The sequence below is a fragment of the Alphaproteobacteria bacterium genome (genome assembly GCA_016124955.1).
Taxonomy (GTDB): domain Bacteria; phylum Pseudomonadota; class Alphaproteobacteria; order UBA9219; family RFNS01; genus RI-461.
The window spans coordinates 55,869-113,539 of record WGMR01000007.1 but is presented as its reverse complement, the minus strand read 5'-3'; the positions used below and the strand labels follow the sequence as shown (position 1 = coordinate 113,539).

46 protein-coding genes, 1 tRNA gene and 2 pseudogenes (2 of these 49 cut by a window edge) are annotated in these 57,671 nt (G+C 61.9%); 30 read left to right on the top strand and 19 right to left on the bottom strand.

Annotated elements, in window-relative coordinates; genetic code table 11:
• Positions 1-381, bottom strand: partial view of a rod shape-determining protein MreD gene (mreD, locus tag GC131_06405; GenBank protein MBI1273695.1) — the 5' portion only. The gene continues 300 nt to the left of window position 1, outside the view; only the first 381 of its 681 coding nucleotides appear in the window; it begins with the start codon at positions 379-381; the stop codon falls past the left edge of the window.
• A complete protein-coding gene (gene mreC / locus GC131_06400; protein ID MBI1273694.1) occupies positions 248-1,159 on the bottom strand; it encodes a rod shape-determining protein MreC in 912 nt (303 codons plus the stop codon). The genes mreD and mreC overlap by 134 nt, the downstream gene beginning before the upstream one ends.
• 231 nt (positions 1,160-1,390) lie before the next feature.
• Between mreC and GC131_06395 the strand changes: the two genes are divergently transcribed.
• From GC131_06395 to GC131_06385, 3 genes are all read left to right on the top strand, one after another.
• The gene (locus GC131_06395; GenBank protein MBI1273693.1) at positions 1,391-1,606 is read left to right on the top strand and encodes a hypothetical protein; all 216 of its coding nucleotides are present in this window, start codon (positions 1,391-1,393) and stop codon (positions 1,604-1,606) included.
• Between the two features lie 117 nt (positions 1,607-1,723).
• Positions 1,724-1,936, top strand: coding sequence for a hypothetical protein (locus GC131_06390; GenBank protein ID MBI1273692.1), 213 nt, complete (start codon positions 1,724-1,726; stop codon positions 1,934-1,936).
• Positions 1,937-2,022: 86 nt separating this feature from the next.
• Positions 2,023-2,856, top strand: a complete 834-nt coding sequence (locus GC131_06385) for a TSUP family transporter (protein ID MBI1273691.1) — start codon at positions 2,023-2,025, stop codon at positions 2,854-2,856.
• Here the strand turns inward: GC131_06385 and GC131_06380 are convergent.
• The gene (locus GC131_06380) at positions 2,843-3,883 is read right to left on the bottom strand and encodes an MreB/Mrl family cell shape determining protein (protein MBI1273690.1); all 1,041 of its coding nucleotides are present in this window, start codon (positions 3,881-3,883) and stop codon (positions 2,843-2,845) included. The two genes, GC131_06385 and GC131_06380, sit on opposite strands and share 14 nt — an antisense overlap.
• Before the next feature lie 280 nt (positions 3,884-4,163).
• Here GC131_06380 and GC131_06375 point away from each other — a divergent pair, with 280 nt between their 5' ends.
• The gene (locus GC131_06375) at positions 4,164-5,204 is read left to right on the top strand and encodes a hypothetical protein (protein MBI1273689.1); all 1,041 of its coding nucleotides are present in this window, start codon (positions 4,164-4,166) and stop codon (positions 5,202-5,204) included.
• On the opposite strand, the gene GC131_06370 is transcribed toward GC131_06375, so the two are convergent.
• The 3 genes and pseudogenes from GC131_06370 to GC131_06360 all read right to left on the bottom strand — a co-directional run bounded on the left by GC131_06370 (position 5,158) and on the right by GC131_06360 (position 8,588).
• Positions 5,158-6,264, bottom strand: a complete 1,107-nt coding sequence (locus tag GC131_06370) for a hypothetical protein (GenBank protein ID MBI1273688.1) — start codon at positions 6,262-6,264, stop codon at positions 5,158-5,160. The genes GC131_06375 and GC131_06370 overlap by 47 nt on opposite strands.
• Positions 6,257-8,006 (bottom strand): annotated as a pseudogene (locus GC131_06365) (hypothetical protein). The gene GC131_06370 and the pseudogene GC131_06365 overlap by 8 nt, the downstream one beginning before the upstream one ends.
• 180 nt (positions 8,007-8,186) lie before the next feature.
• A complete protein-coding gene (locus tag GC131_06360) occupies positions 8,187-8,588 on the bottom strand; it encodes a hypothetical protein (protein MBI1273687.1) in 402 nt (133 codons plus the stop codon).
• Between the two features lie 115 nt (positions 8,589-8,703).
• On the opposite strand from GC131_06360, the gene GC131_06355 reads away from it, so the two are divergent.
• The 8 genes from GC131_06355 to GC131_06320 all read left to right on the top strand — a co-directional run bounded on the left by GC131_06355 (position 8,704) and on the right by GC131_06320 (position 23,911).
• Positions 8,704-9,600 (top strand): EamA family transporter, encoded by an 897-nt coding sequence (locus GC131_06355; GenBank protein ID MBI1273686.1) that lies wholly within the window; start codon positions 8,704-8,706, stop codon positions 9,598-9,600.
• A 58-nt stretch (positions 9,601-9,658) separates the two neighbouring features.
• Positions 9,659-13,030: a phosphoenolpyruvate carboxylase gene (locus GC131_06350; protein MBI1273685.1), complete on the top strand. Its 3,372-nt coding sequence runs from the start codon at positions 9,659-9,661 to the stop codon at positions 13,028-13,030.
• 101 nt (positions 13,031-13,131) lie between these two features.
• Positions 13,132-16,458: a phosphoenolpyruvate carboxylase gene (locus GC131_06345; protein ID MBI1273684.1), complete on the top strand. Its 3,327-nt coding sequence runs from the start codon at positions 13,132-13,134 to the stop codon at positions 16,456-16,458.
• A gap of 224 nt (positions 16,459-16,682) precedes the next feature.
• Positions 16,683-18,263, top strand: coding sequence for a mannose-1-phosphate guanylyltransferase/mannose-6-phosphate isomerase (locus GC131_06340; protein ID MBI1273683.1), 1,581 nt, complete (start codon positions 16,683-16,685; stop codon positions 18,261-18,263).
• A 28-nt stretch (positions 18,264-18,291) separates the two neighbouring features.
• Positions 18,292-19,332: a GDP-mannose 4,6-dehydratase gene (gene gmd, locus GC131_06335; protein MBI1273682.1), complete on the top strand. Its 1,041-nt coding sequence runs from the start codon at positions 18,292-18,294 to the stop codon at positions 19,330-19,332.
• Positions 19,333-19,353: 21 nt separating this feature from the next.
• Positions 19,354-20,652 carry a methyltransferase domain-containing protein gene (locus GC131_06330; protein ID MBI1273681.1) on the top strand — a complete coding sequence of 433 codons (1,299 nt, stop codon included), beginning with the start codon at positions 19,354-19,356 and terminating at the stop codon, positions 20,650-20,652.
• Between the two features lie 75 nt (positions 20,653-20,727).
• Positions 20,728-23,373, top strand: a complete 2,646-nt coding sequence (locus tag GC131_06325; GenBank protein ID MBI1273680.1) for a glycosyltransferase — start codon at positions 20,728-20,730, stop codon at positions 23,371-23,373.
• Positions 23,374-23,452: 79 nt separating this feature from the next.
• Entirely contained in the window at positions 23,453-23,911 is a 459-nt protein-coding gene (locus GC131_06320) for a two pore domain potassium channel family protein (protein ID MBI1273679.1), read from the top strand.
• 8 nt (positions 23,912-23,919) lie between these two features.
• Here GC131_06320 and GC131_06315 read toward each other — a convergent pair whose 3' ends face one another.
• Together GC131_06315 and GC131_06310 are read right to left on the bottom strand one after the other, a co-directional pair.
• Positions 23,920-24,288, bottom strand: coding sequence for a hypothetical protein (locus tag GC131_06315; GenBank protein ID MBI1273678.1), 369 nt, complete (start codon positions 24,286-24,288; stop codon positions 23,920-23,922).
• Between the two features lie 44 nt (positions 24,289-24,332).
• A tRNA-Leu gene (locus GC131_06310) sits at positions 24,333-24,419 on the bottom strand.
• A 342-nt stretch (positions 24,420-24,761) separates the two neighbouring features.
• On the opposite strand from GC131_06310, the gene GC131_06305 reads away from it, so the two are divergent.
• From GC131_06305 to GC131_06295, 3 genes are all read left to right on the top strand, one after another.
• Positions 24,762-25,043 (top strand): hypothetical protein, encoded by a 282-nt coding sequence (locus GC131_06305; GenBank protein MBI1273677.1) that lies wholly within the window; start codon positions 24,762-24,764, stop codon positions 25,041-25,043.
• Between the two features lie 69 nt (positions 25,044-25,112).
• Positions 25,113-25,616, top strand: a complete 504-nt coding sequence (locus tag GC131_06300) for a hypothetical protein (protein MBI1273676.1) — start codon at positions 25,113-25,115, stop codon at positions 25,614-25,616.
• 14 nt (positions 25,617-25,630) lie between these two features.
• Positions 25,631-25,987 carry a hypothetical protein gene (locus tag GC131_06295; GenBank protein ID MBI1273675.1) on the top strand — a complete coding sequence of 119 codons (357 nt, stop codon included), beginning with the start codon at positions 25,631-25,633 and terminating at the stop codon, positions 25,985-25,987.
• A 2-nt stretch (positions 25,988-25,989) separates the two neighbouring features.
• Here the strand turns inward: GC131_06295 and GC131_06290 are convergent, their stop codons facing one another.
• The 7 genes from GC131_06290 to flgI all read right to left on the bottom strand — a co-directional run bounded on the left by GC131_06290 (position 25,990) and on the right by flgI (position 34,657).
• Positions 25,990-28,545: a DUF4175 family protein gene (locus tag GC131_06290; GenBank protein ID MBI1273674.1), complete on the bottom strand. Its 2,556-nt coding sequence runs from the start codon at positions 28,543-28,545 to the stop codon at positions 25,990-25,992.
• Between the two features lie 290 nt (positions 28,546-28,835).
• On the bottom strand, positions 28,836-30,272 hold the full coding sequence (gene argH, locus GC131_06285; GenBank protein MBI1273673.1) for an argininosuccinate lyase: 1,437 nt from the start codon (positions 30,270-30,272) through the stop codon (positions 28,836-28,838).
• A gap of 62 nt (positions 30,273-30,334) precedes the next feature.
• Positions 30,335-31,054 carry a flagellar hook assembly protein FlgD gene (locus tag GC131_06280; GenBank protein MBI1273672.1) on the bottom strand — a complete coding sequence of 240 codons (720 nt, stop codon included), beginning with the start codon at positions 31,052-31,054 and terminating at the stop codon, positions 30,335-30,337.
• 18 nt (positions 31,055-31,072) lie between these two features.
• Complete coding sequence (locus GC131_06275) at positions 31,073-32,683, bottom strand: hypothetical protein (GenBank protein ID MBI1273671.1); 1,611 nt, start codon at positions 32,681-32,683, stop codon at positions 31,073-31,075.
• A 26-nt stretch (positions 32,684-32,709) separates the two neighbouring features.
• The gene (locus GC131_06270; GenBank protein ID MBI1273670.1) at positions 32,710-33,195 is read right to left on the bottom strand and encodes a hypothetical protein; all 486 of its coding nucleotides are present in this window, start codon (positions 33,193-33,195) and stop codon (positions 32,710-32,712) included.
• On the bottom strand, positions 33,195-33,536 hold the full coding sequence (locus GC131_06265) for a flagellar biosynthesis protein FlgJ (GenBank protein ID MBI1273669.1): 342 nt from the start codon (positions 33,534-33,536) through the stop codon (positions 33,195-33,197). Before GC131_06265 ends, GC131_06270 begins: the two co-directional genes overlap by 1 nt.
• The gene (gene flgI, locus GC131_06260; GenBank protein ID MBI1273668.1) at positions 33,536-34,657 is read right to left on the bottom strand and encodes a flagellar basal body P-ring protein FlgI; all 1,122 of its coding nucleotides are present in this window, start codon (positions 34,655-34,657) and stop codon (positions 33,536-33,538) included. The genes GC131_06265 and flgI overlap by 1 nt, the downstream gene beginning before the upstream one ends.
• A gap of 498 nt (positions 34,658-35,155) precedes the next feature.
• Between flgI and GC131_06255 the strand changes: the two genes are divergently transcribed.
• From GC131_06255 to GC131_06225, 7 genes are all read left to right on the top strand, one after another.
• Positions 35,156-35,587 carry a flagellar assembly protein FliX gene (locus GC131_06255; protein ID MBI1273667.1) on the top strand — a complete coding sequence of 144 codons (432 nt, stop codon included), beginning with the start codon at positions 35,156-35,158 and terminating at the stop codon, positions 35,585-35,587.
• 193 nt (positions 35,588-35,780) lie between these two features.
• Complete coding sequence (locus GC131_06250) at positions 35,781-37,295, top strand: hypothetical protein (protein MBI1273666.1); 1,515 nt, start codon at positions 35,781-35,783, stop codon at positions 37,293-37,295.
• A 117-nt stretch (positions 37,296-37,412) separates the two neighbouring features.
• The gene (gene dksA, locus GC131_06245) at positions 37,413-37,835 is read left to right on the top strand and encodes an RNA polymerase-binding protein DksA (GenBank protein MBI1273665.1); all 423 of its coding nucleotides are present in this window, start codon (positions 37,413-37,415) and stop codon (positions 37,833-37,835) included.
• Between the two features lie 64 nt (positions 37,836-37,899).
• The gene (locus GC131_06240) at positions 37,900-38,697 is read left to right on the top strand and encodes a hypothetical protein (protein MBI1273664.1); all 798 of its coding nucleotides are present in this window, start codon (positions 37,900-37,902) and stop codon (positions 38,695-38,697) included.
• A 17-nt stretch (positions 38,698-38,714) separates the two neighbouring features.
• Positions 38,715-39,803 (top strand): glutamate 5-kinase, encoded by a 1,089-nt coding sequence (gene proB / locus GC131_06235; protein MBI1273663.1) that lies wholly within the window; start codon positions 38,715-38,717, stop codon positions 39,801-39,803.
• 13 nt (positions 39,804-39,816) lie between these two features.
• On the top strand, positions 39,817-41,094 hold the full coding sequence (locus GC131_06230; GenBank protein MBI1273662.1) for a glutamate-5-semialdehyde dehydrogenase: 1,278 nt from the start codon (positions 39,817-39,819) through the stop codon (positions 41,092-41,094).
• A gap of 28 nt (positions 41,095-41,122) precedes the next feature.
• On the top strand, positions 41,123-41,434 hold the full coding sequence (locus tag GC131_06225; GenBank protein MBI1273661.1) for a DUF1330 domain-containing protein: 312 nt from the start codon (positions 41,123-41,125) through the stop codon (positions 41,432-41,434).
• 717 nt (positions 41,435-42,151) lie between these two features.
• On the opposite strand, the gene flgH is transcribed toward GC131_06225, so the two are convergent.
• From flgH to flgF, 4 genes are read right to left on the bottom strand one after another with little or no spacing between them, the layout of a single operon-like run.
• Positions 42,152-42,916, bottom strand: coding sequence for a flagellar basal body L-ring protein FlgH (flgH, locus tag GC131_06220; GenBank protein MBI1273660.1), 765 nt, complete (start codon positions 42,914-42,916; stop codon positions 42,152-42,154).
• 21 nt (positions 42,917-42,937) lie between these two features.
• Complete coding sequence (flgA, locus tag GC131_06215; GenBank protein ID MBI1273659.1) at positions 42,938-44,032, bottom strand: flagellar basal body P-ring formation protein FlgA; 1,095 nt, start codon at positions 44,030-44,032, stop codon at positions 42,938-42,940.
• A gap of 21 nt (positions 44,033-44,053) precedes the next feature.
• The gene (gene flgG, locus GC131_06210; protein ID MBI1273658.1) at positions 44,054-44,839 is read right to left on the bottom strand and encodes a flagellar basal-body rod protein FlgG; all 786 of its coding nucleotides are present in this window, start codon (positions 44,837-44,839) and stop codon (positions 44,054-44,056) included.
• An 11-nt stretch (positions 44,840-44,850) separates the two neighbouring features.
• The gene (gene flgF / locus GC131_06205; GenBank protein ID MBI1273657.1) at positions 44,851-45,573 is read right to left on the bottom strand and encodes a flagellar basal-body rod protein FlgF; all 723 of its coding nucleotides are present in this window, start codon (positions 45,571-45,573) and stop codon (positions 44,851-44,853) included.
• A 513-nt stretch (positions 45,574-46,086) separates the two neighbouring features.
• On the opposite strand from flgF, the gene GC131_06200 reads away from it, so the two are divergent.
• The 8 genes and pseudogenes from GC131_06200 to GC131_06165 form a co-directional block, all read left to right on the top strand.
• Positions 46,087-46,662: a flagellar basal body protein FliL gene (locus tag GC131_06200; protein ID MBI1273656.1), complete on the top strand. Its 576-nt coding sequence runs from the start codon at positions 46,087-46,089 to the stop codon at positions 46,660-46,662.
• Positions 46,663-46,674: 12 nt separating this feature from the next.
• Complete coding sequence (gene fliM / locus GC131_06195; protein MBI1273655.1) at positions 46,675-47,832, top strand: flagellar motor switch protein FliM; 1,158 nt, start codon at positions 46,675-46,677, stop codon at positions 47,830-47,832.
• A 14-nt stretch (positions 47,833-47,846) separates the two neighbouring features.
• Positions 47,847-48,368, top strand: a complete 522-nt coding sequence (locus GC131_06190) for a hypothetical protein (GenBank protein ID MBI1273654.1) — start codon at positions 47,847-47,849, stop codon at positions 48,366-48,368.
• 3 nt (positions 48,369-48,371) lie between these two features.
• A complete protein-coding gene (locus GC131_06185) occupies positions 48,372-49,190 on the top strand; it encodes a hypothetical protein (GenBank protein ID MBI1273653.1) in 819 nt (272 codons plus the stop codon).
• 255 nt (positions 49,191-49,445) lie between these two features.
• Positions 49,446-49,832: a response regulator gene (locus GC131_06180; protein ID MBI1273652.1), complete on the top strand. Its 387-nt coding sequence runs from the start codon at positions 49,446-49,448 to the stop codon at positions 49,830-49,832.
• Positions 49,833-49,870: 38 nt separating this feature from the next.
• Positions 49,871-50,521, top strand: a complete 651-nt coding sequence (locus GC131_06175; GenBank protein ID MBI1273651.1) for a chemotaxis protein CheZ — start codon at positions 49,871-49,873, stop codon at positions 50,519-50,521.
• A gap of 759 nt (positions 50,522-51,280) precedes the next feature.
• Positions 51,281-51,391, top strand: a pseudogene (locus tag GC131_06170) (energy transducer TonB).
• A gap of 2,621 nt (positions 51,392-54,012) precedes the next feature.
• A protein-coding gene (locus tag GC131_06165; GenBank protein MBI1273650.1) for a hypothetical protein crosses the window boundary here: on the top strand, positions 54,013-57,671 show its 5' portion. It continues 565 nt past the right edge of the window; the window shows 3,659 of its 4,224 coding nt (coding positions 1-3,659); its start codon is at positions 54,013-54,015; its stop codon lies off the right edge, out of view.

Genomic DNA, 57,671 nt, shown 5'->3' with positions numbered 1-57,671 from the left:
GAATGCGGTGCCAAGCAGCGCATCAAGCAAAAGCCCGATCGTGAAGGCCGAAATACCGCCGAACATGTCGGGCCGGTGGATCGACCAGTAATAAACCGCCATCAGGGCGAAGGGCGGCGCCACGGGGCCGAATTGCGGCCACGGCCATGGCACGGCGCTGAGCAGTGCGGCGATAAGCGTAATCAGGAAAGGGAGTGCCGGGCGCGCCAGCTGATCGAGGCGGGAAAGAGCCTGCGCAAGCACGGGGTTAACGCCCGCGGCGCGGGTTTTGCTTGGCGTCCTCAAGTTCGCGCGCCATCGGATTGGCATCGCCGCCGGGCAGCGCGAAATCCACCAGCCGCACATAACCGACATGCGCAAAATCCGCCGAAGGCACGACATCGGCCGTGCCGCCCGAAGCCTGCGAAACCACGCCAACGGGCAGCAAGGGCGGGAATACGCCGCCATGGCCCGATGTCACGAGCCGCGTGCCGATGGCGGGCGTAATATCTTGCGGCAAATACAGCAAATGCGGCGTGGCGGAATTATCGCCCGCCATGATCGCGCGTGTGCCCTGCAACCCGTCGCCGTCCGAGAACATGACGGGAATGCGCGAATTTACATCCGTCAAAAGCATGATGCGCGCCGACCAGGCGCCCACTTCCGTCACGCGGCCGATCAAACCGCCGGGCGCGAGCGCGGCCATGCCCTTGCGCACGCCGTCAAGCGAACCGGCCGTGATGATCATGCTGCGCGTGAACGGCCCGCCGGATGAACCGATGACGCGCGCGGTGATGAAAGACTGGTTCGGCTCGGCCTTGAAATGCAGGAAGCTGCGCAGATCGTGGTTCTCTTCGATCAGCGCCTGCGCCGCATGCTGCCATTGCAGCAACCGTTCGTTTTCGGCGCGCAGTCGCGCATTCTCGGCATGCAGATCGAAATAGCCGGCGATGTTCGTCGCGGCGCGGTCGAAGGTTGCAACGGGTTGCGCCAGCGCGCTGATCATCGGCGCGGCGGCATCGACGATACGCGCGCGCAAATCCTCGATCGCGCGCGGCTCCGTCCGGCCGAGCGCCATGAGCCCGAGCGCGAGCGCAATCAGCAGCAAAAAGGAAAAGCGCTGCAGCCACAACCGCAAGGGCAGCGCGAAAATGACGAGACGGCCGGGTGTGCGTTTCATAGGCAAGCCATTGTCGGGGCGGCTGGTTTCAGGCCCGATTCACTTATACATATATCAGTTAACCATTAATAAACTCAACTGCCCCGGCTACCCTGAAAGAAAAATGCCTATAATTCCCGCCCCCTAGGGTCCCGGCCCGGAAAAGGCCGTTTTTTCGCTTTACTTGCTTTACGCATCCGGGGCCGCGGCGGTAACTTTGCCGGGAATTCAGGTTTTTCGGGAAAGCCGGCTATGGTTTCAGGGGCCTTGATAGCAACGATTTTTGCGGGCGCGGGCGCGGCAATGATGGCCAACCGCGGCACAAGGCTGGTTGGCACAGCCGCCATTGCCGTGGCGGCGGCCATTCTCGCGGCGCATATTTCGATCTGGTTTTCGCTCGGGGTCGCGGGCTTGGCTATCGGTTCCTATGTTGCGTTCGGCCGGAATACGGTAAAACCAAACCCTTGATTTTTATCCTCCCGCGCACTGCGTAAATTTTTGCCTCCGGAAAGAATCTTGCCTTTTTTCCACCGCCGCCAAAGCCTATAGTAGGCGCGGCAACGAAGATAACTTGATGGGATTGCCATGGTTCTGACAAGTGCAGGGATCGCTTTTGTGGCGGCGGCTGTGGCCGTAACGGCGGGCTACGCCAGATGGGACTGGATGAGCGCCATGCCGCAAACGGCAGCCGGAAAGACTGCGGCCTTCGTCCTCAATACGGTCTTGCTTGTAAGCGGCGGCGCGGGGGTGTTTTTCGGAACCGCTGCGGTAGCGCCATATATAGCTTATATACTTTAGAATCCCGCCCGCTTCGCCGCGCCTATGTAGCAAGCTGTTCTACGCCCTTGCGCGCGGGCGCACCTTCTTTTAAAGCTTCTGGCTTCATGCCCGCAGAAATCCTCACGCTCGAGCCGCTTTACATCCCGTTGTTGTTCGGGATCGGTCTTCTCGGCGGGCTGATCGAAGCGACCGCGGGCGGCAGCGGGCTTGTCACGCTGCCGGCGCTGCTGATGCTCGGGCTCGGGCCTGTGCAGGCAATGGCGACCAGCAAGTTCCAGTATGCCTTCGGCGCCGTCGCATCCATCGCGCGCTTCATGCGCGCCGGGCTGGTCGATTGGCGCGCATGCATCCCGCTGATGCTGGCGGGGCTGGCGGGCGGTGCGGCGGGCGCACTGGCGCTAACCGCCATAGACCCCGAACTGGTGGCAACCCTGATTCCGTTCCTGCTTATCGCCGCCGCCGCATGGTTTGCCTTCAGCCCCCGTTTCGACGACCATGAACGCAAGCAGCGTTTTTCTATCTTGACCGTAGCGCTTTTGGCTGTACCGCCGATCGCCTTCTATGACGGTTTCTTCGGCACCGGCTCGGCCAGCTTTTATGTCATGGCATTCGTCGCGCTGCTCGGGCTCAATGCCCGCCGCGCGACGGCCATGACCAAGCTCGTCGATTTCGCAAGCGGCGGCGCGGCGCTTGTGGTTCTGGCTTCGGGCGGGCATGTGCTGTGGCTGACAGGGCTATTGCTTGCGGCGGGGCAGGTTTTCGGCGCGTGGTTCGGCGCAGGGCTTGTCGTGAAGCACGGCGCAAAATGGGTGCGTCCGGTGATCGTTGCCGTCACGCTCGCGCTCAGCCTCAATCTGCTGGCGCAGCACCACGATTATATTCTCGGGCTACTTGGCCTTACACATGAAGGCCCGAATGTTCGGCTCAATAGCCGCTAACGAGCAGGTTCTTCAGGATCTTCATTTCCTCGAGCGCGCGGCCGGTGCCAAGCGCGACGCAGGAAAGCGGGTCTTCCGCCACGCTCACGGGCAGCCCGGTCGCCTGCCGGATCACGAGATCGAGGTTGCGCAAAAGCGCGCCGCCGCCGGTCAAAACGATGCCCTTATCGACGATATCGGCCGCCAGTTCGGGCGCGGTGTTTTCAAGCGCGACCTTGACGGCATCGAGGATCTGGCTCACCGGCTCGGCCAGGCTTTCGGCGATCTGGCGTTCGGTGATGATGATTTCCTTGGGCAGGCCGGTAGTCAGATCGCGGCCCTTGATATCCATCTGCCGCCCCTCGCCGTCTTCGGGCGGGCACGCGACACCGATATCCTTCTTGATCCGTTCGGCCGAACTTTCGCCCACGAACAGGTTGTGATAGCGGCGGATATAATTCTGGATCGCTTCGTCCATTTTGTCGCCGCCGACGCGCACGCTTTTCGAATACACGATGCCGCCGAGCGAAAGCACCGCGACCTCGGTCGTGCCGCCGCCGATATCGACGACCATCGAACCCGTCGGCTCCGTCACCGGCAAACCGGCGCCGATCGCGGCCGCCATCGGCTCTTCGATCAAACGCACAAGCCGCGCGCCCGCCGCTTCGGCCGATTCCTGAATCGCGCGGCGCTCGACGGCGGTCGAACCCGAAGGCACGCATATGATGATCTGCGGGTTGGCGAAGCTGCGGCGGTTATGAACCTTGCGGATGAAATGCTTGATCATTTCTTCCGCCACTTCGAAATCGGCGATCACGCCGTCGCGCAGCGGCCTGATCGCGCGGATGTTGGAAGGCGTGCGGCCGAGCATCAGCTTGGCTTCGTCGCCCACCGCCAGCACATGTTTCTTGCCGCGCGTTTCCGCGATCGCCACCACCGAAGGTTCGTTCAAAACGATCCCGCGTCCCTTGACATACACAAGCGTATTCGCGGTGCCGAGATCGATGCCCATATCGGTGGAAAGCAGGCCCAGAAGGTTGGCAAACATGGCTATTCTTTCGTAAAGCTGAGACGCGTTATGCGGTGAGCGGCCGCGGAAAAACCTAGGTTGCGACTTTTAAACTTATCCTGCCCCCTGCGCAAGCGCCCCGGCTGACCCGGCGGGCGCGCGCGTTTTTACGGGGTTTTCAGGGGTTTGCCCGAATGCCGGGCCCGCCCGGGAGGCCCCGTAAGCGCCCGCGGGGGCGATCATGCAAAGGTGTGTGGATTGCCGCGCCGGCACATAACACTTTATATATAGAGAGCACCCCACCCGACGGAGCGCACCCATGCGCCGCTGGCTGCTTGCCATCTTGCTGCTGTTTATCTTTGCCGCCGGCGCGCTCGCCTGGCTGCACAGCCAGGGCTATATCGCGCGCGGGCATGAAACGCTGCATCTTGCCATCAACAAATGGCCGAGCGACGAGCTGCTCTATCTGGCGCAGCAAAAAGGGTTTTTCAAAGATGCGGGCGTGGATGTCAACCTCGTCGTGCTCAACGACATCACCGAGATTCGCGATGCGATCCGCTTCAACCGGGTCGATGGCGGCACCATGACGCTGACCGAAGTGCTGACCATGCATGCCGCCGGCACGCCGACCAAAATTGTGCTGCTGCAGGATTTTTCAAACGGCGCCGATGTCATTATCGCGCGCGCGGGCATCGCGAACGTCGCCGGGCTGCGCGCGCGCCGCGTGGGCGTGGAAAAAAATTCGCTCGGCATGCTGGTGCTGGCCGAAGCGCTGGCGCAAAAAGGTATGACGCTGGCGAATGTAACCGTGGTGCCGACGGAACAGCCGGACATGGAAGCGGCGTTGCGACAGAAAAAAATCGATGCCGCCGTCACCTATCCGCCCTTCGCGCCCGGCATCCTGCGCGACCGGCGCTTCAACGCCATTTTTGATACCACGCGCATACCCGCGACCGTAATCGATGTGCTGGCGCTGCGCGAAGAAGAATTCCGCAGCCACAAGGCGCAAATACCCGCCGTGATTGCGGCCTGGGACCAGGCGCTGCGCTACGCGCACGAAAACCCGGACGAATTTCGTGCGCTGATCATGCAGCGCGAGAATATGAGCGCGGAAGAAACCGATGCGGCGCTGGCGGGGCTGAAAATCCTCGATGCCAACGAAATGCGGCGGCTGACCGAACGGCACGCGCTCACGCGCGCGATCGAACGCACCAAGGACGTGTTGCTGACGCCCGCAGAACGCGCCAAAACGTGGGATTCACGCGAATATTTCGAACCCGCGCCCCTGTTCGGCGCGCTGATTTTCTGCCGCACTACCTTGCGAACAGGCGGCGCAGGCTGCCGGCCGCGCATGCCCTGATCCGCGCATAGCCGCGTTCGTTCGGATGGCGGTCGATGTGTTTGAAATCGCTCTTTTCCAGCCAGCACGTAACCACCGGTCCGGCGGCGCTTTCCCGCAATTCCCGCAAAATTCTCTTCGTTTCGTCAAGATAGTCGCCTTTATGCGCTTCATGCAGCGTATTGACGACGACAAAAGCGACATTGCCCTGACCAAGCCTGCCGGTCATGGCGCGCATCATGCTTGTGCCGTCCGCGAATGCCTTCACATGTCCTTCGGGCACGCTGGGCAAGGTGGCGGGCGCAAGGTCGGGGGCGCGGTAATAATGGTACAATACCGAATGACGCATCAGATACCCCGAAAGACAGGTCAGCCAATCGTGCGGCACGGCCTGCGTCCAGTTGCGTATGGGTTCAAGGATGTCCGCAATGGGCCGGTCGAGCGGCACATATCCGAAAGGTTCGGGCCCGGCGTTCGCAGTATTGCACTTCGCGCCGGGTTTTGCGCAGGCAATAAGCCGTTCCGTCAAACGATGGCTTTTGCGGGTCCAGTCTGGCGCGATCATAATGAACAGCGCCTTGCGAATGTTAAGTTTTTTGCCGTGATGGACAACGATGGTGTGCCAATCGGTCGTGCCCCATCCCTGCAATCCGAAATCCAGCGTTTGCCAGCCGCCGGGCATGATGGTTGCGGCATCTTCCTCGAAACCATAAAACCACGGCGCCACACCCATGCCTTGGGTAAATGAATCGCCCAGCACCGCAAGCGCCGGTGCGCCGGGAACGAAATCGTGTTTTTGCACCAACCCAAGATCGTTGGTCGTGAAATGCATGTCATATTCCAGATCCGGGGGCTGGCACGCATACTGATAGATGGAAACCTGCCTGATTGTGGATGACGGACGGAAAGTCCAGTAATCCGCGAGCTGCCGCGTCGGCTCATACGACATATATTGGTAGATGGATTGTGCATCCATATAGAAACGCGGAGCCATCCGGCGAAACACAAGCTCTGCCCCCAAAAGCGCCAGCGCGATAGCGCCGATCATCAATGCGCCATTGATCAGTATTTTCTTAATCAAGTTCGAATCCTTCCTTGTGGTCGGTTGCCAGCGCCGGGTCCTGATTTTCCTTGCACAAATAACAGTCGCCGATCGCGAGCCGTTCGATCGCGGTGCCCATAAAGCAGCGGAAGGCATCTTCCGGGCTTTCCACGATCGGCTCGCCCCGCACGTTAAAGCTTGTATTCACCAGCACGGGGCAGTCCGCAAGCCCGTGAAACGCCTGTAAAAGCCCGTGAAAACGGGAGTTGGTTTCCTTATGCACCGTCTGCACCCGCGCCGAATAATCGACATGCGTGACGGCGGGAATGTCCGATCGCGCCACGTTCAGCTTCTCGATCCCGAACAAGGCTTGCTCAGCCGCCGTCATCGCCCGCCGCTTTTCCGGCACGACATCGGCCGTGAGCAGCATATAGGGGCTGTCGCAATCGATCCCGAACCATTCCCGCGCATGTTCGCGCGGCACGGCAGGCGCAAAAGGGCGGAAAGATTCGCGAAATTTCACTTTCAGGTTCAACGCTCTTTGCATGGCGGGGCTGCGCGCATCCGCGAGGATGGAACGGTTCCCGAGCGCTCGCGGGCCAAACTCCATGCGCCCCTGATGCCAACCGAGCGCGTGCCCCGCCGCCAGATCGGCGGCGGCGCGGCGCACAAGCCCGGTCTCATCCAGAACGGTGAATTTTGCGCCCATGGCGCGCAGCCGCGCTTCAGTGTCTTCCTGCGCATAGGCGGGGCCGAGATAGGCGCCCCGCATCGCCCGCCGCAGGCTGGATCCAGATATTATCGAACGCGGCGTCCTGCAAAATTTTGCCGTTGGCAACGCAATTGAGCGCGACCCCGCCCGCAAGGCAAAGATTTCTGCCCCCGTATTCGGCGGCAAGCGCGCGCGTCATCCTCAGCATGATATCTTCGGCCACGCGCTGGATCGAAGCCGCAAGGTCCATATGCCGCTGTTCCAGCGGCATATCCGCGGCCCGCGCCGGGCCGCCGAACAGCGCGGCAAAGGCCGGGCCCGTCATGGTCATGCCCGTGCAGTAATCAAAGTATTTCATATCGAGATGAAAGCTGCCGTCCGGCTTTACATCCACCAGCTTTTCGCGAATCAGGTTTTCGTAAACCGGCGCGCCATAGGGCGCGAGGCCCATCAGCTTGTATTCGCCGCTGTTGACCTTGAAGCCGCAATAATAGGTAAAGGCGGAATAAAGCAGCCCGAGCGAGTGAGGGAAATGTATTTCCTTTTCGACGGCAAGCATGTTGCCGCGTCCGAGCGCGGCCGAGCTTGTGGCCCATTCGCCCACGCCGTCCATGGTCAGAACAACCGCTTGCTCGAAGGGCGAGGGATAAAAAGCGCTGGCGGCGTGGCTCAGATGATGTTCGCTGAACAGGATGTTTTCATCGAAAATTTTCGTATCGTCGATCGTGCGCAGCTCATTTTGCAGCAAATCCTTCAGAAAAAGCTTTTCGCGCAGCCAAACCGGCAGCGCGGCGCGGAACTGGCCGAAACCGCGCGGGGCGAACGCTAGGTAGGTTTCAAGCAAGCGTTCGAACTTCGGCAACGGTTTGTCATAGAACGCCACAAAATCCACATCCGCCAGTTTCGCCCCGGCGACCGCGAGGCATGCGCGTATGGCACGGGAGGGAAAGCCCGGATCGTGCTTCTTGCGCGTGAAGCGTTCTTCCTGCGCGGCGGCGATGATGTGCCCATCCCGCACCAGCGCGGCGGCGCTATCATGATAAAAGGCGGAAATACCGAGGATAAGCATGCGCCCGCGCGCCTAGAACAGCGTATAGACGAACGGCGCGACCACCGAGCCGTGCGCCAGCACCAGCATGCCACCCGCCATCAGCATCACGGCGATGATCGGCAGCAGCCAGAATTTTTTGCGCACCCGCAGGAACGCCCATATTTCCCTGATCAGACCGAGCATTGCGTTTCCCTGCTCCTAGAATTGCCGCGGCATGCTGGCGCGCGGGTCCGGCCCGGGCGGGTCGCGTTTGATCCAATAACTTGCAGCCGTGCGGTCGCGCTTCAACCGCAGCGGGTCGCGCCCTGCAAGCCGCATCAGGATCGCGCAAGGCGTGATCACACCGAAAAATATCGCACCGAGCACGAGCGGGCTGACGATATGGTGCAAAATATCCGCCAGCTTCATCCATGCGCGGTTGAGCGGCGCCAGCGCGCGCGGCACAATCAGCGCGGCCAGAAGAAAAAACGTGCCGGCCAAAACCGCCCATGGACGCCCCGCTCCGCCATACAAAAGCGGCCACGCGCCGGCAAGCGCGAATACAAACGCGAACAGGAAACCGAAAGAACGGTTGCTTGGAAGTTTCGGCGCAGACGGCATTGAACGGTCTTTATCGGACACGCCCCGATTAAACCGGAAGCGCGCTCCGAACACAAGCGCGCAGCATGACAGGGGCCGCAAAACCATATAGAAGTGATGGGATACATCCATATATATGGAACAAGCCCCTCCCATGCCCCCGCCATCGCTGCCGCCCGGTATCTACTACGCGCTGCTCGCCGCGCTGCTTGCTGTGGTCTCCGACACCTGCCTCAAGCTGGTGGGCCAAGGCTATCCGGTCTGGCAGCTGGTGTTTGCCAATGTCGCGGGTGCGCAATTGTTCGTGTTCTGGCCGCTGCTCACCTTGCGCCGCGAATGGGGCGTGCTGAAAACGCCGCTGCTGCGCTTCCATTTATTGCGGGCGGCCTTCGGCCTCGTTGCCGTATTCACGGCAACAATCGCGATCCGGCTTTTGCCGCTGCCGATGTTCTACAGCCTTTGCTTCACCGCGCCGCTGGTAAAAACGCTCATGGCCTCGGTTGTGGTGCGCGAACGCATCACCGGCGCGATCTTCGGGCTGCTGATGCTTGGCTTTGCGGGCACGCTGCTCATCATCCAGCCCGATGCCGCCTTCAAGCTGGAAAGCGATACGCTGCTCGGGGTTGGCATGACGGCGGCGTTCGTTTTGTCCTACACCTGCTCGGTGCTGGTGATACGCAGCAGGTTGCAGGGGGAGCCGTCGCTCACAATGTCCTTCTACCCGTCCTTTGTTGATCTTGTTGTCGCCGGGGGGCTGCTGCTCGTGCTCGGCGGCAAGGCCTTCACATGGCCCGATCTCGCGCTCAATGTCGCCGTCGGCGTGGTTGGCGCGCTTGCCAATCTCGCGCTTGTCACCGCGTACAAACGCGCGCCGGTCGCCGCCGTGTCGCCCATGCAATATACTGAAATGGTCTGGGGCGTGGCGGCAAGCTATGTCTTCTGGAATCACCTGCCCACGCCGCTAACGCTGGCGGGGGCCGCCCTGATCATCCTTGCAAGCTGGCTGGTCGGCCGCATGCGGCGTTTCGCATGAAACGGCGGCACAAAAAACCGCCTTGCGCAATGCCCGTCGCGCCGTTCTAATCTGCCCGATGCCCCTGTCCCGCGCCCTAAAAACCCGTTTTTCCAGAAGCCAGGCCGTCGGCACGCCTGCCGCCGCGCTGGCCTCCACCGATGCGCGCGATATCGCCCGCGCGCTTTGCGCCGAAATGCTCTCCGTTCTGGCACGCAAGGATCCCGCGCTGGCGTCCGATCTGCGCGATCTGGCTGATCGTATCCTCGCACCCGTGCCATACAGCCAAGGCGAAAGCGATCCGCAAGCGGCTTTCGCTTCCGCCCGCATGCGCGGCGAAATGCTGCATGCCCAATGCGAAGCGCTGGCGGCCGGCGCACATGTGCGCGGCGGGCGCAAGATGGAGGCGCGGCGGCGGGCGCTCGCGGGCGCTTGGGCACGGGTCGGCAAGCTGATCGAGCTTTCCGGGCATCTGGCGTGCGAAAATTTCTTCGATATGCGGCGCGCGCGGCGCGATGAAATGCTGCGTGCCTTTAACCCGGACCGCGGCGACCGCCCGCCGGTCCTGGCCGAAGCCGATATGGTGCCGGGCGGCATCGAACGCACGCTCTATCTCATGAAAGACCCGGGCGGCACGCACAGACCGCGCCGCTATGTTTTCCGCAGCGCGCACGAAGCCGTCAATTACCTAAACTTGCCTGTTTTCGTACCGGTGCTGACACAGCACCCCACCAATCTCGATACGCTCGCCACCAGCCGCCTTTTGCGCGCGGTCTATAATGCGGCGCGGGCGGCGGCGTTGCGCGGCGGCGATGGTGCGGCGCTGCGGCGCTTGCGGCAAGAGCTTGCCGCCTTTACCGAAAACGAGCTGACCCCGCTCGATACCGACGGACGGCCGCGCAATTTCTCGCCCAGCGAGGAAACCGCCTTCGTGCTCGATATCATGGAACATATGTTCCGCAATCTCGATATCGTCTATGGCACCTTTGATCAGGCTTTGGCGCGGCGCTGGGGCAAGAAATACGATGCCAGGGAACGCAAGCGCTTCCGTCTGAATTACCAGCTGGTTTCGTGGGCGATGGGCGACAAGGATGGCAATTCCAACATCCGCGCCGAACATCTGCTCGAAGCCGTGATGCTGCAGCGGCGGCTCGCGCTGCAGCTAACGCGTGAAGAGCTGCGCATACTGCCCCCCTTCCCCGGCGCGGCGGCGTGCGGTGCATGGGAAAACGCTTTTGAAACGGCCGAAAACAAACTGGCGGCGCAACTTCAGGCGCTCAGGCTTGCGCGCGAAGAAAGCGATGGCGTCGATATCCCGCTGCCGCAATCGCGCTTCGATACCATCGCCGCCGGCGCGCAAAATATCGTTGTGCCGCCGGGCGCGGCGCGGCCCGTTTCCTTTGCGCAGGCGGAAGATATGTTTGCGGGCGCGCTTTCGGCTTTGTTCGACAAGGCAGGCGGCAAGCAGCAAGGCGCGGTGCTTTCGCTGCTGCGGCGCACGCACACCTTCGGTCTGCAACTCGGTCGCATTGAATTGCGCGAAACCGCGAACGAATATTCGCGCACCGTCGCACATTTGCTGGCGCACCACCCGTTGACGGGCAAAAAGCTGGCATACCTGAAAATGACGGAACGCGAACGCGCCCGCCTGCTCGACAAACTTGCAAGCGAACACCCGGAAGAGCTTGCGAAGGCCGCGCAAAAATTTCTGTCTTCCATCGAAGAAACGGCCGCGCTGCGCGCCTACGATCCCAAAGATCCGCAAATTATCGCCTATCACACGCTGAAACGCCTGCAAATTGCGGCGCAGAACGCAGGCATGTTCACGGATATGATTCTGGCGGAATGCCGCGGCACCCATCACATGATGGAAGCGCTGGCGCTGCAACGCGCGGTTTCACCCGCATTGCGGCTGCACATTACGCCGCTCCTGGAAGAGTATGAAACGCTCAATAACGCCGGCGCCATGCTGGTGCAAACATTGCAGCATGCAAGCTACCGCCGGCATCTGATGGCGTGCGCGAACGGCGATCCTGCCGCCATCGTGCAGCGCATCCAGGTCGCGCATAGCGATAATGTGCGGCGCGCGGGCACGGCGGCGGCGCGCAGCAACATTCACCTGTTGCATCACGATGTTCCGGCGCACTTGATGCAAAAACGCGCGCAAATCACGCGCCTGTTCGCGGCCGATGGCGTTGATACGCGGCAGATCGATATCACCGTGCAATGGTTTGAAGGCGGCAGCATGTCGGATGCGCTGCGCGGCGGCGTGCGATCCTTTACCGCCACCATCAACGCCTTCGGCCTGCATCATTACACCAAAGCCACCTTCCAGGGCGGCGATCTGCACAATTTCTTTAACACCGTGTCGTCGTTCCGGCGCATTCTGTTACGCACCTTCACCCATTGCGCCAAGGAACTGGCGCTCGGCACCGGCACGGTCGCGCGCAACGATGCGGTCGAACGCGCGGTCAAAGGCGCGCTTGAAAAATGCTACGCCGATTACACCGCCCGGCATTTTAATGTAAAGGCGAACCCGATCGGCTGCCTGTTCGCGCACCCGCTCGTGAACTATCCGCTCTATACCATCATCGGCAACCGCGCCTCGCGCAGCGCCACGCGCATTGCGGCGGGGGACGAGGCGGTCTATGCCCATCCGCGCCGCGGTACCGTGCCGGTGCGTACCGATAAAATCCGCACCATTGGCTTCAGCAACAATTTGAACGAAGCGAACATCCAGGGTTCATGGCTTAGCGGCCAGAATATGTCCGATTATCTTGCGCGCGCGCTGCGACCGGGCAGCGCGGGGGGGCAAGCGCTGCAGCGCGCGGCGGGCGGGCGCACAATGGCGCACAAGAACCGCCGCCTCACGGCGGCGGGTGCGCGCACGCTTTATGCGCTATCGCCCAGCTTCCGCGATGTCGTGGATTTTATGGGCTACGGGCTGATCGTCAGCGATATCGGGCGCTTGCAGCAGCGGCTGGCGCACGCCGCGAAGGAAAGCGGCATCCCGCTGATCGGCACGATCAAGAAATACGTGTACGATACGCTGCCGCGGGATTACGCGGCGGCGGCCGAACTTGTGCTTGCCGCGCTCGGGCAATTGCCGCCTGCGCGTATGCTAAGCGGGAAAAGCGCGGGCAAGGCGCCCGATGCGCAGACCTGCGCCCGCCTTTGCCACGATGTCGCACAGCGCGCGCTGGCGCATCTGGCGGACGAGATCGGCGTGAAACACGATTTTGTCACCCTGCTTGAAGTCATGCGCGATAATGTGCTGACGCAGGCCTGGCGCGAAGGCAGGCGCGAACCGAACGTGGCCGAACTTGCAACGCTGAGCGATATAGCCAGCGGTATGGCGATTTACCGCCATGGCCGCATCTTCGCCGCCGACGACCCGCATTACGGCACCGAGCTGCGCAGGCACCGCGCTGCAATGCAAAAAGCCTCGTAAATCCACGCATTAACCATAGATTCTGGTGCTTGCTTTCAGGAGCATATTTTTTCTACCCTAGTGTCCGTTTTTGGCAGTTACTTATTTTTTAGGAATAGTCCATGCCATTCGACAGCAATCCAACGCCAGAAGCCTATGCGGCTGCGTTGCAATCGACGGACGCAAAAGAGATTGCAAGCGCGTTGTGCTCCGGCTTTCTGGCGGAACTTGCCAAAAAGGATCCGGAACTCGCGACCGATCTTGGCGTCATTATCAGCGAAGTTCTGAACGCGCCCGATATTGAAAGCCTAAGCCATGAAGACGGGCTTGCCGCCGCGCAAGCGCGGCAGGCGCGGCTTGCTATCGCTTGCGAAAGCCTTGTGCAGCGCTACATGGACAGCCCGCAGCGCCTGCGGCTTCTGACGGCAGGCTATGCCAAGCTCGGCAAGATCCTGGAGCTTTCAGGCCATCTCGCGCGCGAAAATTTCTTTGATATACGCCGCCAGGCTCGCAACGAAGCGCTCGCGGACTTCGATCCGAACAGGGATGCGCGCGCGCCGGTGCTGCGCAAGGCGGATATGGTGCCGGGCGGCATCGAACATCTTCTCTTTAAAATCAAAGACAGCGACGAAGGATCGCAGCGCGTTTTCAAAACCGCGCGCGAAGCGGTTGACGGGCTTAGCCAGTCCGCCTTCATGCCGGTCCTGACCCAGCACCCGACCAATATCGATACGCTCGAAACATGGTCGTTGATGCGCGACATGCACGATGCGGCGCGCGAAGTATCCATGCACGGCCCGGAACACGCCGCGGAAACCACCGCACGGCTGCAGCACGTTATGGGTGGCTTTCTCGGCACCGAACTGACCCCGCTTGGGCCCGATGGCGCGCCGCGCGCCTTTACGCCGTTCGAGGAAATGGAATTTGCGCTCTATACGATGGAAAATGCTTTTAACTACCTGCCGGACACCTACGATACGTTCGATCAGGCGCTCACGCGCCGCTTCGGCAGCAGCTACGGCGCGGCGGAACAGCGCGACCTCAACCTCAATTTCCGCATGGGCTCATGGGCCATGGGCGACAAGGATGGCAACGCCAACCTGAAGGCCGAACATTTGCTGCTCGCCACAATCCAGCAGCGGCGCCTGGCGCTGCGGCTGTACCACGCGGAGCTGGCGGAATTGCGCCGCGCGGGCGTAACGCTCGATCCGGATATCGAAGCGCTCGATGCCGCCTTCGTGCGCGGCATGGGCGTGCTTGACAAGCAGCTCGCCTTTCTCGAAGCCCGCCGCAAAGGGGGCGCCGACATTCCCTTGACGCAGACCGAATTCGATCAAATCACGGCGGCAACGGCAAGCGCGCTCGGCACGGAAGGTGGGCAGCCATTGTCTTTTGCCGCCGCCGATGCGCGCATGGGCGCGGGGCTGGAACGCACGCATAAGGCAACGCGCGGCGGCGCCAAAAAATCCGTGCTGACCCTGATGCGGCAGCAGCGCGCATTTGGTCTGCATATGGCGCAAATAGAAATGCGCGAAACGTCGGAAGTGTACACCGATATCATCGGCCTTCTGGTCACGCAGGATCCCGCAACCGGTGCGCCGGTCAACTACGCGGCGCTAACCGGGGCAGAGCGCACGGCGCTGCTTGAGCGCATCGTGCGGGAGCATCCGGGCTGGCTGCAACAGCAGGCGGATGCGTTCCTGCGCGACATCGATGATACCGGCGCGCTGCGCACATACAGCGAAAGCGATCCGCGCGCGATCGCCTATCATACACTCAAGCGCTTGCAGCTCGCGCGCGAAAACCCCGACATGTTCCAGGATATGATCCTGGCTGAATGCAAGGGCGCGGGCAATGTCATGGAAGCGGTGGCGCTGCAAAAGATGGTCGATCCGTCCCTGCATCTGCATGTCACGCCGCTGCTGGAAGAACCGGAAACGCTGCGCAGCGCGACCAGCCTGGTGCGGGACCTGATGCATCTGCCGGCATACCGGCAACATTTGCTTGCCTGCGCCGGGGGCGATCCTTCGAAAATCAGCTTGTGCATTCAGGTTGCGCACAGCGACAATGTGCGGCGCGGCGGCTCGCTGGCGGCTCGAAGCGCAATCCACGCCATTCACCGCGAAATTCCGGCCTTCCTGCGTCAACACCGCGCAGAATTCATCCGTCTGTTCAAAAACGACGGCGTCGATACAAGCAAGCTGAACATCGATGTCGAATGGTTCGAAGGCGGCAGCATGTCGGATTCGCTGCGCGGCGGCGTGCGCTCGGTCACGGCGGCGATCAACGGTTTCGGCCTGCACCGCTTTGTCAAAATGACCTTCCAGGGCGGCGACCTGTTCAACTATTTCAACTTCGGCACTTCGTTCCGGCGGCTTGTGGTGCGCCTGTTCAACAACAACGCCAAGATCATGTTCCTGAACAAGGACAAGCCGTCACAAGTACAGGCGATCGAAGACGGCGTCGGACGGGCGCTCGAACGTTGCTACGAAGATTACACCGCCAAGCATTTCAACGATGACCCGAACCCGATCGGGTTCCTGTTCGCGCATCCGCTTGTGAACTACCCGCTCTATAGCGTAATCGGCAACCGCTCTTCGCGCAGCGCCGTGCGCGGCGATGGCAGCAGCACCGTATATGCCGACCCGGAACGCGGCACACAGCCGATCGCAACCAACAAGCTGCGCACCATAGGCTTCAGCAACAACCTGAACGACGCCAACCTGCAAGGGTCGTGGCTCGGCGGCCAGAATGTTATCGCCTATTTGAACGCGGAAATCACGCCCGGCAAGGCGGCGGGGCAGGCGTTGCTTGGCGAAACGCCGCGTGGCGTTACCGTTTTCAGCGGCGGCAAACTCACGGCGGCGGGTATCCAAGCGCTGTACAGAACATCGCCCAATTTCCGTGACGTGATCGATTACATGGCCTATGGGTTGCTGGTCAGCGACGTGGGCCGCCTGCAACGGCGCATGCACAAAGGCGTGACCGAAGCGGGCATTCCGCTGATCGACGGTATTGGCCAATATATCAACGATACGTTGCCGCGCGATTACGCGGCGGCATCCGAACTTGTTCTGGCGGCCTTCGGCCAGTTGCCGCCGGGACAGATTCTTGAAAGCCACACGCGCGGCCACGCAGCGACGGTAGGCGAATGCGCTTCATTGCGCCACAGAATTGAAATGCAGGTATTGCCGCACTTGCGCGAAGAGGTCAGCATGAAGCGCGATTACATCATGATGATGGAAACGGTGCGCGATCAGATTTTGATGTGCGCATGGAAGGAAGGAAGGCGCGGCCTGACCAACACCGAGCTTGCGACGCTGAGTGACGCCGCGAGCGGCGCGTCGATCTTCCGCCACGGCCGGATCTTCGCCGCCGACGATCCGCATTACGGCGCCGAACTGCGCCACCACAGGCAGCAAAGAGCGGCTGGCGCGGCGCCCGCCTAATTGTTGCTTTTTGTGCCGTCCGAAGCCCTTATCTGGCCTTGGCCCGGAAACTATAGGGCCTGCGCGCACCGTATATTTGCTAACCAATTGATATTATTAATAAATATGCCATGAAGCCGGGTTTTTTTACCTTGTAGGTTTTGCTGCCCGTATGGCATAACGCCTGTCAGGGATATTCGGGCGGTGCCAGGCCTTGGGCGGCGCGCCAAAAACACAGGTTTTTCATGAGCGTACAGTTAATCCCGGTGATTATTTCAGGTGGGGCCGGGTCGCGGCTCTGGCCTGTATCGCGCGCCAGCGATCCCAAGCCCTTCATGCGCCTTGGCGACAATCAAAGCCTTTTGCAAAAAACTTTTGCCCGCGCGGCCGCGCTGCCGGATACCGAAGAAATCATCAGCGTCATCAACCGCGAAACCTATTTCCGCGTGCGCGATGAATATGCGCCGCTGTCGCGGCAAGGCCTCGCCAGCTCCTATGTGCTGGAACCGGAAGGGCGCAACACCGCCCCGGCGGTAACGGCGGCGGCCTTGATTGCGGCCGAACGGCACGGCGATGATGCCGTCCTGCTCGTGCTGCCCGCGGACCACATCATCGCCAATGGCGCGGCCTTCGCCGATGCGGTGGCGGAAGCCGCCGCGCTGGCGCAGCAAGGCATGCTGGCAACTTTCGGCATCCAGCCCACGCGCGCCGAAACCGGTTACGGCTACATCGAGACCGGCGATGCGATCACGGATGCGTCCGCCAGTGCGGTCGCGCTCGCCGCTGGCGGCGCCGAAATCCGTACCCTGTTCAAAGCCGCGCCCTTCCGCATCAGCCGCTTCGTCGAGAAACCGGATGAGGAGCGCGCACGGCAGTACGCCGCTTCGCGCCGCCATCTCTGGAACAGCGGCATGTTCTGTTTCACGGCCGGCACGCTGCTGGCCGAAATGCAGCGCCACGCGCCCGCTATCGTCGCGGGTGTGCGCAAATCGGTCGAGCAGGCGCACAGGCTGAAGGAAAAGGGCGGCGTCACGGTCGAACTGGGCGGCGCCTTCATGGGCGCGCAGAACGTATCGCTCGATTACGCCTTGATGGAAAAAGCCAAGGGCGCCGCCGTCGTCAAATGCGATATCGGCTGGAGCGATGTCGGATCCTGGCTCGAGGTCAGCAACCTCGCCCCCGCCGATGCGGACGGCAACCGGATCGAAGGGCAAGCGATTTTACACGATACCTCGGGCTGCTACATCCACGCCGAAGACCGCATGGTCGGCGCCGTCGGTGTCGAAGACCTTGTGATCGTCGATACCGCCGATGCGCTGCTGGTGGCCCGCAAGGACCGCGCGCAGGATGTGCGCGCGATTGTGCAGCAACTGAAGCGCGATAACCACGAAAGCGCGGTCCTGCATCGCACGGTCTATCGCCCGTGGGGCACCTACACGGTTCTGGAACAACGCGAAAACTTCAAAATCAAGCGCATCGAAGTGCGCCCGGGCGCGGCGCTTTCGCTGCAACTGCATCATCACCGCAACGAACATTGGGTTGTGCTGCGCGGCACCGCACGCGTCACCAATGACAAGGAAGTTTTTATCCTCAAGGCCAACGAATCGACCTTCATCCGCGCGGGCAACCGCCACCGGCTGGAAAACCCCGGCGCGATCGATCTGGTGATGATCGAGGTGCAGAGCGGCGAATATCTGGGCGAAGACGATATCGTCCGCTTCGAAGACCGTTATCAGCGCATGCCGCATGCGGGCGTGCCGGCGAAACAGGACAACACGAAAAAGCGCAAAACCGGGCCTGCAAGAAAAAGAAAACCGCGCGCATAACCCTTAGGCATTTCTGGAAGGAACTTTGATGGCCAAGACTGCACTCATTACCGGCGTAACCGGCCAGGACGGCGCTTATCTCGCCAAGCTTTTGCTGGAAAAGGGCTACACGGTCTATGGCGCGCATCGCCGCTCGGCCGCCAACAATATGTGGCGCCTTGAAGAGCTCGGCATCGCCGGCCAGATCGAAATGGTGGGCATGGAATTGCTCGAATACGGCAATGTGCAGCAAGTTGTGGCCGACCTGAAACCGGACGAACTTTACAACCTTGCGGCGCAAAGCTTTGTCGCCACGTCTTTCACCCAGCCGCTTTATACAACCGAAGCCGACGCGCTCGCGGTCACCCGCCTGCTTGAAGCGGTGCGGCACAACAGCCCTAAGACGCGCTTCTACCAGGCCTCGACCTCCGAAATGTACGGCAAGGTGCAGGCGGTGCCGCAAGACGAAGCGACGCCCTTTTATCCGCGCAGCCCCTATGCCGTGGCCAAGCTTTACGGCCACTGGATCACGGTCAACTACCGCGAATCCTACAACCTGTTCGCCTGCGCCGGTATCTTGTTCAATCACGAATCGCCGCTGCGCGGCCCCGAATTCGTGACCCGCAAAATCACCGCCGCCTTCGCCGCCATAAAAACCGGCCAGCTCGACAAGGTCGAGCTTGGCAATCTCGATGCGCAGCGCGATTGGGGCTATGCCGGCGATTATGTCGAAGGCATGTGGCGCATGCTGCAGCAGGACAGCGCCGAAGATTACGTGCTCGCCACCGGCGAAACCCACACGATTCGCAAATTCGCCGAACTGGCCGCGCGCGCGGTCGATGTCGATCTCGTCTGGCAGGGCAAGGGCGTCGATGAAGTCGGCACCTGCCGCAAGACCGGCAAGGTCTGGGTGGCGGTCAATCCGAAATTCTATCGCCCGGCCGAGGTCGATCTTTTGATCGGCAACCCCGGCAAGGCAAAACAAAAACTGGGCTGGCAGCCGCAAACCGGTCTCGATAAACTTGTCACCATGATGGTGGAAGCCGACTTGCGGCGTGCACGCATCGCTAAAAGCAGTCTTGCTGCCTGAACAACGGGAAAACGGAAGCCGATGTCGCAACCCTCCACTGCCGAAAAAACCCGGCCCCCCGGGCAGGATTTCTGCACCGCGATCGAAAATTGCCGCCTGTGCGGCAGCGGCGGCCTGACCGATGTGTTCGACCTTGGTACGCAGGCGCTGACCGGCGTGTTCCCCAAATCGGCGGCTGAAAACATTCCCGCTGGGCCGATGCGGCTGGTGCAGTGCGATGATTGCAACCTTGTGCAGCTCGCGCACAACTACCAGCCGGGCATGTTGTACGGCCAGACCTACGGTTACCGTTCGGGCCTCAACGCCTCGATGGTTCGTCATCTTGAAGGCAAGGTGGCGGCGGTCTGCGCGCGCGTCGCGCTGCAGCCGGGCGATTGGGTAATCGATATCGGCAGCAACGATGGCACCACGCTCGGTGCCTATAAGGTCGAAGGGCTTCGCCGCCTCGGGATCGATCCTTCGGCCGCCAAGTTCCGCAAATTCTACCAGCCGGGCATCGAGGTGGTTGAGGATTTCTTCTCCGCCGATGCTGCGCGCAAAATTGTCGGCGCGGGCGGCAAGGCGCGCGTCATCACGTCGATTGCCATGTTCTACGATCTGCAGGATCCCTGCGCCTTCGCGCGCGAAGTGGCCGAAATGCTGGCGGATGACGGCGTCTGGGTGTTCGAACAAAGCTACCTGCCCGCCATGCTGGCCGCGCGCTCCTACGATACGGTGTGCCAGGAACATCTGGAATATTACGCGCTGGCGCAAATCAAGTTCATGGCCGATAAAATCGGCCTCAAGATCGTCGATGTCGCGTTAAACGACATTAACGGCGGCAGCTTTTCGGTCACGGCCGCGAAGCAAGCCGCGCCATGGCCCGAAGCAACCGCCATGATCCATGCGATGATGGCGGAAGAAAAGCGGCTCGGGCTTGATACTCCGGCGCCGCTGCAAGCTTTCCAGCAAGTCGCCCGCGCGCAACGCGAAGAATTACTCAAGTTGCTGCAACGCCTGCAAAGCGAAGGCAAAAAGGTGCTCGGTTACGGCGCCTCGACCAAGGGCAATGTGCTTTTGCAATATTGCGGAATTAATAGCGAAACGCTTCCCTGCATCGCCGAGGTCAACCCGGATAAATTCGGCGCCTTCACGCCGGGCACCAAAATCCCGATCGTGGCCGAAACCGAAGCGCATGCGATGCAGCCCGATTATTTTCTGGTGCTGCCCTGGCATTTCCGCGATGCCATTGTGGCGCGCGAACAGGCTTTTCTTGCCCGCGGCGGCAAACTGATTTTCCCGATGCCGGAACTTGAGATTGTAGGCAGAACCGGGGCATAATATCCCCCGGGCTTTCATGCCGTGCCGCGCAAGCGGCAATGGCGGTGGTGAAACAGGCGTCACAGAGAACAATTTATGCGTATTTTCTGGCTCGGCATGCACAAACTTTTAACGCGCACCGAGCTGCCGCGTCTGCGCCAGTTGGGCTACGAAGTTTTCAACCCCCCCTATCTTAGCCCCGTGCCGGATCAGTCCGCCAACCTCGCATGGGATACGCATCAGCCCACCACGCTGCCGCGCGACGTGTTCGATAAATTGTCGCGCACCAATTTTTATTACGATCAGGTCAGCCCGGAAGTTGGCGAGCTGCTCAACGCACATTTCGATGTCATGATCGTCACCATCCATCCCGGCTGGCTGCACGAGCTTCTGCGCGTATTTCGCGGCAAGGTTATCTTTCGCACCTACGGCCAGATCGAACCGCTCAGCGACCATCTGTTCAATTTCGGCACGCTGCGGCTGGTGACGGAACGGCCCGATTTCTGGTTCGTGCCGCACAGCCCGCTAACGGCGGCAAGCGAGCATGCCTGGCTGCGCGATCGATGCGTGCCCGTGCCTTACCATCTTGGGCAGGACGCGCTTGCGCTCACGGATACCTGGGCACAAGGCGAACATAAGCCCGAAATTATGGCGGTGTGCCCGAATATCGATAACATCTATTACCGCCACCACTATCTATACCTGAAGCGCAATTTCCCGCAGCGGTATTTCCGTTTCTATGGCGTGCAGATGCGGAGCGATATCGAAGATCCGCAAATCGTCGGCACCTTGCCGCGCGAACGGCACCTGCAGGCCTATAAGCAAAGCGCCGGACTGCTTTACACCTATACCGAGCGCGATGTTTGTTACCTGCCGCCGATTGAAATGATGGTTGCGGGCGGGCCCGTTGTTTTTATGCCCGGTTCGCTGCTCGATCGCTATTTCGGCGGCAAGGCGCCGGGACGGGCGCAGAACGAGGATGAAGCGCACGCCAAAACGCGGCGCTTGCTGGCCGGCGACAGCGGCTATATTAACGAGGTTATCGCGTCCCAGGGCGAGGTGCGCAAACTTTATACGCCCGAACATGTCAACCCGCTGTTCGATGAAACATTCGCCCGCCTGTTGAAGCCGGAAACGCGCAACACGGCACGCCCGGTCGTGTTGAACGCGGCCGACCGCGCCGATGAAACGCAAAAACGTATCTATATCTACGATCATTACCCGCACCGAAGCATCAAGTTCGAAAACGGCAGCTATATCGCGACCGACGGCATTCCCCGTGTCATGCGCCGTTTTTGCCACGCGCTTCTGAAACATACGAAACTGCAAGTCGTAATCACCGCCTATGCGTCCGAGGCCGCGAATGTACACGGGTTCTTTACGCCCGGCGGACCGGACAGCGCGCGCCTGCGCATCATGCCGGTCGAAGGGGATGAAGCGCTGCCCGCCCGCCCCGGTATGGCGTTGCCGCGCGGCGTGAACCCGCACGAAGGGTTGAGGCACCGCGTCGATGTGGTTGAACGCGGCTTGAAGGAAAAATTGCTGAGACTCGGCCTTACGCTCGCGCGGCGCGGCCCGCGTATCCGCCGGCTTATTATCATAGCCGGACAGATTCTGCTGCGCGGCTTGCGTTTCGCGCGCAAGGTTTTTGCCTATGTCATGGCGCGGCGCGGACGCCTCCGGAAAAAGTTCGCCCGCCTGCAGCCGAGCCAGCTGGTGCCGCCGGCATTCCGCGGCTTCCTCTACAGCCATACCGACCGCATCAACGCCGATGCGCACGCCGTCGGCATTATCAATCCGCATTATTATTTCTTCATGGATTCGCTGACACTGGAAAAGCCGCTGGCGCTCTATTTGCCCGATTACATCCCGCATTTCTACAAAGAAACCGGGGAATTCAATGTCGATGCGGGGCTCGCGCGCGTCGCCCGCTATATTACACAAAAAGCGCAAGTGGTTTTTACCAATTCGCACTTCAGCGCGGGCTACCTGCCGCGCTGCGATCTGAAGGTGGATGCCGCCAAAATCCGGGTCTTTCCGCTGCCTCAACTCAACACCGGCACGATCGAACATATCGACGAAGCCGCGCCGGCAATCGCGGCGTTGCGCGCGCAGCTGCGCGGCAGGCCGTTCCTGTTCTACCCTACGCAGAACCGGCCCAATAAAAACATTGCGATGCTTTTGCGCGCAACGCATCGTCTTTCCGCGGAATTTCCGGATCTGCAGCTCGTGCTCACCGGCCATATGGATCATTTCGAGCCGGCAAAGGAAGTCTTTGACCAGCTTAACCTCGAAGCCCGCACGATTTTCGCACGCGGCATTGATGACGAAACCGTCGCCTGGCTCTATCGCAACTGCGCCTGCCTCGCTTTCTCTTCCAACATGGAAGGCAATTTCCCGACGCAAATTTACGAAGCGCTCAATTACGGCGCGCCCATCGTCGGCACCGAGCTGCCGATGATCACCGAAAAGCTGGCCGGGCAGGCGGAAAACCTGCCGCTGGTCACGCCCGAAGATACGGATGCATTCGCCGCCGCCATCGCAGCCGTGCTGCGCGACCGCGCGGGGGCGATCGCAAAACAGCAAAAGGTCGCGGCCTATATCCGCGGGCTCGATGAAGAGGGTGCGTTTGCAGCGGGCGCCGTGAATGTCGTGCGTGAACTGGCGGGCGAGCCGCTTCCCGCCGCAAGCAGCGAAGCGCAGCCGGCCGAAGGCGAGCAGAAGCTCGATGAAGTCGCCTGAAGCAAGGCTGGCCTAAAATCCTCTCAATGCCTATAATTTCCCTACGGCCAGTTATTCACGACGCGGGGCAGACAAACGCATGCTGATCTATCTTCTCGGCTGGATCATCGCGGGCGCGCTCGTTATGGCGACGCTGCTGGTGCATTACGAGGTGATCCTCGCGATTTCCGATCGCATTCTGCCGTGGGTGCAAAAACGGCATGCGGGGCGGCGCGCGATGGTGCTGATCGTCGCCGCATTGATCGGCGGGCACATTATCGAGATATGGGTGTTCGCGCTGGCGATGAAGGCGGTCGCGATGTTCCCCGCGCTCGGATCGCTCGCGGGCGATTTCGATGCAAGCCTCGGTGCTTTCGGCTATTTCTCCGCCGTCAACTATACCTCGCTCGGCTACGGCGACATTATTCCCCACGGCGCCTTTGCCGCCATCGCGGTGGCCGAAGCGCTCACGGGCCTGCTGATGATCGCCTGGTCGGCGTCCTTCACTTACATAAAGATGGAACAAATCTGGACCGCCCGCAGGGGCGGGAAAGTGTAAAATACGCCTTATTCCTGGCTTTTCACGATATTGACCCGGCCGAAATAAAATTCAAATTTCCTGCCGTCCGACAATGTGCCGAAACCCTGCCCGGATGAGGTCGTGCCGGCAAAATTGAATTGCCCCGTCAGGCCGTTGCCGCAACTCAAGGTTCCTTCCCCGGCGGTCGCGCCGGTCAACGAAGACGGGGCATAATATTCGCCTTCGCATTTCACGCCGGTATCGCTGGTGATTGTAATATTGCCATTGCCGCCGAGCGCGGTTGTGGCGGAACCGATAAAACTCTCGGCCTTCGCGCCCTTTACGGTTCCGTAAACCGGATACGTCGCGCAACCGCAAAGCAAAAACACGGAAAGCATCGCTGTAAGCTTTTTCATCGTATCCCCCGACATAACCCGGATCATGGCCCGTCCGGACGGGATGGTGCCCCAGGAGGGACTTGAACCCCCACACCCTTGCGGATAGCAGATTTTGAGTCTGCCGCGTCTACCAATTCCACCACTGGGGCCGCGCACCGGCTTTCTCCCGATGCTGCAATTTTAGATGCATTGCGTGTAGTGCACCTGTCTTGCAACCGCTGGCGGCGATCATACCGGCTGTTTTTGCCCCGTCAACAAGCCGCAATACATGCCCTTTCATGCAACAACTGCGCTGCACTGCAATGTGCGGGCTGGCTAAAGCGCTGGAATCCATGCCGAAGCGGGCACAAATATGTACGGCATTTGCATAAAATGGCCCTCCATGATTCGGGGTTTTTGAACTATTTTGAGGCATAATATTAAGATAACAGTAAGCACCTTGTGTTTAGGGAATCGAAGAGCGGGCAACCGCCAACAAGGGGGAAAACGTTATGGCAACCATGCAGGGAACATACGGGCCGCGGCCGGGCGCACCGGCCAAGACCCAGCCCGTAAAGCCATTCGTGTACAAACCCAAGGTCACGCGCGAGGAAAAAATCGCGATGTGGGCGACGCGCGGCGCGATGGTGATGGTGTGGGCCGCGTTGCTGGTGGCCTTGATGCTGATCATAAGCGCCAACAAACCGCAGCCGCAGATCGAATGCCGTTCATCCATGTCCGGTTTCGGCGGCAGTTCGTTGATCGCCTTCGGCGGCTGCAGCGTGCGGCGCTAGGCGCTTCTATCCGGCTTTTCCGGGTTCTATTCTATTGCCAGACATGGCGAAATCGCGCACCATCTTGTCATGTTTTTCTGGATACTTGTGGGCGGCGGCGCCGTCCTTGTCCTTCTCCTGATTCTGCGGTTCGTGTTTAGCACGGGCGTGCCCTTGCTGCCGCGCGCGCTTACAACCTTCGTCTGGGCTGCGGCGGGCGGGGGCATAGCGTGGCTTGCGCTGCACATCAGTATCGGTTTTTCGGTTGCAATGCTTCCGCTTATTTATGCGCTTGGCCGGCAATGGATGGTTGAGCGCGCCAAATGGCGCGAAGAGCTGGTGGCGCAGGCGATCAGACAGCACAGCCAGGGCCCGCCGCGCGCCGCGCCGCCGCCGAAAATTCCCGAACCGCCCCAAACCGCGATGACGCGCGCCGAAGCGCTCGCGATCCTTGCGCTTGGGCCGGGCGCAAATGCCGAAGCCATACGCGCCGCGCACAAAAATATGATGCTGCGCAACCACCCGGATCAGGGCGGTTCCACCTATATCGCCAGCAAGATCAATCAGGCAAAGGATGTGTTGCTGAAATCATGAAGAGGGAAACCGCCATGCACGCAATCGCGCCGGACGTGCAGCGCCAAAGGCTGCTGGTCGAGGGATATTATACCGACGCGATGGACGAGGTGCGGGTGCGCGGGTTTTTTAGCGCCTTCACGCAAGCGATGCAGCTGCGGACCTATGGCGCACCCGTCATATTTTCGCCGGGCGGCGAAGGCAAGGCGGATAACCAGGGTTATGATGCGTTCCAGCCGCTGATCGATAGCGGCATTTCACTCTATGTCTGGACCGGCCCGAAATTCTTTTCGGCCGTGATCTACACCTGCAAAAGCTTCGATGCGGAACGTGCGGCCGCGCTTATCATGGATTTCTTCGGCGCAGACGAAATTCATACGCACGATTTCTAGCGCTAGAACTGGTCCAGCAGGCGGTGAATATAATCGCGCTCGGCGCGGCTGCGGTCGCCGTCGCCCGCGCGGTCGCGCAGCTGATCGAGAATTTCGCGTGCCTGCTTGATCTGCAGGCGGTCGGGAATAGTAACGGAGCCGTCATCCACCGCCGTACCGCCCATAGCCGGGCGCCCGAGCGGGTCGCGTTTGTTGCCCGCGCCCGCCTGCGCCTGCCCCGGCAACGTCAGCATCTGCGCCTGCAAATCTTCACGCATGTCATCGAGCGTGCGCTGCAAGGCCAGCAGCGCGGCGTTTTCATCCACCATCGCGGGTTTGAAGGCGGCGGCGCCGAGCGAACCGGCGGCATCGTTCATGGCCCGGTCCGCGACCGCCAGGTTTTGCGGAATCTGCGCGCCGCGCGCGCCAAGCGCTTCGATCATCGCGCCAAGCTCGTGGCGCAACGCATACTGTTTTCCGGCCAGCGCCGCGCCGCGCGCGGCGGCGTCTTCGTCGTTTTCCTCGGTTTCGCCGTCGGCATGGAAAGTGGCGTCGATCAGCTTCTTTTGCCCCTGCATAATTTCCCGGATATTGCGCAGCGCGGCCAGTGCCGCTTCCTGCGCCGCCGTCAGCCCGTGCCGCCCGGCTTGCAGCGCTTCGGTGATCTGCCCGAGCTGTTGCAGCAACTTGCGTGCGGCATCGTGCGAACCGGTGGCGGCCAGATCGCCGAGTTCCTGCGCCATTGCCATCAGCTGATCCGCGCCCACCATCTGCGCGCCCATAAGCGCCGCATCGTCCATCATCAGCGCATCGCTGCCGCCCTGCGCGGCGCTGTGCGCCATGCTGCCGGCCATGGCGGAAAGATACCGCGCCAGCGCTTCCTGCAGCCGGTCCGCCAGCGCGGCAATTTCGTTGCCGGTTGCACCGCGATCAAGCGCTTCCTGTAAATCCTTTTGTGCCGCACGCAGATTTTCAGCCGCCTGCCCGAGCGCGCCGTCCTCGACCCGCAGCGCGGTCTGCCACAAAAGCGTGGTCACGGCGGAAATGGCGCCCGGGTCGTAATCAAGCACGAGCCGCACGGCCCCGCTGCGCAGCGCCATCATCACAACCTCGTCGCCGCCATAGCTGTGCGGCTGGCGCGCCACCGTCGCCATCATGTTGGCGACGGGCTCGCGGTTGTCGTCGCCGCCGTCGATCAGCTTCTTGCGCGCGCTCACGAGCGCGAGCGCGAGCGGGTGGGTAAAGGTGCGTTCGGGCAGCGTCAGCGTGGCCGGCGCGCTCACGGCGCTATGCCCGGCGGCATCGGTGGCCTCGATCTTTATGCTTACGGGCATGCCTGCAAGCTGGGTCGCGGCAAGGTCTTGCGCGCTCGAAAGCAGGGTCGGCAACGGCGTGCCGGGGGCGGGCGGCGCAAGATCGATCGCCACCTCGTCGGCCTCCACATGCGGCATGCTCATGGTCGGGCTGACAATCGCGCGCAGTGATTGCACGCCGTAATCGTCATCGAGCGCGATATCGAGGCGCACGGCGCCATGCTCGGCCGGTTCGGGCGGCGCAGCAAAACTTACGGTCGGCGCCCGGTCTGCCACCACCTGCACCGGCCAGCGCGCGAAGCTAAGCCAGCCGCGGCGCAGCGCAACTTCATATCCTTCATCCAGCACGGCACTCACGGTATAGGTTTGCGCGCCGCTTGCGTCATTATCGCTGCCCGCGAAATCCTGCCATGCGCCGTTGGCGCGCAATTGCGGAACGCTTTCGCTGCCGCTGACGCGCGCGGTCAGCACGCTGCCGGCGGGAACCTTCATCGGTCCGGCCGGCCCGGCATCGGTGCCTGCGCGCGCAAGCACGATGGGCGGAAGCTTGGTATAGGCCGGCGGCGTGATCCATAAATCATACGCAATCCGTTCGGGCACAAACGCACCGCCGATCGCGGGGTTCAACGACCCGGCAAGCCGCGCCGCCGCCTGCCCCGGCCCGCCATCCGCAACGGCGACCCCGAGCGCGCCCAGAAAAAGGAACAACACGGCATAACGCAGCGCATACGGGTCTTTGCCGGAAAGCGAAAGCGTAGGCCGGAAAAGGCGCAAACCCGCCAGAAGCGTCCTGGCCGCTTCGGCGTGGCGCGCCCATGCATGGGTTTGCGCCCGCGAAAGACTTGCGTTCACCGGACGACCGAGCGCGGCGTCGAACGGGCGGTGCGGCAAGTTATTTGCCTGCTCGAGCCGCCTTTGCACTTGCGTCTGCGTCAGCGGTTTGTGGCGCGCGGCGGCGCGGCGCGCGGTCGATAAAAACAAAAGCGTGAAAAGCAAAAGCGCAAGCGCATGCAGCCACGGCGGCAGGTATAGATGAAATTGCACAAGCGCGGCGGCGGCCCAGGCGCCGCACAAAAGCACGCACTTCCACCAAACCGGCCAGGCGCGTTCCAGCCATACCAGCGGCCGGACGAGGCGCAAAAGCCCGGCGCCGGGAACGGCTTCTGTCTGTTTGCTGCTGGGTTCTGATGCCATGGATGCGCAGCCCGAAAGTGCCTGAAAGGAAATTGGGGGAATCACAGCGACGCGGCCGGAAGCCCCGCCCATACCTTAGTTATAGGCGGCGAAAGTTCACAAGTTTTTAACGGGAGAATGGGGGTTTTTTATGGCCAGCGCTTTGCGCGAAGCCATGGGGGGAAATTATGTATGGTATTGTAATATATATTATTTCTTTAAATCTGCGCCCGCCGGGTCGGTCGTAGGGTCGGGGTATGTATGCGGGTACCAGCCGGCTTCCGCCCCTTCGGGCGCCAGCACATCCTCGGGCCGTTTGCCGCAACCGGCCAAAAGCGCGCAGGCCAAAAGCAGCGTAATGCAGGGCAAGACGAATTTGCCGGTCATGCCCGGCCCTTCCGGGCGGAAAGATATTTCCGCCGCGCATCCCTTGCCGCCGCTTTCACATTTTCGGGTGCGGTGCCGCCGAAGGATGTGCGGGCCCGCAAACTTGTTTGCACCGAAAGCGCCTTGAACACATCCGCCGTAACGCGCGGCTCGATCTTGCGCAAATCGGCCAGCTTAAGCTGGTCCAGCCTGCGGTTTTTCTGTTCCGCCAGTTTCACGGCGCGCCCCGTGACATGGTGCGCATCGCGGAACGGCATGTTCAGCTTCCGCACCAGCCAATCCGCAAGATCGGTCGCGGTCAAAAAACCCCGCTCGGTCGCGGCCAGCATCCTTGCCTTGTCCGCCTTCATGCCCTTCGCCATCCCGGTCATCGCGGTCAGGCACAGCATGATGGTGGCGGCGGTATCGAACAGGCCTTCCTTGTCTTCCTGCGTATCCTTGTTGTAAGCGAGCGGCAGGCCCTTCAGCATCGCCAGCATGCCCCCGAGCGCGCCGAACACGCGCCCGGCCTTGCCGCGCACCAGCTCGGCCGCATCCGGGTTGCGTTTTTGCGGCATGATCGAGCTGCCGGTGGTCCAGGCATCCGGCAGCTGCACAAAACCGAACTGCGGGGAGGACCAGATCACCATTTCTTCCGCGAGCCGCGAAAGATGCATCGCCGTCACGGCGGCGCAATAGATGTAATCGAGCGCGAAATCGCGGTCCGAAACGGCATCAAGCGAATTGGCGCAAGGTGCCGCGAACCCGAGCGCCTTCGCGGTCATCGCCCGGTCGATCGGGAAAGGCGTGCCGGCCAGCGCCGCCGCGCCAAGCGGGCATTCGTTGCCGCGCGCGCGCGCCGCTTGCGCCCGGCTGCGGTCGCGGCCGAGCATTTCAACATAAGCCAGCAAATGATGGCCGAAGGTGATCGGCTGCGCGGGCTGCAAATGCGTCAGGCCGGGCATGGCGGTGGCGGCATTTCGCTCTGCCTGGACAATCAGCGCCTTTTGCAGATCCTCCAGCGCGGCATCGAAATGCGTGAGCGCTTCGCGCACCCAAAGGCGGAACGCGGTCGCGACCTGGTCGTTGCGCGAACGCGCGGTGTGCAGCCGCCGCGCAGGCTCGCCGATACGCTCGGCCAAACGCGCCTCGATATTCATATGAACGTCTTCGAGCGCGTCGGAAAATACGAACCCTCCGGCCCGGATCTCGGCCGCGATTTTATCAAGCCCCTGCTGGATCTTGGCATTGTCGGAAACGGTGATGATTTTTTTCTTCGCCAGCATGGCGGCATGCGCCTTCGAGCCGGCGATATCCTGCGCCGCGAGGCGTTTATCGAAGGAAACCGAAGCATTGATCGCGGTCATCGCCGCGGCGGGCGGAACGGTAAAGCGGCCGCCCCACATCGTGTTGGGGGCGGGTTTTTTCGCCTTTTTTCCTGTGCTTCTGGCCATGAGCCGCAGTTTAGCGGGCATGGCGGCGGACGCAAGCGGCAAAAAACCTTGGAATGCTTCGGTTAGCTGTTTGGCTGCAGCGTGGCGTGCAGCGCGGCGACCTTGGTGTCGAGCAGGCTGAGATCGCCGAGGAACAGCGCAACCGCGCCATCTTCCACGTTGGCGATGCTGGTCACCTTGCCGACCACAAACACGTCCTTCAGAAGGATATCCTTGTTGTCGGTATCCTTGGCGGTGATTTCGAACTCGTAGCGGCCATCGGGCAGCTGCGTGTTGCCGTTCATGCCGTTCCAGGTCACGTAATGGCGGCCCACGGTCGCGGGCCCGTCGAGCGTCGCCACCGTCACGCCGCTCTTGTCCTTGATCGTGATTTTCACATCGCTGGCGACGGTCGGCAACGTATAGCCTACCTGGCCCTTGCCGTCCTGCAGCGGGATATAATCGCTTTCCGCTTCGACATACTTATCCATATAGGAAAGCAGGGTGCCCAGCGCGCCGCCCTGCTGCAGGCCGATCAACTGGTCGAGTTTCTGGTTGGCCTTGATTTGTTGTTCGACGCCGGAAAAGCTTACAAGCTGTTTGGTGTATTCGTTGGCATCTGTAGGCGCGAGCGGATCCTGATACTGGAGCTGTGCGGTCAAAAGCTTCAGGAACGTGTCATAATCGGCATTCAGGCCGGTCAGGTCCTTGCTCTTTGACGCGGCTTCGGCCGCAGCGGCGGCTTCCTGCTTCGTGATGAAGTCGTTGATCAGGGTCTGGTTGCTAACGGCATCGACGGCCATAACTTGTCTCCTTGCGTGCTAGACGCGAATGTTGACGCGCCCGGGCGTAATATATTGCACCTCGGCACCATCCATCTCGTCTGCGGGTACGGCGCCCTGGCCTGCACCCGCATTGCCGGCGTTGCCGCCCGCGTTCTTGTCACTTTGCTGCGCCTGCCTGCCGGAATGATCGCGCAGACTGAATTCAAGACAACCGGGGTCGGCGCGCAAGCCCGCCTCCTGCAGCGCGCGCTCGAGGCTCCGGACATCCTTCTGGAGCAAATCCATGGCGGCCTGATTATCGGCCACAACGGTGCCGCGCACCGCGCCATCCTTGAAATGCAGTTTGACATCGACCTGACCGAGCTCGGCCGGGCGCAATTGTATCGTCATCCGGTCCGCACCCTGCTTGGCGCCCAGATGCAGCCGCATCGCGATTTGCTCGACGGGCGCGGGAAGCCCGCTGGTGCCGCCGCGTGTCGCGCGCAGATGCGAAAGTTCGCTCGCCATATTATAAGGCCCGGTTTTCTGGCCCGCCGCCGCAAGGTTGCCGGCGGGGTCGATCTTGGCGGCCGCAGGGTCTGCGCTGCGGGTTGCCTGCAAATGTTCCTGCGCCTGCTGCCGGATGCCGTTGCGCAGCGCTTCGATCTGTGCCGCCGCATCCGCCAGCTTCACGGCGGCCTGCGTAGTTGTCTGCGCGGCATCCTGTTTCACCGCCGCTTCGATATGCGGCGAAGGGGCCGGGCGGGCGCGGTCGGTTTTCGCGGTTTCCTTTTTCGCGCCCGCATCCTGCGTGCCCGCAATTTCGTCCCATGCGCCGGCGTCGATCTGTTCGCCTTCGCCCTGCGCGTTCTTGCCTTTATTGCCTTCATCCGTTTTTGCGGCATCCGTTTGTTCGGACGCATCGGCCGTCTTTTCCTCAAGCGCGGGCGCAGCTTCGCCTTCCCCTTCCTGCTCGGTAACAACGGTCGCCTCGGCGTTTTCTTCCTTCCCGGCATGATGTTCGCGGTGGAACAGACCGCTTATCAGCGCCAGCGCCTGTTCATGCAGCGGCTTGGCGGCTTCTTCCGGCTGTTCGGAGGCGGTCAGGTTTTCGCCGGTGGTTTCTTCGGTTTTTTCGCCTTCTTCGGGCAGCAGCGCGAGTTCAACCTCAAGCGCGATCGGTTCTTCGCCTTCCGTGATATCGACGGGCTCTTCCGCTTCATCGGTCACAACCTTATCGTCTTCCTTGACGGCACAATGCGCATCTTCGCGCGCCTGCGCATGCGCGGCCTTGCGGGCCTCGTTGCGTTCGTGCACTTCGGCGCGGCGTTGCTGGCCATGATTATCGATGCCCTCGCGGCGGTTCTTGGCCTGCGGTGCGGTGCGGTCACGATCGGCCTTTTCCGGGCGGTCCTGGTCGGTCACCTTGCGGCCGGCGGCATTGAAATCGTCGCGCTGGTCTTGCGCCTTGGCGGCGTCACGGCCGTCATCGCGGTCGTTATCCTGCGCGCGGACGGGACGCGCATCGGCCTTGACCTCGGTCGCGGCCAGAAGATCGGCGAAGCCGCCGTGCGGCGCGAAGCCTTCCGGGCGCAACGCAGCGGCCGAAGCGCCGGCGAGCAGCGAGAGGGAAGTTTGCCCGGCGGGCTGTGAAGCGTTGTTTTCCATTTTCTTTTTTCCTGCTTCGTGTTGTCTCAAACGGTGTGGTTGAAGGCGACGGGCTTGATGCTGGCTTTGTAGGCGACGCCGCCCTGATGCTGCAGATTGGCGTAGGATTGCTTGGGCTGCGCTTCGTCGCGCACGGTCTTGATGATGCTTTGCACCAGCCGTTCGGTCGCCGTCAGCGCGACCTTCAGCGCCATCTGGTTGCGTTGCACCGCGCCGCTCAGCTTGCTGTTGGCTTCGGTCAGCTGCGTGCGCGCCTTGTCGGGCAGCGCAGCGAACGTGGCCGGGGTCTGCGCCAGCGCCTTGAGATCGGCGTTGTAATCCAGCATCAGCTGCTGCTTGCGATGCAGTAAATCCTTGTGGTCTTCGAGCGCACGCTTGGCCAGCAGCGCGGGTTCGGCATCGAGCACATCGACCAGCGCGTCGATGGTTTCGATCAGATGCGCGGTCGGCAACGGTTCGGCCTTCTTCTGGCGCGACGGAATTTTCACGGACGGGTTAATATGCGCAGCCATTAGTGCTTCCCTTCCTGGATCGCGATCATGGTCGCCTTCACATGGTCGGCGACACCGAGCGTACCCGAACGGGCCGTCATGCGGCCGAATTCCTGGATCATGAAGCCGCGGAACACTTCTTCGCCGCGGCCGCCGCCGAAATCGCCGTCGGTTTCAATGCCTTCCCACATCGGCGCGTACATTTGCGCGGCAAACATCGCTTCAAAATCCTGCGCGGCTTTGTCAATTTCGGCCATGTTGGCGGCGCGATGGCCGCGCAGATTGCCCGCGGGCGCCAGCGCCTGATCCATGACCATGCCGATATCAACCGGCGGGGTTGCTCCTATGGCGTCGATGCTCATCAGATCACCTCAAGCTCGGCCTGCAGGGCGCCTGCGGCCTTGATCGATTGCAAAATCGAGATCATGTCGCGCGGACCGATGCCGAGCGCGTTGAGGCTCTGCACCAGTTCCTGCAGGCTCACACCCGAAGCGAGCACGGTCATGCGCTTTTCACCGTCTTCATTGATCTCCACATTGCTGCGCGGCACCACGGTGGTAACGGCGCCAATCGCACCCGCCTGCGCGCCGGCCTGGCCGGCCTGCGTGAAAGGCTGCGGCTGCGAGACCTGCGGCGTTTCGGTGATGCGGATGGTCAGGTTGCCTTGCGCGATCGCGACCGTATTGATACGAACATTTTCGCCCATCACGATTATGCCGGACTGGTCGTCGATCACGACGCGCGCAATCTGGTCGGGCACGACCTGCAACTGTTCCAGTTCGGTCAAAAGCGCGATCTGGTCGCCGCGGCGGTCTTGCGGCACAACGATCCGTACGGTGGCGTTATCGGTCGCCTCGGCGCTGACCTGCGCCAGATATTCGTTGATCGCGGCGGCGATACGCTGCGCCGTGGTGAAATCCGGGTTCTTGAGCGTGAATTTCAGCACATTAAGGTCGGCGAGCCGGAAATCGATCTCGCGCTCGACAATCGCGCCGTTGGCGATACGGCCCGATGTGGGCACGCCCTTGGTAACGGTTTCCGCCGCGCCTTCGGCCGAAGCGCTGCCGGTCGAAACCGCGCCCTGCCCGACCGCGTAAACTTCGCCGTCGGCGCCGAGCAGCGGCGTCACAAGCAATGTGCCGCCCAAAAGGCTCTTGGCGTCGCCGAGCGTGGAGACGGCAACGTCGATGCGGCCGCCCTGCGCGGCAAAGGCCGGCAGCGTGGCCGTGACCATCACGGCCGCGACGTTCTTGGTTTTCAAATTATCGCCGCGGGTGTTGATGCCGAGACGTTCGAGCATGCCGATCAGGCTTTTTTCGGTGAAGGGCGAATTGGTCAGGCTGTCGCCGGTACCATTAAGACCAACCACAAGGCCGTAGCCGACCAGCATGTTATCGCGCACGCCATCGACATCGACGATATCCTTGAGGCGCGAAGCCGCATGCGCGGCCGGTGCAAAAAGAGAAAGAAGAAGGAACGCCATGGCTGCGGCCGCAAGGAAGGGATCCTGGATGGCGCGGCAAAACTTCCGAACCAGGGGGTGGGTTGGTCTTGAAAATTTCGACTTAATGAATGTTACGGCGGACATGGCTGCTCCCTCTTCCTCCGCCGTGATCAATGCGATAACCGTGCCAAACCGGGCGCGGTCATAAACAACTGATTTGGAAAGGTTTTTTATAGGCTTTGGCGGCAAGCCCGGGCCCTGCGGGGCAAGGAATGCTTGTTTTCCAGCCCCCGGGGCGGCAGATTTTGCCGCCCGCAAAACGGCCCGGCGGCCCCGCCAGGCGGGCCAATAAGGTCCTGATATGACATATGTTTATGAATTGTTTAAGATGCAGGCATAAGGTTTGTAATGTAGCCGCGATCTGCTATCCCGGACATGATGCAAGGTTCGGCGCGGGCGCGCGCAAGGGGAATAAAAAGCGGAACAACGATCAAACATAAAACGATCAGCCGATCGTTTTATGCATAAGAAGGGGAAATCTTGATCAATAAAATTGACGGCATACGCGGCGTGCGCAGAACGGAAACCGTGAAGCGTACGAGCAAGGCCGGCGGAAGCCGCGGCAGCGGCTTTTCCGGGCATCTCGATGAAACCGGCGCGGCCAGCGAAGCGGGCCCGACGACGGGCGCGGGCGCGATCAACAGCGTCGGCGCCGTGCTTGGCGCGCAGGAAGTCGAAGACGCGCTGGCCCGCGCATCGCGCGGCAAGGCGCGCGCAAAAGATCTGCTCGATCTGCTCGATAATTTGCGGCTCGAACTTCTGGCCGGCGGCCTGACCAAGGAAAGGCTGATGCAGCTCGCGCGCGTCATCAGCCAGCGCCGCCCGCAAATCTCCGACCCGCAGCTCACCGCCATCCTTGATGAAATCGATCTGCGCGCGCAGGTCGAATTGGCCAAATACGCACCCTGAAACAGCCGTCTTTAACCGTAAATATCCACCGTGACGGCGGCAGTATTAACCTGCTTGTCTATTTATTTTGCTCGTGCTTTTGTCCCGCCCAGACACAGGCAGGCATGCAAGCAATCCCGCTTGAATCCCGCATGACTCCGGTTCCGAAATATGCTACCATTTGTTAATACTTAACTATTTTATATTGGTAATAATGGGCATGGAGCATTTTGATTTATCCCTTCTCTCAAGCACCGCTGCGGGCGCTCTCGCAACGGCCAAAGCCTTCGCCATAGGCAGCGCAACCACATTATCAACATTACTCGTGACGATGTTCGGCGCGCCGGCCATAGGCCTTTTGGCGCTAGGGCTTTCTGCTGCGGCTGTGGCATCCATGTTCTGGCCCGAAGACAGCGCACCGAAATGGCTAAAATGGGCCGGGATATTCAGCGCGGCCGCAGCGGCCGTAGCAGCCATGACATTGACAGGCCCGATGGCAGCAGCCGTTGGCCTTCTCTCCGGCCTTGCGCTGCTCAAATACGGCAGCAGCATGCTGATCGACCACGCCCTGAACATTGCACACAAGCTACGCATTCCTCCGGTGCTGGCAGGCATCGTGTTGCTCGGCTTCGGTACATCTTCACCCGAACTGGCCTCCAGCGTCGGCTTTATTGGTTCCGGCGCGGATGCGGAGGCGCTCATAAATGTCGCTGGCTCGAATTTCTCAAACTACTGGCTGATCCTTCCAACCGCCGTCATCTTCGATAGCATCCGCCGCGGCCTGGGGCGGCTTTTCAGCGGCCGGAAAAGAAATAGGAGCGGCACAGAAACCGCCTTTCAGCAAAGCGGTGCTGAAACAACCAAGCATGATCCCGGCACCGTCGGTGTAGGCAAACATACTTCGCTGGTGGATAAAATCTTTTTCCCTGCCGCCTTTCTTGCGCTTGCTGCTTTTGCTTTTATTCCCGGGCTTGGCGGTCTTACACCCGTGGTGGGAAAATATTTCATGTACGGACTGGGTGCCTATATCTTGGCGCGCTGGGGCGAATCGTGGCTAACGCGAGACAAGACCGCCGCACAGGAAGCGGAACATCATGGCGCAAAAAGCAATCTGCTTACATCGCTGGCTATGGCCGGGCTTGGTTTTGGTCTGCTTGTGCTTGGCGCAAACCTCATGGTCGGCGGCGGTCTTGCGCTCGCGGCGCTCTATCATTGGGCGCCTGCGGTTGTCGGTCTGATATCGGCGGTCGGCACCTCGCTTCCCGAACTCACGGTTTCTATCGCGGCACTGGCGAAAGGCCGCCACGATCTTGCCGCCGGCAATCTGATCGGTTCGAACATTTTCAACATTCTTGGCGTGCTCGGCGTCGGTATGATGGTCAAGGGCGGGGCGCTCGCGCTCACTGGTGCCTTGCCAATGATAGGCGTGATGGCCCTTTCAAGCATGGCCGTCACCGCGATGATGTTGAAAGACGGCAAAATCGGCCCCGGCACCGCCGCCCTTATGCTTGGAGCATGGACAATGGGTACGCTTGGTATCCTCGGCGTTCTTGCCATGCCGGTCGCGATGCCGGTTGGCCTTGCGTTCGGCGCAGCCGCAACATGGATGTCGCTGCGTAAGAAAAACGGCCCGCCGAATGCCACCCCCACCCGCGATCCCGGCGCGAAGGCCGATGGCGACAAGGGCCCGCCCGGCGGCACCCGGGCCGCCAAACTGGCCATCGCATGATAAATTCATATAAAACAGCGTATTAACAAGGCACGCAGGCGGTTGCCTCGGCCTCGGCCCCTTTCTATACTCCCGCCCCACTTCATTTATTCCGAATCCCGAGGGTCCCTGATGACGATTGTGACAGTGCCGCAGAATTACAAGCCGACCGAAAAAGAAGCCTACATGAACCCGGTCATGCTGGCCTACTTCAAGCAGAAGCTTGTGAAGTGGAAGGACGAGATATTGCGCGAAGCCGCCGACACGCTGCACGATCTGCAGGACGAAGGCGGTTTGCAGGAACCCGATATCGCCGACCGCGCCAGCGTGGAAACCGAAGTGGCGCTCGAGATGCGCGCGCGCGACCGCCAGCGCAAGCTGCTCAGCAAGATCAGCGATGCGTTGCAACGCATCGAAAGCGGCGATTACGGCTATTGCGAGGAAAGCGGCGAACCGATCGGCGTCAAGCGGCTTGATGCGCGCCCCGTCGCCACGCTGAGCATCGAGGCGCAGGAACGCCACGAACGGCTCGAACGCACCCACGCCGACGACCGGGAATAAACCGGCCGGAACAGCGGGGCCGCAAAACCGCGCCCGTCCCTGCCCGCTTCCCCGTCAGCGTCTGATGCATTATAGTCGCGGCATGAACATCGCCCGGCCATCCCTGCGCCCCTTCGCCCCGTTGCTGCTGGTTTTGCTGGCCGCGCTGCTGCCCGCGGCGCCGGCGCAGGCCGAAAGCACGCGCGGTGGCGCGCCGGCACTTTATGGCGTCACTGAAATTCTGGTCAATTACACGCGCATCACCGATCCGAAAGCGTCCGAAGCCTGCGGCATCCGCCGCAACGAGGTCGAGGAGCGCGCACACGAGGTGCTGGAAGATATGGGCCTGACGGCGCTGCGCGCCGCCACCGCCAAGCCGGCGCTGACCACCGCCGTGCGCATTACGCTGACGCCGGAAATCACGACCTACAACGACGGCACGCTGGTTTGCGCGTCTTATATCGAACTGGTGGCCGAAGGGCGCCACGCCGCGCGCCTGCCGCCGGTAGAAGAACGCCGCAACTTCACGGTCACCTACTGGCGCGAAGGCCTGATGCTCGGCACAAGGCAAAGCGTGCATGACCAGGGCATATTGCAAGCGACCGAAAAGCTTGCGCGCAGCTTCGTCACCGATTTCAACGTGGCCCAGCCCTATGGCCGCAAGCAAAAAGGCGAAGCGCGCGATACCGACAGACAAAAGCAGGATGCGCTGATGCGGCAGTTGCGCGACAAGGCGCAGGGCGCCGTGATCAGGCGCGACGAAGGCCCGAACCTGAGCGATCTGGTGCCCGATGCCGCCGCGAACGATGGCGCGGAAACGCCGGTCTATAAGGATTTCAGCCTGCAACCGGCCGCGCAAGAACCGGCCGGCGGCGCGCCCTGACGGCAGCGGGCGCGCGCATGGACATCGTCATCAAGATAGGCACGCAGGCGCTCAGCCGCGCGAACGGCACGCCGGACCCGGCCCTGCTCGGCCGTTTGATGGGGGAAATCGCGGCACTGAAAAAGGCCGGGCATTTCGTCGTTCTGGTGACATCGGGCGCGGTCGGCACCGGGCGGGCGCTTTTGGGCAGCGGGCAAAAATTGCGCAATTGCGATCCGGTCGGCGGGCGGCAAATCCTTGCTGCGCTCGGGCAACCGCAGCTGATGGCGCTTTATCAGCGCTTGCTGAAAAAGCGCGGCCTCGCGGCGGCGCAAATCCTGCTGACGCGGCAGGATTTCCACACCCGCAAGCATTACCAGCAAATCGGCCATCTGTTCGCGCGCCTGCGTGACCAGCCTCACATCCTCCCGGTCGTGAACGAAAACGACAGCGTCACGATCGATGAACTGATGTTCACGGACAATGACGAGCTTGCGGGCCTCGTCGCCGCGCTGCTCGGCGCCGAGCGCATGATCGTGCTTTCGGCCATCGAAGGCGTTTTTGATCGCCCGCCGGCCGAGCCGGGCGCAAAGGTCATTCCCTTGATCGATTGGCGAACCGGCACCGGAACCGGCGCGGTGACGCAAGGCAAATCAGCCATGGGGCGCGGCGGCATGGCGACCAAGCTGGCGGTCGCGCGCAAACTCGCCGGGCTCGGCATTCGCACGCAAATCGCGGCGGCGCGCACGCCGCGCGTGCTGGCGCGCCTTGCTAAAAATGATCCGCTCGGCACCATGGTCGCCGCCCTGCCGGTCAAGCACAATGCCACCAAGCGCTGGCTCGCCAGCGAAACCAGCAAGGCAACCGCCAGCGTCACCGCCAACGAATGCCTTGCGGTTATCCTGCGCGACCCGGCCAAGGCCCCAAGCCTGCTGCCGGTGGGGATCACCAGGGTTTCGGGTAAATTTGCGCGCGGCGAAATGGTGCGCGTGATCGATGAAGCGGGCACGCTGCTTGCGCTGGGCGTGGCCCGCTACGATGCCGCCCGCCTGCGCGCCGTATTGGGGCAAAAAAAGCAGCCCGTTTTTATTCATTACGATCAGTTGCACCGCACCGCTGCGGGCTGATACGCTGGGCCTTATGCAAAACACGGCACGCGAAGCACCCCCCGCCAACCCGCTCGTTCCTTTGGGCAGACAGGCAAAAGAAGCCGCGCAGCTTCTTGCCGCCGCGGACACGACCGCCAAGAACGCGGCGCTCGCGGCCATCGCCGAAGGCTTGCGCGCGCAAGCAAATTTCATCCTGCAAGCCAATGCCCGCGATTGCGAAGCGGCCGAAAAATCCGGCGCCGCCGCGGCTTCGCTCGACCGGCTGCGCCTTACGGCCGAACGTATCGAAGCCATTGCCGCGGGCGTTGAAGCCATTGCGGCGCTTCCCGATCCGGTCGGGCGGCTTTTGGGCGAAACCGTGCGCCCGAACGGTCTGCGGATCGAAAAGCGCGCGGTGCCGCTTGGCGTCGTTGGCGTAATTTTCGAATCGCGCCCCAATGTCGCGGTCGATGCCGCGGCGCTTTGCCTGAAGGCGGGCAATGCCTGCATCCTGCGCGGCGGCAGCGAAAGCTGGCACAGCGTGCTGGCGCTCACCGGCATTGTGCAACGGGCGCTTTCCGGTGCGGGGCTGCCGGAAGCGGCGGTGCAAACCTTGCCGGGCAAGGATCGCGCGCTGGTCGGCGCGTTGCTGCAGCTTGATGGCTTCGTCGATGTGATCGTGCCGCGCGGCGGCAAATCACTGATCGAGCGGGTGCGCACCGAAAGCCGGATCCCCGTCTTCAGCCATCTCGACGGCATTTGCCACACTTATATCGACAGCGGCGCCGACCCGGACAGGGCGGTCGCGCTTACGGTCAACGCCAAGATGCGCCGCCCCGGCATTTGCGGCGCGACCGAATGCCTTCTGTTGCATCGCGCCATCGTTGATACCACCGGCACGGACGTGATGCGCGCGCTGATCGAAACGGGCTGCGAGGTGCGCGCACCGGCCGAATTGTGCGCCCGGGTGCCGGGCGCGCGGCTGGCGGCGGAATGCGATTACGGCCACGAATTCCTTGCGCCCGTCATCGCCGTGGCCGTCGTGAACGATGTGCATGAAGCGGTGCGCTTTATCAACACCAACGGTTCGCAGCACACAGATGCCATCGTCACCGAAGATACGATGGTGGCCGATTATTTCCTCGCGCACGTGAACAGCGCGATCGCGATGCACAACGCTTCGACCCAGTTCGCGGACGGCGGCGAGTTTGGCAAGGGCGCCGAGATCGGTATCGCCACCGGCAAGCTGCATGCGCGCGGCCCCGTCGGTCTGGAAGAGCTGACAACCCATCAATACCGCGTTTTCGGCAACGGCCAGACGCGTACCTGATTTTTTTTCCGCGTAAAGGAGCAAGGCTATGGTGAAGGGTTACTGGGTTGCGATGATCGATGTCACCGGCCCCGAAGGATACAAGGCGTATCTGGAAGCGAACCAGGCGGCGTTCCGCAAATACGATGCGCGCTACATCACACGCGGCGGCAAGACCGAAACGCTGGATGGGAAAACGCGCCGCCGCATTGTCGTGATCGAGTTTAAGGATCACGAAACCGCAAAAGCCTGCTTCCATTCGCCGGAATACCAGCATGCGCTAAGCCTGCGCAGGGGCCACGCCGAAGCCGATGTTCTGGTTGTCGAAGGGTATGAAGGCAAGCAGCCGGGCGAAGCCTGATTGTTTCGCATCGCACCCCCGCATGTTTGGTTGTTTCCAGCATCAGGATAGAAAAAGAGACTGTGCCTGGATTTATTGATTTTTTAGACGGGGGTACGATATGGGGAAAAAGACGTTCTTTTTCGTTATAACCGGTTGCCTGTTCTTGCAGGCCTGTGTGAGCACAACCGACAGCAAGGCCATGTTTTCAGCGGTTCGCTCGTATCCCATGGGGCCCGGGCAATACATGGTCACTTGCGTTGATTCGCCGAAATACTGCGCCAACGAAGCCAACAAGCTTTGCCCATCCGGTTTCGATGTAACAAGCAATACGGCAAACGCCGCCGATCATGGCCGCATGACCATGATAATCAAGTGTCCGTCTTGAAAAGTACACCCGCACAAGGCGTTGGTGGCGACACGGGAAATATACGTGAGATCGCGGGGCACCCCCGCATGTTTTTTGTAACGTCCCCGGCCTTGAAGAGAAAAAGGTACCGCACCTGCACAGGGTCCGTGGCGACACGGGAAATATACGTGAGATCGCGGGGCACCCCCGCATGTTTTTTGTAACGTCCCCGGCCTTGAAGAGAAAAAGGTACCGCACCTGCACAGGGTCCGTGGCGACGTGGGGAGATCGCGGGGGAGCTGGAGCCCGTGTGCAGGTGCGGCAATCAGGCAGCGGTTGTTCTTGTTGTATGCGCCTGAAATTCCTGAGTTTTCTTCATTCCTCCCTTATCAGAACGGGAACAGTATGTCGTAGAGCTGCTGGCCGTAGCGGGCCTGCTGCACATCCATGATCTGGCCGCGGCCGCCGTAGGCGATGCGCGCCTCGGCAATCTGGTCATAGTTCACGGTGTTCTCGGACGAGATATCTTCCGGGCGGATCACGCCGTTGATCAGAAGCTCGCGCATATCGAAGTTCACGGTCATCTGCTGCTTGCCCTGGATCACGAAGTTACCGTTGGGCAGAACCTGGATGATGGTGGCGGCAACGCGCAGGCTGATCTTTTCAGCCCGGTCCACCGAACCCTTGCCGCTCGATTTCGATTTCGAACCGCTATCGATGATCGAGGTCGGGTCGGCGCCGCTGAACAAAAGTTCGCCCAGCTGGTTTTCGTAACCGAGAATGTTGGTGGCATCCGCGCTTTCGGAATTATCGCGTTCGCGGGTGGTTTCGTTATCGATCTCGGCCTTTTCATCCATCTGAACGAGCACGGTCAGAATGTCGCCCACGCGGCTGGCGCGCTGATCGCGGAAAAAGGCGCGGCTGCCCGGTTGCCAGAGCGAGTTCGGCTGCCGGTCGCCCAGCTGCGGGGCCGGCATCGGCATGCTCACCGGCATATAGCCTTTTTGCTGGGTCGGGTTTTCGATCGCTTCAAGTTTCGGCGTTGCGCCGATATCGGCGATGCGGTCGAGCGCGCTGCACCCGGTCAGAAGGAAAGCCGCAAGCAGGAACCCTGCCGCCCTTCCCGTCTTTGTCTTTACGTTCAGCATTGTCATTGTAGATCTCCCCCTTGCCCCTTATTCAATCTCGGTCGTGGCTGCAGCCAGCACCTTGCGGGCCGTTGCGGCGGCGGACGCGACGCTCACAAGCCCGGGGGCTTCGACCGTCGCTTCAACCACGCGCTTGCTCTGCGTATTCACAACCCGGATCACATCGCCCTGCGCGCCGTCTTCCATCGCGCGGCCCTGCGTGGTGAGCAGCATCATGGCGGTTTTCACCTTCATCGTGACCAGCGCGCCGCGGCGCACCATGCGTTCGGGCGTCACGTCGCGGGCGCGGAGCGGCAGGTTATCCGCCATGCCGCGGCGCATTTCCTTGCCGATCAGGTCGGCGGCGGTGCGCACATAATCCGTGCTGCGGTCGCCGGGCACCTTGATCCATGCGATATCGTCCTTGCCGATCACTTCGCCCGCGCCAAGCGCACGGGCAAGCACGGGCACCGCGACGCGCGTCACGGCGCGGCCGGTCAGCGTCACATGCTGCAAATAGCTGCTGCCGGGCGCGACCGCGCCGTCGGCGTTAAAACGGTTGCTGGCCGGGTCATAATTCATGTTGCTGACCGTGAAATCGGGCGCGACGCTGGTGGGCAAATCGAAAGCGAGCGAGCGGTTGTCGAGCTGGACCTCGATATCCCCCTCAAGGCCCTGATCGGCCAGCGCATCGTGCACGGCGGCCAAAATCATCTCGTTGCTCACCGTGTTGGCGGCGCGGGAAAGCACGGCCTGCTCGGTCAGCGTCTGCGGACGCCAGCCCAGCCGGTAAGCGGCGGAAAGGCGGGAAAGGATGGTCACATCATAGACCACCTTCTTGCCCGGAAGCGGCGCGCGCGCCAGCGGGCGGTCGATCCCTTCGGGCAGGTTGGCGAACACGTCGCCCAGCATGATCTCCTCGCGGTCGATCTCGCTTGCGGGCTTCAGCATCACCGGCTGCACGGTTTCCACCGCCGCATCCTCGGCAGCAGGCAGCGCGGGCAGCGTGTCTTCGGCGCTGTGCGCGGGCGCAACCAGCCCGAGCACGGCGAGCAGGAAGGCCAGCAGCGGCAGCTCGATGACGATGAAGGCCACCAGTGCCGAAAGATGGCGGAAGTACTGTTTGATGATACCGGGGTTCATGATGTTACCTCGCTTCCCTTATCAGCGCATCTGGCTGATGGTTGTGAGCATGTCATCCGCGCTCCGGATTACCCGCGAATTCATCTCGTAGGCGCGCTGCGCCGTGATGAGATCGGTAATTTCGGACACGATGTTGACATTCGATGTTTCAAGCGAACCCTGCACGAGCTTGCCGTAGCCTGCATCCTGCGGGTTGCCGGTGGTGGGCGAACCCGAAGCCGGCGTTTCGATCAGAAGATTGTCGCCGATCGCTTCGAGCCCGGCCTGGTTGGGAAAGGTCGCGAGCTGGATCTGGCCCAGATTGGAAAGATCGGTCTGGCCATCGACCTTCACAAGCACCTGCCCGGCGGCATTGACGGTCACGTCAATCGCGTCTTCGGGTACGGTGATCGCGGGTGTGATCGGGTAGCCGTCGCTGGTCACGATCTGGCCGGTGGCGTCAAGCTGCAGCGCGCCTGCGCGCGTGTAGCCCGTGGTGCCGTCGGGCAGCTGGACCTGAAACATGCCCTTGCCGCTGATCGCGAGGTCGAGCGGGTTGTCGGTAACGCTGATATTGCCCTGCTCGCTGATACGATAGACCGCGGCGGCCTTGACGCCCGCACCGACCTGGATGCCGGTCGGCACGATCGTGCCGGCGGACGAGGATTCGGAGCCCACGCGGCGCAGGTTCTGGTACAGAAGATCCTGGAATTCCGCGCGCTGGCGTTTGAAGCCGCTGGTGGAAAGGTTGGCGATATTATTCGATATGACTTCGACGTTAAGCTGCTGTGCCAGCATCCCCGTCGCGCCGATTGCTAATGCTCTCATGGTGGTCCTCCCTAGATTGTCGTTTTGCCGAGGATGCGTATCGCATTACGCTGCCGTTCGTTTTCAGCATCCAATACCTTGCCGACCGACTGGTAGGAGCGCAGCACTTCGATAATGCGCGTCATCTCGACCACCGGTTCGACGTTCGATTTTTCAAGCGAGCCCTGCACGATCCGGGTCGTCTCGCTCGGCGTGCCCGGTTCGTTGGTGCGGTACAGACCGTTGCCGTATTCTTCCATCTTCTGTTCTTGCTTGAAGGTCATGGCCTGCAGCCGCCCCGCCTCGCCCTGATTGGTGCGAATGGTGCCTTCCTTATCGATCTGGATGTCGGTGGCTTCGGGCGGAATGACAATCGGCGAACCGTCGGCGCTCATGACCTGATAGCCGGAAGCGGTCACGATCTCGCCTTCGGCATTAAGCTGGAATGCGCCGGCGCGGGTGTACATGGTGCCGTTCGGCGTTTGCACGGGCAGATAGCCGTCGCCCTCAAGCGCGACATCAAGTTCGTTGCCGGTGCGCAAGATCGGTCCGGCAGAAAAATCGCGGTAAGATCCGCTGTCGATCACAAAATCGACCGTCTCGCCCGGCTGGGTTTCCGTCATATAGTCTTCGAAAATGACGCCGGATTTCTTGAAACCGGTCGTATTGATGTTCGCGATGTTATTCGCGGTCACATCCATCTCACGCATAATTGCGTCCTGACGGCTGATCAATACGAGTGATGGCAGTTCCATGATAGTCCCCACTTAGAAAGTTCGCTCTTTGCGCGAAACCGAATCCCCCCGGCTTCCCGTTGCGCGGCCCGCATCCCCGTTGAACAACCTGATGGGGCAAAGCCGGCCTTGCGCCCTTTCCCTTGCATGCGCCGTGCCATAGTGAATTATTGTTTATTTTCAACATGTTGGTGTTTGTGCCGTTCGCCGGGGGCAGGGAAACGGGCGCCTCTTTGCCGGGTTTTACCGGCAGTTTTTACCCGCCGCGCATCGCAAGCGGGCGCATGCCGGAAGAATCATGCCGGGTCCGGAAAGATGCCGCGGCGCAAAAGGCCAGCACCCGCAATCTGTTGCGCGGTTGGCGCGGCTGCGCGCGGAATTAATAATTAAATGACTTTTTAACCATCGCAGGCATAACACTGATAAGGTTAGGTACTGTATCCGCCGCCCGCGGGCCTTTCCGCGTGACCGGGAGCGATATGGCGCACCGCTAGGCCACACCCGATTGTGGCGCGCAAACAGGATGTGAGCGTTATGGCTGAAGAAGAAGACAAAACCGCCGAAGAAGAAAAGAAAGAAGGCGAAGAAGGCGCGGAAGGCGCGGAAGCCGGGGAGAAAAAGGGCCTATCGGGCCTGATGTCCGGCAAGAAGAAGTTTATTGTCATCGGCGTGGTCGCGCTGGTGCTCGTGCTTGGCGGCGGCGCCGGCCTGTATTTCAGCGGCATCATCGGCGGCAAGGAAGAAATGAGCACGGAAGAAGCGCAGGCGGCGGCGGAAGCCGCGCGCAAGGCGCAGGAAAACGCCTCGGCTGTATTTTACGATCTTGGCGATATCCTCGTGAACCTTAGCGGCGACGGCAAGCGCCCCAACTATCTCAAAATCAAGGTCTCGCTCGAGCTGGGCAGCGCCAAGGATATCCCGCTGATGGACCAGATCCGCCCGCGCATCCTCGACAACTTCCAGATATACCTGCGCGAACTGCGGATCGACGATCTTAAAGGTTCGGCCGGCATCTACCGTTTGCGCGAAGAACTTCTGATGCGCGTCACCGAAGCCGCGCACCCGGCACGCGTGCGCGATGTGCTGTTCCAGGAAATGCTGGTGCAATGAACGGAAACCGCTATGGCTGACGACGATAAAACCACCGACGAGGAAAAAGCCGCGCTCGCGGCCGTCGCGGCCACGTCAAAACCTGCGGGCGGCGAGGACGATATGGCGGCGGCGATGGCGGCAGGCGGCGAGGACGATATGGCCGCCGCAATGGCGGGCGGCGACGACATGGCGGCGGCGATGGCAGCCGATGGCGGTGAAGAGCGGGTCCTGAGCCAGAACGAGATCGACAGCCTGCTCGGTTTCGACAGCGCGGGCGGCGGCGGGGAAACATCCGGCATCATGGCGCTGATCAACAGCGCGCTGGTCAATTACGAACGCCTGCCGATGCTCGAAGTGGTGTTCGACCGGCTCGTGCGCATGATGACCACCAGCCTGCGCAACTTCACTTCCGACAACGTCGAGGTCAGCCTCGATCAAATCTCAAGCGTCCGTTTCGGGGATTACCTCAATTCCATCCCGCTGCCCGCCATGCTTACGGTGTTCAAGGCGGAAGAATGGGATAATTCCGGCCTGATGGTGGTCGATAGCTCGATGATCTATTCGATCGTCGATGTGCTGCTCGGCGGCCGTCGCGGCTCGTCGGCCATGCGTATCGAAGGCCGGCCCTATACCACGATCGAACGCGGCCTGATCGAACGGCTCGTGCGCGTGGTGCTGGCCGATCTTTCCGGCGCGTTCGATCCGCTTTCGCCCGTCACCTTCCGCTTCGACCGGCTTGAAACCAACCCGCGCTTCGCCACCATCGCCCGCCCGGCCAACGCCGCCGTGCTGGCCAAGCTCCGCATCGATATGGAAGACCGCGGCGGGCGCATCGAGATTTTAATCCCCTATGCCACGCTGGAACCGATCCGCGAGCTTTTGCTGCAGATGTTCATGGGCGAAAAGTTCGGCCGCGACAGCATCTGGGAAACCCATCTGGGCAGCGAGCTTTTGCAAACCGATATGGATCTGCACGCCGTGCTCGACGAGGTCAGCATCGCGCTCGGCGACATTATGAACTGGAAAGTCGGCTCGAAAATTATGCTCAACGTATCGCCCAACGACGTGGTCGAGGTGCGCGCGGGCGAATTGCCGATGTTCAAGGGCCGCATGGGCAGCCGTAACGGCCACATCGCGGTCAAGGTCGAGCATGCGGCGCTGCACGACAATAAAAAGCAGTCGAATTAGGGACAGACAGGGCCATGATTGAACTCGTATTGCGCAGCCTTCTCGATATCACGCTGATCGGCCTGATCGTGGCGGGGATTTTTTATGCCATCCGGGTCGAGCGGCATCTCTCCGGCATTCGCGCCTCGCGCGCCGAAATGGAGCGTTTCGTCCATGATTTCGGTTCCACCGTGAACCGCGCCGAAGCCGGCATCAAGGGCCTTAAGGAAGTCGCGCGCGACAGCGGCGACGATCTTGAACGCCTGATCGAACGTTCGCAGACCATGCGCGATGAATTGCGTTTCGTGGTCGAACATGCCGATAAGCTGGCCGAGCGCATCAGCAGCATGAGCGTGCAGATGCGCCAGCCCGCCCAAAACCCGATTGCAGCGGCGCAGCCGCAGCCCGCACGCGCAACAAGCGGCGCAGCAGGCGCGGGCGGCACCGCGGCGGCACAAACGGGCGAAGACCTGGCCGAAACCAGCATGGAAGATGCCCACGTCAAATCGCGCGCCGAGCGCGAGCTGATGCAGGCGCTCCGGAAACTGAGGTCGTAGGATATGTTCCGCTTCGTGCGCCCGCGCTTCTTTCTCACCGCCGCGATCTTCATCGCGGTGCTGGTGATGGGCGCACGCGCCGCTGATTTATGGGATGTTGCGGTGCGCGGCTCCGACGCTTCGATCGTGACCCGCGCCGAAGCCGAAGCCAAGGATACACATACCGACAAGGCACCCGCCGATGCCCTTGCATCGGCAAAAGACAGGCCCGATGCCCTTGCATCGGCAAAAGACAACCCGGATGCGCATGCGGATAATCATCCGGCCCCCGAAACCACGAAAATGGCAGCCAATACGGCAGGCGGACATGGCGAAACGGGCGCGCCCGCGGTCGAAGTACCCGGCGCGCAGCAACAGCAGGAGCCCGCCCCCGCTCCGCAAGCGAACTACGAATACAACAGCGCGGATCTAAGCAAGGGCGAGGTCGAGATCCTGAAACAGCTTTCGCAGCGCCGCCGCCAGCTTGACGAGCGCGAACAGGAAATGCAAACCCGCGGCGCGCTTTTGCAGGCAACCGAACAGCGCGTCGATCAGAAAATCCGCGAAATGGAGCAGCTCCGCACCCAGCTCGAAGGGCTGATCACGACGGTGGACGAAGAACGCGTTGCCGAGCTGAACAATCTCGTGAAAATTTACGAAAGCATGAAACCGGCTGAAGCGGCGCGCATCCTATCCAACCTCGATATGTCGATCCTGCTCGGCGTTATCCGTTCCATGAAGCCGGTGAAATCCGCGCCGATCCTCGCGGAAATGACCCCGGAACGCGCCAAGGACATCACGACCGCGCTGACGGAATCGCATACCCTGCCGGCCGTGCCCTGATCCGCGGCCCGTCCCATTAACGTAAGACTCATTCGCACTCCCAGCATCCGCAAGCGGGTGCTTTTTTGTGCCGCAAAATCAATATGCTGGAAAAATTCTGCACACAGGCTTGTGGCAGGTAAAAAGTAACCTTTTCTTCAGTTTCTTGAGGCTAAAGTGCAGGCTACGTCCCCTTGATGCCCCTGCCTTGACCCGGCTCCCGGACCAATCGAGCTTCACAACGCAGCGCGGCATGAAACGTTTGCGAGGTAGAACATGGCTGTCGATATGAACATGAATGTCCTGGTGGTTGACGACTACAACACCATGCGCCGCATTATCGGCAATCTACTCAAGCAGCTCGGCTTTAAAAATGTGCAGGACGCCGCCGACGGCAGCGCCGCGCTCAAACTGCTGCGCGAGGGCACATTCGGCCTCGTGATCTCGGACTGGAACATGGAACCGATGACCGGCCTCCAGCTTTTGCAGGAAGTCCGCGCCGACACCAAGCTCAAGGCGCTTCCCTTCATTATGGTCACGGCCGAAAGCAAAGTCGAAAACGTCGCCACCGCCAAGGAAGCCGGTGTCAATAATTATATCGTCAAGCCCTTTAACGCCGAAACGCTGAAGCAGAAAATCACCGCAGTACTCGGCGCATTCTGAAACAAAAACCGGAGCGCATCATGAACACCACCGCCAACATGCCCCGCGATGCAAATGCGACCGGCACTGAATTGCAAAAGCGCATCATGGACGCCGTTGCCAAGGGCAAGGAGCCGATTGCGCGCGCCGAAGTTGCCAAGATTGTTGAGCAGGTGATGAAAAGCTTCATCGGCGACCAGCCGGGCGCGGACGCACGCATGGTGCATGAAATCGAAGATCTCGCCCGCTTCATCCGCAACGCCAAGCAAGAAGTGGCCGCGATCCGCCCGAAGGAAATCGGCGACAAGCACATCCCGACCGCTACGGTCGAGCTTGATGCCGTCGTCGGCGCAACCGAGGATGCGACCAACAAAATCATGGACGAATGCGACAAGATCGGCCTGATCGCCGGCGGGCTCGAAGGCGATCCGGGCACGCAGCTGACCGAATGCGTCACGCGCATCTTCGAAGCCTGCAACTTTCAGGATATCACCGGCCAGCGCATCACCAAGGTTGTGAACGCGCTCAAGCATATCGAAAACAAGGTCGAAGCTCTGCTCAAGGCGCTCGGCCATGATGGCAGCGATGCACCTGCGGGCGAAGACGATGACGAAGCGATCCTCGATCCGCACAAGGCGCTGCTCAACGGCCCGCAATTGCCGGAAAGCGCCGTTAGCCAGGACGATATCGACAAGCTGATGGGAAGCTAGGCTTCGTCATTGGCGGCTTGTCCCCGGCGGCGGTTTGATTCATTCTGGCATTTAAGCCGTTTCACCGCACCGGTTCGCCTTATGTCCGCACATGTACCGCCTTCAAAGCAAGTATCCCCCGCCCTTGCCGCGCCGGGCATGATCGCTGCGCTTTTGGCGCTCGGCCTGTTATTTTATTCCGCTTCCGCAACGGCACAGGAACAACAAGGCCAATCCGCTGAATCTGCCCCGGCAGAACCTGCCAAAACCGATCCGGCTGGCGCGCCCGCCATGGCGCCGGCGCCCGCCGCGCCCGAACCCGCCCCACCGGCCCCCGCACCGGCGGCGCCCCCGGCCGCCGCCGTCAAAACCCCTGCCGCCCAAACCCCGGACATCACGGTGCGCGGCGGCCTGCATGCCGATTTTGATCGCATCGTGTTCGATTGGCCGCGCAAGGTTGCCTATAAGGTAGGTCGCGCGGGCAACGAAGTGACGGTCAGCTTCGATGCGCCCGCAAGCTTTGATCTGCAAAAGCTTGCAAACGCCCGCCTGCAGCGCAGCGGCAATTACGCGGCGCGCAGCGGCGAAAACGCCAGCCTTGTTTTTACCGTGCCCGAAGGCGCGAAGCTGAAAGATTTTACAACCGGCACCTATGTCGTGATTGATGTTACCGGCACGGCAAAGCTTGAAAACGCGGGCAAGGTCGCGAAAGCCGCGCCGGCCCCGGCGGCACAGCCGCCCGCGGCGGAACCCGTTAAATCCGAACCGGCAAAAACCGAACCCGCGCCGCCGCCGCCCGAACCGGCACCGCCTTCCGCACCCACACCTGCACCCGCAAAAGCCGAACCCGCGCCGCCAGCTTTGGAAAAGCCCGGCCCGGGCCCGGGCGCGCCTGAATTGCTGATCGATACAACCTCGGGCCCGCTAACCCAGCCTCCGCCGCCCGCGCCGCCGCCCGTACCCGAACCCGAACCCGTCAAGGAAGAACCGGCGGCCACGCCGCCCCCGCCGCGCAGCGAACTGGGCGCGGAAACCGCGGTGCCGGATGACGGCACCGGCATCCTTCAGCTCGCCGATAGCGGCGACGCCGCGATCAGCGTGGCGCGTTTCGATATCGGCGTCAGCATGGCGATCGCGGTCTATGAACGCGGTGGCTACGCCTACATCATCCTCGATCGCAAGCTGCCGGAAGATCAGGCCAACACGCTGGCCGGCCAGCCGCGCGGCAAACTGCAACGCCTGCGGCTGCCCGGCGTCACCGGCTATCGCTTCCGCATGGCGGCCGAAGCCACGCTGCAGGTCCGGCGCGAAGGTACGGGCTGGGATGTGCGCCTCGCTAAAACCCGGCAGGTAATCCCGATCACGCTGGCGCTGGTGCCGGAACCCGATTACGCGCTCGGCGCGCGCCTTATCCTGCCGGTGGTGGACGCCGCCGAACCCGTGCGCATGAATGATCCGGTCACGGGGGAAGCGCTGATCGTCGTGCCGCTGCCGCGCCCGGGAGAAATGGCCGCGATCCCGCGCGGCTTCGCCGATCTCGATGTGCTGCCGACCGCGCAAGGCATGGTGATCCGGCCGGTCAACGAAAACGTGGTCGCGCGCCATACGCCGGACGGTATCGAAATTACGGCCAAGAACGGCCTCAAGCTCTCGCCACCCTCCGATACCGGTCAGCGCGGCAAGGGACAGTTGGCGTCAGGTACGGGTGCGCCCAAACTGCGGCTTTTCGATCTCAATACATGGCGCGGCAAGCCGGGGGAAAGCTTCACCACCGCGCGCCAGCGCCTGTCGCAAACCATCGTCGATGTGCCGGATGTCGAGCGCGACCGCGCACGGCTCGAACTCGCCCGGCTATATTTTGCCAACGGCATGGCGCTCGAATCGCTCGGCCTGCTCAAGATGCTGGAAGAACGGCTGCCGGCGCTGACCTCGCGGCCCGAATTCGTGGCCCTGCGCGGCGCGGCGCGTATTGTGGGCGATGATATGGTCGGCGGGCTCGCCGATCTCGATCATGACGACCTGAAGGGCGAAGACGAAATTCCGCTCTGGCGCGCCTATGCGCTCGCCAAGCAACGCTTGTTTGCGCCCGCCTACCCGCTCTTCAAAAGCACCTTGCGCGTGCTCGAACAGTATCCGGAGCCGTTCTTCAGCCGCATGACGGTGATGGCGATCGAAACCGCGCTGGCGCAGGATCGGGCGCGCGAAGCGTACGATTGGCTCGATCAGCTCGGCAACAAACGCCCCGATGCGCGGCTCGACGATCTGCCGGCCATCAAATATCTGCGCGGCGTGATCGAACATCAGTTCAATCGCGATGACCATGCCCGCACCTATTGGCACGAAGTTGCGATTGGCAACGACAGGCTTTACCGCACACGGGCCGAGCTGGCCTTGATCGATCTTGATGTCGCCGAAGGCAACATGCAGCCGCTCGATGCCGCCAAGCGGCTTGAAGGAATGCGTTACAGCTGGCGCGGCGACGAACTCGAACTCGATATTTTAAGCCGCCTCGGCGGTTACTATCTTGATGGCGGCAAATACAAGGAAGGCCTGACCACGCTCGGCCACGGCATCCAGATGCACCCGGATAGCCCGCAGGTGCGCGATGTGCATGAACGCATGGTCGAAAGTTTCCGCGCCATTTTTATTGAAAATGCCGCGCCGGACCTTTCGCCGATTGAGGCGCTGGCGCTCTATGAGGAATTCCGTGATCTGATCCCGCCCGGCCCTGATGGCGAAGCCGTGGTCCGCAACCTTGCCGAACGGCTGGTGTCGATCGATCTGCTCGATCAGGCGGCCGATCTGCTGACCGCGCAGGTCCGGGAACGGCTGAAAGGCGAACGCAAGGCCGAGGTCGGTGCGCGGCTCGCGGGCATTCGCCTGCTCGATCAAAAGCCCGAACTGGCGCTCACCGCGCTCGAAATCAGCACGGCCGAGGATGTGAGCGAAAAAGTGAAATCCGAACGCCGGTATTTGCGCGCACGGGCGCTGTCCGAACTGGGCCGCGACCAGGATGCGCTGTTGCTGCTCGCCAACGACGGCAGCGAACAGGCGCGCATGCTGCATGCCGATATCGCGTGGCGCGCCAAGCACTGGTCCGAAGCGGCCGAAGTGCTTGACAGCCTCGTCGGTCCGCCGCCCGATCCGGGCACGCAGCTCAAGCCCGATCGCATCCAGTTCATTATCAACCGTGCCACCGCGCTGGCGCTGGCGGCCGACCAGCAGGCGCTCAACCGCCTGGCAATCGATTTCGGCCCCGCCATGGCGGGCACGCCGCAAAACGAGGTGTTCCGCCTGCTCACCCGCACCAAGGCCGACAACATCCAGGATCTCGCGGTGCTGCAATCCAAGATGGGCGAGGTCGATATGTTCCGCAACTTCCTCAACCAGTATCGCGCGGGCGACGAAATGCCCGCCGAAGGCGCGCCCGCGGAAGCCACAGAAGCCGCACCCTGATCGCACGCCGCAAGCGCCAATTTCCTTTGCGTATAAAACGGTCTAGATTGCGCGTCATGTTTCTGAGCCCGCCACAAATCCGCACGAAATTTTTCCTGCGCGCGCTGCTGCCCGCACTTTTGCCGGCACTGTGCGTATGGCTTGCCTGCGCCGCCGGGGCGCGGGCGGCAGAACGGGCGCCCCGGCCGCAAACGGCGGGCGCGGCCGCGCTGGCGTTCCGGAGCGGCGGCGCGCTCCTGCCGGGGCCGGAAGAAGGCGGGCCGGTGCTGCATACGGTCGGCGTGCAGCTGGTGCGGCTGGCTTTATACGAACTGAAGGACCGCGAAGCGATCGAACGCATGGCGCGCATCCGCCGCCAGCAAGGCCTTGGCGACGATAACGCAGCAGGCCTGCTGGCCGCGCAAGGCGATATCATTTGGCGCGGCACAATGGTCACGGGCGCGGAAGACGGCAAGGCGGTTGACCGCGCCGTTCCCGCCGCCGCCATGGCGGGCGGCGCGCGCGGCATGCGCCGCGGCGTTTATGTGCTTGAAGCGTCCGATGCTGCGGTGCCCGGCAAGCATGCGGCCTATTGGTTTACGGTCAGCGATATCCTGCTTACCGCCGTTACCGCCGAAGATGGCTGGCACTTCTATGCGCGCAACCGCGCAACCGGCGCGGCCTATGCAGACGTTACGTTGCGGCTTGGCGGCGCGGAACATGCGGGCCTCGCGTCCGCCGTGACGGATGCGCAAGGCCATGCCTTTGTTGCCGCGCTTGAGCCAGAATTTACGCCCAACAACGATCGCGTGCGCCACGTTCTGGCCTACGGGCCGGATGGCGGCGTAACCGCGCTTGAGCTGGAAGACGAACACCCGGCGCCCGAGCCCGGCCCCTCCATGCTGTTCGCGGACCGCGGGCGCTACCGTCCGGGCCAGCCCGTTATTTTGACCGGCATCGCCCCGCCCGCCGGCGCGGCGGCGCAAAATATCCGCAAGCAGGCGGCGCGCGAAACCGTCGCGCCGGGCGCATTCGTGCAAATTATACGCGCGGGCGGCCTTGTGATGGCGGAACTGCCTTTGGAAAGCGCCAGCGGGCTTGTCGGCACGGAATACACGCTGCCAGCCTGGGCGCCGACCGGGAAATGGGAAGCGCGGCTGCTGGATGCGAGCGGCAAAATGCTGGCGGTCGCGCCTTTCGATGTCGATGACGGGCAAGGCGCGCTGGATGTCGGTATCGAAAGCGCGCAGCACAATGTGCGCGGCGGGGAAAGCGTTTCTCTGCAACTGCATGTGAAAGACACCGCCGGGCGGGCGGCTGCGCATATAAGCGGGCGGCTATGGGCGCACTGGCGCGCGACACGCAAGCCTTTCGCGGCCGTGCAGGCAGGCACGCCGGCCGAGGCGGCCGAATACGGCATTTACGCCGCAGGCGGAACCGAACCCGTTCCGGTCGCATCCTTCACGACCGACGCGCAGGGCGCGGCGCAAGTCGCCGTAAAACTGCCGCCCGCGCCCGAAGCGGCGCACACGCCGATGGAAGCCGTTATCGCCGCGCGGCTCGCGCCGCCGCTGCAGGCGGCGGAAACGAACGCGCCGTTGGCACTTTCCCGCATCCCGCAGCCGGTCGCGATCGGCATTATCCCGGCCTTTCCGGGCCATGCGGTGCCTGAAAACGCGCTCGCCGGTTTTACCCTTATCGCCGCCGACGCCGCCGGGCGGCGTATCCCGCTGCCCGCGCTGACCTACGAACTGGTCGAAGAACAGCAACATTTTACCTGGTACCAGCATGAAGGCCAGTGGCAATACCGCGCCGCGCCGCACGATCTGTTCATCGCGCGCGGCAAGCTCGGCGGCGCGGGCGGCATGCAGACGGGGCTTGAACTTCCGGTGCATGCGGGCCACTACCGGCTCGATGTCTTCAGCGAAGGCCGGGCGAGCATGAGCGCGCTGCGTTTCAGCGCCGGCTGGTGGCTTGAAAGCAAGCAAAGCCTGGCGGCGGGCAAGGTCAAGCTCAGCGTCATGGAACAGGCGTTGCGGCCGGGCGACAAGGGCTGGCTGTTCGTGGCGCCGCCTTGGCCCGCACGCGTGATGCTTGTGCTGGCCGATAATAAAGTACGGCAGGTGATCGATCGCACCGTGGGCGAAGACGGCGCGTTCATCGAGGTTGCCAGCGGCGCGGATTGGCGGCGCGGCGTCAATGTTCTTGCGGTCGCGACCGAGCAAACCGGCGTAAACGACGGCGAGGCCCGCCGCGCCGAAGGCACGGCTTGGTTCCCGCTCAGCGCCGCGACCGAAACCGTCACCCTGGCGCTGCCCGAAGATATGCGCGCGGACGGGACCGCCGCCATTCCCGTAAACGTCACCGATAACGGCGAACAAACCGCCGTCCGTATCGTTGCCGTGCCGCTGGCCCGCAGCGAAACGACGCGCTTTGCGCCCATAAGCGATGCGTGGCAGCGCCCGGCGCCCGTGCGCGTTGCCTTGCGCGATAGCGATGGTTTTGTGTTTTCGCCCGCACAAGCCGAAACAACCGGTAAAAGCGCGGCCTTTCCCCCGGCCGCCCGTGCCGGAAGCACCGCCAGCGCAGTTGTGCGCACCGATCGTGCCGGCATCGCCGCCGCGCAAATCCGGCTGCCGGATAGCGCGGGCGCAACGCTTTTCTATGCCATCGTGCAGAACGGCGATGCGGTGCAGGAAGTGAACGCGCATGCCATGCTGGCCGCGAAACCTTTGGAAGATACGGACGCGAAGAAGCCCGCGGTCATTTCTGGCGCCGCGCCCGCGCAAGCCATGGAGCAATATTGCCTGCCGCCCATAGGGCCGGGCGAAAACGCGAACGCGGCGGCGGCGAAAAGCTTGCACGGAAAATTGCAAGGCATGGAAAAAGCGGGCAAAGCGCCGGACACGCTGAAAATCGCGCTTTCGTCCGTTGGCGGCGCGCCCTTTCTTTCCATCCTCGCCGGCCTGCCGCGCCTGAATGCGGCGGCGACGCAGGATATGGCCGAAATTATCGTCGCGTTGCGGCTTGCGGCCGGGCTGCCGGGGGATTTGCCGTACACGCGCACGGTGATCGAACGCAGGCGCGCACAGCTGACGGCATCGCTGCTGCAGCGCCAGCAGGGCGATGGCGGTTTCGCGGTTTCGCCGCACGGACGGGAAAGCGACCTTGCCGCCACGGCGGGCGCCCTGATGGCAATGGCGGAAAACCCTGCGGCGCCGCCGGTGCTGGCGCGGCAAGCGGCGGACTGGGTCATCAAACGGCTCGATCAGAACTGGGAAGTGGAGCGCGAACTGGAAGCGCGCGCGCTTGCCTTCTACGCGCTGGCACAGTCGCCCGAAGCCGTGCCGCCCGCCGCATGGAACAGCGCTTTGCATTATTTTATCAGCAATTTCGGCAATGCCGCGCGCATGGCGCCGGCCGAAGCGCAAATTGCCTTCGCGCTCGCACGGGGCGGCGCGGCTTCGGAAGCGAGCGAATACCGCACGCGCGCGCTGGCGCAAATGCCTTCTTTGTTGCGCGATCACCCTCATGCCGCGCTGGCCACCGTTGCCTTGCTTTCGGGCGATGACGATACCGCCAACAACGAACTGTTGCCGCTGTGGGATGAACTTGGCCCGCGTATCGACCCCGCACAAACCGGCGATATTACGCGCGCGCGGCTGGCCGCCTTGTTCATGCGGCTTTTGCGCCGCGCCGGCGTTTGGGAATATGCGACCGGCGGCGGCGAACCCGA

Excerpts from the sequence above, each read along its gene's own strand:
- GC131_06270 (MBI1273670.1), bottom strand. The coding sequence starts at position 33,195 with ATGGCTGCGCATATTAACCCGTCCGTGAAAATTCCGTCGCGCCAGAAG.
- GC131_06380 (MBI1273690.1), bottom strand. The coding sequence starts at position 3,883 with ATGTTTGCCAACCTTCTGGGCCTGCTTTCCACCGATATGGGCATCGAT.
- GC131_06280 (MBI1273672.1), bottom strand. The coding sequence starts at position 31,054 with ATGGCCGTCGATGCCGTTAGCAACCAGACCCTGATCAACGACTTCATC.
- mreC (MBI1273694.1), bottom strand. The coding sequence starts at position 1,159 with ATGAAACGCACACCCGGCCGTCTCGTCATTTTCGCGCTGCCCTTGCGG.
- GC131_06355 (MBI1273686.1), top strand. The coding sequence starts at position 8,704 with ATGGAACAAGCCCCTCCCATGCCCCCGCCATCGCTGCCGCCCGGTATC.
- GC131_06230 (MBI1273662.1), top strand. The coding sequence starts at position 39,817 with ATGCAAAACACGGCACGCGAAGCACCCCCCGCCAACCCGCTCGTTCCT.
- GC131_06315 (MBI1273678.1), bottom strand. The coding sequence starts at position 24,288 with ATGAAAAAGCTTACAGCGATGCTTTCCGTGTTTTTGCTTTGCGGTTGC.
- GC131_06175 (MBI1273651.1), top strand. The coding sequence starts at position 49,871 with ATGCCCCGCGATGCAAATGCGACCGGCACTGAATTGCAAAAGCGCATC.
- proB (MBI1273663.1), top strand. The coding sequence starts at position 38,715 with ATGGACATCGTCATCAAGATAGGCACGCAGGCGCTCAGCCGCGCGAAC.
- flgA (MBI1273659.1), bottom strand. The coding sequence starts at position 44,032 with ATGAACCCCGGTATCATCAAACAGTACTTCCGCCATCTTTCGGCACTG.
- GC131_06390 (MBI1273692.1), top strand. The coding sequence starts at position 1,724 with ATGGTTCTGACAAGTGCAGGGATCGCTTTTGTGGCGGCGGCTGTGGCC.
- fliM (MBI1273655.1), top strand. The coding sequence starts at position 46,675 with ATGGCTGACGACGATAAAACCACCGACGAGGAAAAAGCCGCGCTCGCG.
- GC131_06250 (MBI1273666.1), top strand. The coding sequence starts at position 35,781 with ATGGGCATGGAGCATTTTGATTTATCCCTTCTCTCAAGCACCGCTGCG.
- GC131_06345 (MBI1273684.1), top strand. The coding sequence starts at position 13,132 with ATGCCATTCGACAGCAATCCAACGCCAGAAGCCTATGCGGCTGCGTTG.
- GC131_06330 (MBI1273681.1), top strand. The coding sequence starts at position 19,354 with ATGTCGCAACCCTCCACTGCCGAAAAAACCCGGCCCCCCGGGCAGGAT.
- gmd (MBI1273682.1), top strand. The coding sequence starts at position 18,292 with ATGGCCAAGACTGCACTCATTACCGGCGTAACCGGCCAGGACGGCGCT.
- argH (MBI1273673.1), bottom strand. The coding sequence starts at position 30,272 with ATGGCCAGAAGCACAGGAAAAAAGGCGAAAAAACCCGCCCCCAACACG.
- flgI (MBI1273668.1), bottom strand. The coding sequence starts at position 34,657 with ATGGCGTTCCTTCTTCTTTCTCTTTTTGCACCGGCCGCGCATGCGGCT.
- GC131_06325 (MBI1273680.1), top strand. The coding sequence starts at position 20,728 with ATGCGTATTTTCTGGCTCGGCATGCACAAACTTTTAACGCGCACCGAG.
- GC131_06200 (MBI1273656.1), top strand. The coding sequence starts at position 46,087 with ATGGCTGAAGAAGAAGACAAAACCGCCGAAGAAGAAAAGAAAGAAGGC.
- GC131_06350 (MBI1273685.1), top strand. The coding sequence starts at position 9,659 with ATGCCCCTGTCCCGCGCCCTAAAAACCCGTTTTTCCAGAAGCCAGGCC.
- GC131_06290 (MBI1273674.1), bottom strand. The coding sequence starts at position 28,545 with ATGGGCGGGGCTTCCGGCCGCGTCGCTGTGATTCCCCCAATTTCCTTT.
- flgG (MBI1273658.1), bottom strand. The coding sequence starts at position 44,839 with ATGAGAGCATTAGCAATCGGCGCGACGGGGATGCTGGCACAGCAGCTT.
- GC131_06375 (MBI1273689.1), top strand. The coding sequence starts at position 4,164 with ATGCGCCGCTGGCTGCTTGCCATCTTGCTGCTGTTTATCTTTGCCGCC.
- GC131_06180 (MBI1273652.1), top strand. The coding sequence starts at position 49,446 with ATGGCTGTCGATATGAACATGAATGTCCTGGTGGTTGACGACTACAAC.
- GC131_06240 (MBI1273664.1), top strand. The coding sequence starts at position 37,900 with ATGCATTATAGTCGCGGCATGAACATCGCCCGGCCATCCCTGCGCCCC.
- GC131_06225 (MBI1273661.1), top strand. The coding sequence starts at position 41,123 with ATGGTGAAGGGTTACTGGGTTGCGATGATCGATGTCACCGGCCCCGAA.
- GC131_06340 (MBI1273683.1), top strand. The coding sequence starts at position 16,683 with ATGAGCGTACAGTTAATCCCGGTGATTATTTCAGGTGGGGCCGGGTCG.
- GC131_06385 (MBI1273691.1), top strand. The coding sequence starts at position 2,023 with ATGCCCGCAGAAATCCTCACGCTCGAGCCGCTTTACATCCCGTTGTTG.
- GC131_06300 (MBI1273676.1), top strand. The coding sequence starts at position 25,113 with ATGTTTTTCTGGATACTTGTGGGCGGCGGCGCCGTCCTTGTCCTTCTC.
- GC131_06190 (MBI1273654.1), top strand. The coding sequence starts at position 47,847 with ATGATTGAACTCGTATTGCGCAGCCTTCTCGATATCACGCTGATCGGC.
- GC131_06185 (MBI1273653.1), top strand. The coding sequence starts at position 48,372 with ATGTTCCGCTTCGTGCGCCCGCGCTTCTTTCTCACCGCCGCGATCTTC.
- GC131_06360 (MBI1273687.1), bottom strand. The coding sequence starts at position 8,588 with ATGCCGTCTGCGCCGAAACTTCCAAGCAACCGTTCTTTCGGTTTCCTG.
- GC131_06295 (MBI1273675.1), top strand. The coding sequence starts at position 25,631 with ATGCACGCAATCGCGCCGGACGTGCAGCGCCAAAGGCTGCTGGTCGAG.
- GC131_06320 (MBI1273679.1), top strand. The coding sequence starts at position 23,453 with ATGCTGATCTATCTTCTCGGCTGGATCATCGCGGGCGCGCTCGTTATG.
- flgH (MBI1273660.1), bottom strand. The coding sequence starts at position 42,916 with ATGACAATGCTGAACGTAAAGACAAAGACGGGAAGGGCGGCAGGGTTC.
- GC131_06395 (MBI1273693.1), top strand. The coding sequence starts at position 1,391 with ATGGTTTCAGGGGCCTTGATAGCAACGATTTTTGCGGGCGCGGGCGCG.
- flgF (MBI1273657.1), bottom strand. The coding sequence starts at position 45,573 with ATGGAACTGCCATCACTCGTATTGATCAGCCGTCAGGACGCAATTATG.
- GC131_06305 (MBI1273677.1), top strand. The coding sequence starts at position 24,762 with ATGGCAACCATGCAGGGAACATACGGGCCGCGGCCGGGCGCACCGGCC.
- GC131_06265 (MBI1273669.1), bottom strand. The coding sequence starts at position 33,536 with ATGAGCATCGACGCCATAGGAGCAACCCCGCCGGTTGATATCGGCATG.
- GC131_06275 (MBI1273671.1), bottom strand. The coding sequence starts at position 32,683 with ATGGAAAACAACGCTTCACAGCCCGCCGGGCAAACTTCCCTCTCGCTG.